Origin of the sequence: Ralstonia mannitolilytica, assembly GCF_905397375.1 — a bacterium.
In the GTDB taxonomy this organism is placed as follows: domain Bacteria; phylum Pseudomonadota; class Gammaproteobacteria; order Burkholderiales; family Burkholderiaceae; genus Ralstonia; species Ralstonia mannitolilytica.
In genome coordinates, this window is record NZ_CAJPVG010000003.1 from 1 (window position 1) to 56,479 (window position 56,479).

Sequence of the window (56,479 nt, forward strand, 5' to 3'; positions counted from 1 at the left end):
CGCCAAAAACACCTCGCGCCGCGTGCGCTTGCGGCTCCCCAGACCCTCGGCATCACCGAACGACAGCTGCATCGCACTCACCCCGATCACGGTGAGGCATTGTCGCGCAATCGGGCGGAGTTGTTCAGACCTTCCCTAGCGCGCGATCCGCAGGCGGCAGGTAGCCTGCCGTGTCTCGCCAGGGGCGAGCAGATGCAGGCCCTCGCCGTGATGGATCGCGTTGGGCAGGCCCATCCACGGTTCAACGCAGTAGAAGTCAGACGTGGCGTTTTCTGTCCACGTGGTGATGGCGTGCCAGGGCACCGGCGCGCCGTCGACCTCGAAGCGGATGCGGCGGCCAAGCGGCGCTTCGCCGTGCGGCGGAATGACCAGCGTTGCAGCGCCAGCGTCATCGAGCAGGTGATAGCGGTCTTGCAGCGCCGGGTCGTCGAGCTGGTAAGTCCTGCGCCCGGGCTCGGGGCGGTCGAGACTGCCATCGGGCAGTTGGCGTGACAGCCGTGCCGGCGGCATCAACAGCTCGGTCGCGCCGCGCAATGCATGCGGCAGCGCCAAGTAGAAATGATGGCCGGCGTAGAAAGGCATCGGAGCATGCGCGTCGCCCTCGTCCCGATGCTTGACCGAGAAGGTCGCCTCGAGCCCATCATCAATCAGCCGGTACGTCACGCGAAACTCAAAGGCGAACGGATAGCCTTGACGCGTCTCGGGGCTGTCGCGCAGCAGCAGGACGATGTGCGCGTCGCTTGCGTCTTCCACCTCGAACGGCGTGTCGCGTGCGAAGCCGTGTTGCGGCAGGGCGTGAAGTTGCCCGCGCGCGTCGCGCCAGCGGCCGATCTCGCCTGCTACGAAGTGCCGGCCGATGAAGGGAAACAGCAGCGGATTGCCGCCACGGACCTTGGCTGGGTTTGACCAATCGGCCGGCTCCGGCCAGAAGAGAATGTCTTCGCCGCGATGACGCCAGCGCACGAGCCGCCCGCCGGCATCGGGCGCGAGCAGCAGCATGGAGCCATTGGCGTGCGACTCACCGATGCGGATGAGCGTGCGGTCCTGAAAGCGGGCGGTGGGCAGGTCGTGCATAGGCGGGCGAGGTGGCTTGTTGGCATGGGAATCGCGTACTAGATTGTCAATGCGTTTTGCCCGGAGGGAAACCATGTCCGTCAATTGCGTGCTGCCCGCACATACCGTTCCCCCGCCCGACGAGCCCTCGCCACCGGGCATTCCGCCGGATTTGCCATCGCCCGATGAGCCGCCGCCGCCCGTCGAGCCGCCGGAGATGTTGCGGACGTAATCTGCTGTTACCAATCGTCACAGCTTTGTGGGAAGCGGTTCGTAAGATAAGCGCCAGTTCTCGCGCAACTGCGCGTTTCTACAACGACGATACGAGCCCAAACATGTCGATTCTTCCGCGTCTGACCCTGTGCGCAGTCCTGGCGGCCTCCATGGCCGGTTGTGTCGTGGCGCCGCCGCAGCCCACGCGTACGGTGGTGGTGCGCGAGCCGGTTCCGGTCGCGGCACCTGCACCGGTGGATCCGCGCGCGCGCTTCGACCAAGTGCAGGGTCGCCTCGCGGAAGAATTCCATCGTATCGACGTTCGCCAATCAGAGGGCTACATCGATCCGTATCGCGCGGATGGCCTGCGTGACCGCCTGCGCCGCATCCGCCAGGAAGCCAACGACATGGCCAGCCAGCATCGCGGCGGCTTGTCCGGCGACGAGCAGCGCGCCCTGAATGACGAACTCGGCGCCGTGGCGCACGATATCGGCCGCTAAGCCGCTTTTCCGATCCCTTCATTCGCCGATGTTGCGTTGCAATATCGGCGAAATGCATTGTTGCGCCGCGTTGCGTGCGCGGCCCGCGGAAGCTGATACGCTTGCGTTCCTCCTGAACGAGCAAGCCCGACGCCGGTGTTGCCTCCCGCATCCGGTTCTGGCCTTGTGCCGTGCGAAAGATCATCCACTGCGACTGCGATTGTTTTTACGCCGCCATCGAAATGCGCGACGATCCGCGCCTGGTCGGCAAGCCGCTGGCTGTCGGTGGGCGGCCGGAACGGCGCGGCGTGGTCGCGACTTGCAATTACGAAGCACGCAAGTTCGGCATCCATTCGGCGATGCCCATGGCGCAGGCCGTCAAGCGTTGTCCCGATTTGCTGATCGTGCCGCCGTCCATGGAGAAGTACCGCCAGGTCGCGCGCCAGATCTTCGCCATCTATCACAGCTACACGCCGCTGGTCGAGCCGCTGTCGCTCGACGAGGCTTATCTTGATGTGACTGACAGCCCGATGCTCGCCGGCAGCGGCACCCGCATCGCTGAAGACATCCGCCGCCGCGTGCGCGAAGAGATCGGCATTACCGTGTCGGCGGGCGTTGCGCCCAACAAGTTCATCGCCAAGATCGCCAGCGACTGGAACAAGCCCGATGGCCTGTTCGTCGTGCGGCCGGAGCAGGTGGACGCCTTTGTGGCGGCGCTGCCTGTGGACCGCCTGTTCGGCGTGGGCAAGGTGACGGCGGCCAAGCTGCGCCGCCTCGGTGCCGAGACGTGCGGCGACCTGCGCGCCTGGGGCACCGACCGGCTGCAGCAGCATTTCGGCGTCTTCGGATTTCGCTTGCATGACCTGTGTCGCGGCATCGACCACCGGCAGGTGCAACCTTCGCAGATCCGCAAGTCCGTCAGCGTGGAAGAAACCTACGCCACCGACCTGCGCACGCTCGACGATTGCCAGCGCGAACTGGCGATTCTGGTCGAACAGCTGGCCGCGCGCGTCGAGCGGGCCCGCGTCGGCAACATGATCCACAAGACCTACGTCAAGATGCGCTTCGCCGATTTCCGTGGCACGACGGTGGAGTGCATCGCACCGCAGGTGTCGCTGCCAGTGTTCACGAAGCTGCTGACACAGGGCTTCGAGCGTCGCCGGATGCCTGTGCGGCTGCTGGGGGTGGGCGTGCGGCTGTATGAGTCCGACGCGCATGCGCGCCAGCAGCCGCTGTTCGAAGATTCTGCTGCGGGGTAACGATTGCGCCTCCGGTTCCGGCAACCGGATGGGAATTGTCCTATTTTCTGTCTGCATTGCGGCGATAGAAGGGCGGAATGTCGCCTGCGGGTAAAATGCCCGCTTTTTTGCATAATCCGCCGCCGCGCGCCACACGTGCGCGACAGTGCATTCCGTCACATTCGGGTGCACGCAGACAGGAGACGCAGTAATGAGTTTGTTCCGTACCAAGAACGTGGATCACATGATCCGCACCGGCCACAGCGATACCGGCCTGAAGAAAGTCCTCGGTCCGCTGGATCTCACCTTCCTCGGCGTTGGCGCCATCATTGGCACCGGCATTTTCGTGCTGACGGGCACCGGGGCGCTCACGGCGGGCCCCGCACTGACGCTGTCGTTCATCGTCGCGGCGCTGGCGTGCGGGTTTGCCGCGCTGTGCTATGCAGAATTCGCCTCGACCATTCCCGTGTCCGGCTCCATTTATACGTACGCCTACGCGACCATGGGCGAACTGGTGGCCTGGATCATCGGCTGGGACCTGATGCTCGAATACGGCCTGGCCACATCCGCGGTTTCGGTGGGCTGGTCCGGCTATTTCCAGTCGCTGCTGTCAGGCTTCGGCCTGCATCTGCCGGTGGCGCTCACCGCTGCACCCGGCGCGATTCCGGGCGTGCAGACGCTGTTCAACCTGCCGGCGCTGGTGATCATGCTGCTGATCACGACGCTGCTGTCGTTCGGCATTCGCGAATCGGCGCGTGCAAACAACATCATGGTGGCGATCAAGGTGACGGTGGTGCTGCTGTTCATCGCGGTGGGCGCACGCCATGTGCAGCCGGCCAACTGGCAGCCGTTCATGCCGTTCGGCATGGAAGGCGTATTCGGGGCGGCGGCCATCGTGTTCTTTGCCTTCATCGGCTTCGATGCCGTGACGTCCGCGGCTGAAGAGGTGCGCAATCCCAAGCGCGACCTGCCCATCGGTATCATCGGCTCGCTGGCGGTCTGCACGATCCTCTACGTGCTCGTGGCGGCCATCATGACGGGCATCGTGCCGTTCGCGAAGTTTGCAGGCGTGGATCACCCCGTGTCTCTCGCATTGCAGGTGGCGGGCGAAACCTGGGTGGCGGGGTTTGTCGATCTTGGCGCCATCATCGGCATGACGACCGTGATCCTGGTGATGGCCTACGGCCAGACGCGCATCATCTTCGCCATGTCGCGCGATGGTCTGCTGCCCAAGCGTCTGTCGCACATTCATCCGCGCTATTCGACGCCGTTCCTGAATACGTGGGTGGTCGGCATCGTGTTCGCGGTGATTGCCGCCTTTGTGCCGCTGAACGTGCTGGCAGAGCTGATCAACATCGGCACGCTCGCCGCGTTCTCCCTGATCGCCGTGGCCGTGCTGGTGCTGCGCCGTACGCGTCCGGACCTGCATCGCGGCTTCCGCTGCCCTGGGGTGCCGGTGGTGCCGTTGCTGGCGATCGGCATGTGCCTGTTCCTGATGAGCCATCTGCAGGCCGTGACGTGGATTGCCTTCGGGGTGTGGGTCGTCATCGGCCTGCTCGTGTACTTCGGGTATGCCCGCCACCGTTCGCTGCTGCATGTGTCGGAGCAAGGTGGTGGTGCACCGGCCTCCGAGACGGTGCACTGACTTCTGCGCCAAAAGGGCGCCGCGGCGTGGAGCGCCTGCACAGGCTCCACGCCGCCTGCATCGCCGGATGCGCCGGCCATCCATTCCCTCACAGCATAGGGTGGCGGACGCGCCCGGCGCACGCATCGAAACACGTCGATGCGGCTCCCAGGGTATTTCGTTGCATCCCGTGAAATTTCGGTGGTGTCGCCGGCCTGACGACATGACGATGTCGTAAAACCTGCAACTGGGAGCGCCGAGCGTTCCACCAGCAGACTGCATGCAATGGATTTTGTGATTGCGACTTTGCTTTGCAGTGCCGTCTTGGCCCCGACAAAAAAGCATAACGGCGCAGGTGCCCCGCGAGCCCTGATGCCGCCTGGGGTCGCCCCCTGTGAGGCTCGCCAGGATGCCACGAACGCGCAAACGGTGCTCGCACGCGCGTCCCAAGCTGTGGTTAAAATGATCTGTGCAGCCAGACAAATGTCTGACGAAACCCTGCCGGCCCCCCCGCACGGTTTCCACGCAACAGCGTGTGCGTTGTTGTCCATTGCAATCGGAGGGCTTTGACGATGGAAATCAAGTTCGAAAAGAAAGAGGCGTACGACATCAACAATGAAGGCCTGCTGTTCGACGCGCTCGTCGACGGCGAAAAGGTGACTTGCGTGGCAACGCGCGAGGCGCTTTGGGAAGGCCTGGAAGGTGATCAGGTGTTGTCGCTTCAGGCGGCCTTCGAGGCCGGCCAAGAGCGGATTCAGGATGCTGCCCGTGTGCTCATCGCCGATGGCGTACAGCGCGCCAACGGGCTGACCGATTTGCCGCAGCCGGTCGTGGTCAAGCGCGTGCATGTTGCCGTGGCGTGAGTCCGATCGATTGCCTCGATAGACATCGGCATGACCGATGTCCCCACGGTGGACATCGCCTCCGCCGTCAAACCAAAGCCGGCCCGCGTGGCCGGCTTTTTCATGGCGCGCATTTTCCCGGGTTGACATCGCGCCAATCCGCTCACATGATTAACATGTTAATAATATGGGGCGCTGGAGGCGGATGTGCGGCGAGGCAAGGTGAGGTTGTCAGACGGCCGGCAGCAGGACTGGGTGCAGGCCGACGGCACGCAGCCGGCCAGGGGTCCGGGGCCAGTGCAATGGCTGCCGCCGGTCGACGGCGCGGTGGTCGGCACGCTGCTCAACTTTCGCGGTGAGTTGGAGGCGCTGGGCGACGCGCTCGCCGAGCCGCCATATCAGGCGCCTCCCAACGCGCCGGTGCTGTATCTCAAGCCCGCCAATACACGCGTTGGCCATAACCAGTATGTCGTGCTGCCGCCTGATGTCGACGGCATCTGGGTCGGCGCATGCCTTGGCGTGGTCATCGGCCGGACAGCCACACGCGTGCGCGTGCCGCACGCTGCCGAGTGCATTGCCGGCTATACCATCGTCAACGACCTGACGGTGCCGCACGCAAGTTATTACCGGCCGCCGGTCCGGCACAAATGCCGGGATGGCTTCTGCCCGATCGGGCCGTGGGTGGTGGACCGCGAAGACCTGCCGGATGCCGACGCGCTGGACATCACCGTGCGGATCAACGGCGAGATCGCACAGCGCGCGAACACGTCGACGCTCGTGCGGCCCATCGCGCAACTGCTCGCCGACGTGACGGCGTTCATGACGCTGGAAGCCGGCGATGTGCTGCTCGCGGGCATCCCCGAGAACCCGCCGCTGGCGCGCGCCGGTGATCGGATCGATGTCGGCATCGCACACATCGGCACGCTGACGACACATCTCCTGCGGCAGGCGGAGGCGGTCCAATGAAACACGCCCGCATTGCGTATGACGGAGCAGTCCACCACGCGGGAGCCGTCCCCGGGGACGACACCCGCCTGCGGCTGAGCGACGGGCGCGTGCTGCGCGAAACAGAAGTCGTTTGGCTGCCGCCCATTGAACCGCGCACCATCTTTGCGCTGGGTCTGAACTATGCCGATCACGCCAAGGAACTCGCCTTCAAGGCGCCCGCCGAGCCGCTCGCGTTCCTGAAAGGCTCCAATACGTTGATCGGCCACCGTGCGCATACCGTGCGTCCGGCCGGCGTCGCATTCATGCACTACGAGTGCGAACTCGTGGTCGTCATCGGCAAGGCCGCGCGCAACGTGCCGCGGGAGCACGCGTACGAATATGTCGCCGGCTATACCGTGGCCAACGACTACGCCATCCGCGATTACCTCGAAAACTATTACCGCCCGAACCTGCGCGTGAAGAGCCGCGACACCTGCACGCCCCTCGGCCCGTGGCTCGTCGACCGCGACGATGTGCCCGACCCGATGAACCTCGCGCTGCGCACGACCGTCAACGGCCGCGTCACGCAGCAAGGCAGCACGCGCGACATGATATTCGACATCCCGGCGCTGATCGCGTGGTTCTCGAGTTTCATGACATTGGGCGCGGGCGACATGATCCTGACCGGTACGCCGGAGGGCCTGGCCGATACGCAGCCGGGCGATGAAGTCGTCACCGAGATCGAAGGCATTGGGCGATTGGTCAGCACCATCGTCGCTGAACAGAGCAAGGAGACCGCATGACTGCCATCAGCATGGACCCCGTCAAACATTGGATCGACGGCAGGCAGGTCGACAGCGCCGAGCGGTTCGTCACGACCAACCCGGCCACGGGGGAGGCCGTCGCCGAGGTGGCTTCCGGCGGCGAGGCGGAAATCCACGCGGCCGTGGCAGCGGCGAAGGCGGCGTTTCCGGCCTGGGCGAACACGCCCGCCAAGCAGCGCGCCAGGCTGATGCGCCGGTTGGGCGAACTGATCGAGCAGAACGTGCCGCAGCTGTCGGCACTGGAAACGATGGATACCGGCCTGCCGATCGCGCAGACGCGCAAGCAGCTCATTCCACGCGCTTCCGAGAACTTCCATTTCTTTGCGGAGGTCTGCACGCAGGTCAACGGCAGGACGTATCCGGTGGACGACCAGATGCTGAACTACACGCTGTACCAGCCGGTGGGCGTGTGCGCGTTGATCTCGCCCTGGAACGTGCCATTCATGACGGCCACCTGGAAGGTCGCGCCGTGTCTGGCGCTGGGCAATACGGCGGTGCTGAAGATGTCGGAGCTCTCGCCGCTGACGGCGGACCAGCTTGGCCGCCTGGCGCTGGAGGCGGGCATTCCGCCGGGTGTGCTGAACGTGGTGCAGGGTTATGGTGCCACGGCGGGCGATGCCCTGGTGCGCCACCCCGGTGTGCGCGTGGTGTCCTTCACGGGCGGAACCGTCACCGGCAAACGCATCATGGAGCGCGCCGGGCTGAAGAAGTTCTCGATGGAACTGGGCGGCAAATCGCCGGTGCTGATCTTTGACGATGCGGATCTGGACCGGGCGCTGGACGCGTCGCTCTTCACGATCTTTTCGATCAACGGCGAGCGCTGCACGGCCGGCTCGCGCATCTTCGTGCAGGAAACGGTCTACGACGATTTCGTCGGCAAGTTTGCCGAGCGTGCCAAGCGGCTGATCGTGGGAGACCCGGCCGACGAGCAGACCAACGTCGGTTCGATGATCACGCGCGCGCATTGGGAGAAGGTGACCGGCTACATCCGCCTCGGCGAGCAGGAAGGCGCGAGGATCCTGGCCGGCGGCCCGGACAAGCCCGCCGGCCTGCCCGCGCATCTGCAGCATGGCAACTTCGTCGCCCCGACGGTGCTGGCCGATGTCGACAACCGCATGCGCGTGGCGCAGGAAGAGATTTTTGGCCCCGTGGCGTGCCTCATCCCGTTCAAGGACGAAGCCGACGGCCTCAGGCTCGCCAACGACGTGGAGTACGGCCTGGCGTCGTACATCTGGACGCAGGACGTGGGCAAGGTGCACCGGCTGGCGCGCGGCATTGAGGCAGGCATGGTCTTCGTCAACAGTCAAAACGTGCGCGACCTGCGACAGCCGTTTGGCGGCGTGAAGGCATCCGGCACCGGACGCGAGGGCGGCGAGTGCAGTCTCGAAGTGTTTGCCGAAATCAAGAACGTCTGCATCTCGATGGGCAGCCACCACATCCCGCGCTGGGGCGTCTGACGCATCAGCCGACCAACCAAGAGAAGGGCGCAAGGAGACACCATGGGCAAGCTGGCCTTGGCCGCGAAGATCACCCACGTGCCGTCGATGTACCTGTCGGAGCTGCCCGGCAAGCACCACGGCTGCCGCGCCGCGGCCATCGAGGGGCACCGGATCATCGGGCAGCGCTGCCGCGATCTGGACGTGGACACCATCGTCGTGTCGGACGTGCACTGGCTGGTCAACGCCGGGTATCACGTCAACTGCAATGCGCGCTTCGAGGGCGTCTACACCAGCAACGAGCTGCCGCATTTCATCCAGGACATGCGCTACGCGTATCCGGGCAACCCGGCGCTCGGGCGGCGGATTGCCGAGACAGCCACGGCGCGCGGCGTGTTCACACGCGCGCATGAGATCGACAGCCTCGAACTCGAGTACGGCACGCTGGTGCCGATGCGCTACATGAACGGCGACCAGCACTTCAAGGTCGTGTCGGTGGCCGGCTGGTGCGCCTGGCACGAGCTGGACGAGAGCCGCCGCTTTGGCGCCGCGCTGCTCGAAGCCATTGAAGCCAGCGACAGCACCGTCGCATTCCTCGCCAGCGGATCGCTGTCGCACCGCTTCAATGACAACGGAAGCCCCGAAGGCGCCATCCACCAGATCAGCCGCGAGTTCTACCGCCAGGTCGATCTGCGCGCGGTGGATCTGTGGAAACAGGGCGACTGGAAGACGTTCTGCGCGATGCTGCCCGATTACGCATCGCTGTGCGAAGGCGAGGGCGGCATGCACGACACGGCGATGCTGCTCGGCCTGCTCGGCTGGGATGCCTACGACCGGGGTGTGGAGATCGTCACCGAGTACTTTGCCAGTTCCGGCACGGGCCAGATCAACGCGATCTTCCCGGTGCCGGCGCGGTCATGAGGAGGCTGCCATGCCGCACGTGATTGTCGAATACACGGCCAACCTGGGCGACGATGCCCGCATTCCTGAACTTCTGCAGACCATCAACGAGACGCTGATCGCGCAGAACGGCGTGTTTCCGACGGGCGGCATCCGCTCGCGCGCGCTCCAGCTGACGGACTACCGCGTGGCCGACGGCAAGGAGGACGACGCCTTCGTCCATGTCGCGCTCAAGATCGGCGCGGGTCGCCCGCCCCAGATCAAGAAGGCGGCTTGCGATGCCTTGTTCGAGGCCATCAAGGCGCATTTCGCCGAGGCCTTTGCGCGTCGCTATCTGGCGCTGTCCATGGAGCTGACCGAATTCGACGAAGGCGGCAGCTACAAGCACAACAACATCCACGCACGTTTCCGCAAGGCCTGATCCATGCTCGACACCACGACCGTCCAGACCATCGCGCGGCGCCTGCACCAGGCCGAGACCGAGCGCAGGCAGATCCGCCAGGTGTCGCTCGACCATCCCGGGATCACGATCGAAGACGCCTACGCGATCCAGCGCGAATGGGTGGCGATGAAGCTGGCAGAGGGCCGGCGCCTGAAGGGGCACAAGATCGGCCTGACCTCGCGCGCGATGCAGCAGTCGTCGCAGATCGACGAGCCGGACTACGGCGCGCTGCTCGACGACATGTTCTTCGCGGAGGGCGGCGACATTCCCGCCAGCCGCTTCATCGTGCCGCGCGTCGAGGTGGAGCTGGCCTTCGTGCTCGGCAAGCGGCTGCAGGGGCCGGGGGTGACGCTGTTCGACGTGTACGACGCGGTGGATCACGTGATTCCCGCGCTGGAGATCATCGACGCGCGTTCGCAATCGATCGATCCGGACACGGGCCGCCCGCGCAAGGTGTTCGACACGATCGCCGACAACGCTGCCAATGCCGGCGTGGTGATGGGCGGGCGGCCGATCCGCATGCGCGACGTGGATTTGCGCTGGGTCAGCGCCATCTTTTCGCGCAACGCCGTCATCGAGGAGACGGGGGTGGCGGCGGGCGTGCTGAATCATCCGGCCAACGGCGTCGTATGGCTCGCCAACAAGCTCGCGGCGCACGGCGTGGCGCTGGAGCCGGGGCAGGTCATCCTCGGTGGTTCATTTACGCGGCCGGTACCCGCGCGCCCGGGTGATACATTCCACTGCGATTACGGCCCGCTCGGCAGCATCGCCTGCCATTTCGTCTGACCCTGACAGGATTCCTGCCATGCAACTTCCGGTGAACCACTTCAAGCGCGCGCTGGCCGAACGGCGCCCGCAGATCGGCCTGTGGCTCGCGATGACGCATCCGTATCCGGCCGAGATCGTGGCCGGGGCCGGCTTCGACTGGCTGCTCATCGACAACGAGCACGCGCCCAACCAGCTGCAGTCGACGCTTGCCCAGCTGCAGGCTCTTGCGCCGTATCCGACGCATCCGATCGTGCGGCCGGCCTGGAATGATCCGGTCGAGATCAAGCGGCTGCTCGACATCGGCGCGCAGACCTTGCTGGTGCCCATGGTGCAGAACGCCGACGAAGCGCGCGCCGCGGTGCAAGCGATGCGCTATCCGCCCAACGGCATGCGGGGTGTGGGCAGCGTGCTGGCCCGTGCGTCGCGCTGGAACCGCGTCGACGACTACCTCGCCCAGGCGGATGCGCAGATGTGCACGCTCATCCAGGTCGAAACCGCCGAGAGCCTGACGCATCTCGACGCGATTCTCGCTGTTGAAGGCGTGGACGGCGTATTCATCGGCCCGGGCGATCTGGCGGCGTCGATGGGGCACCTGGGTGAGCCGGGCCATCCGGAAGTCCGCAAGGCCATCGACGATACGATCGGCCGCATCGTGGCATCCGGCAAGGCGGCAGGCATCCTGTCGGCCGACCAGGCGCGGGCCCGGCATTACCTGTCGCTTGGCGCGACGTTTGTTGCGGTCGGCACCGATGTGACGTTGCTGGCCCGCAGCGCCGAACAGCTCGCGCAGGCGTTCAAGGGCGAGGGCGCGGCCAAGCCGCAGGCGGCCGGCACCGTGTATTGACGGCCGTTACTCTTCGCCGGTGAAGCGGGCCATCGGGGTGTGCGTTTCCATGAGATGGATCGCCTCGTCGATGGCCGTATAGAGGGCTTCCAGCCTCTCTCGCCCCAGCTGCGCCTCGATGCGCGCGTACTGGGCGTCCACCTGCGGTTCCACGTCGGCCAGGAACTGGCGGCTCTTCGCCGTGAGCGAGATCACCTGCCGGCGCTGATCCACCGACGACTTCGTCCGCACGATCATCTCCGACTGCTCCATGGCCGCCAGCATGCGCGTCAGGCTCGGGCTCAGGATGAGGCACGCATCGGCGAGCTGATTCGGCTCCATGTCGCCGGTGTCGTTGAGTGTGCGCAGCACGCGCCATTGCTGCTCGGTGATGCCGTACTCGCGCAAGATCGGCCGAAAGCGCGCCATGAAGGTTTCACGGGCACGCAGCAGCAGGTGCGGCAAATTGCGACGTTTGAAAGCGGAAGCCATGCCCCGCACCCTCACGCGCTGCGGAGTGCGGCGACCACCGGCGTGTGGTCGGACGGCTGCTCCCAGGTGCGCGGCACGCGGTCGATATGGCACGACTCGCACAGCTTGGCCAGCTCGGGGGACAGCATGATGTGGTCGATGCGCAGGCCGGCGTTGCGCTTGAAGGCAAAGAGCCGGTAGTCCCACCACGAGAAGAGCCTGTCTTCCTGATCGAACATGCGGAAGGCATCGACGAGCCCGGCGCCTTCCAGCGCACGAAACGCGGCCCGCTCTTCCGGCGACACCAGGTTCTGGCCCTCCCACTTTTTCGGGTCGTGCACGTCGCGGTCGTCCGGGGCGATGTTGAAATCGCCCAGCAGCATCAGCCGCGGATGGGCGGCCATTTCGGTTTTCAGCCAGTCCTGCAGCGCGGCCAGCCAGCGCATCTTGTAGGCCATCTTGTCGGAGCCGAGCGCCTGGCCGTTGGGGAAGTAGGCAGAGATCACGCGCACCGGGCCATCCGCCATGTCGTACGTGGCGGCCACGATGCGCTGCTGTTCGTCCTCGAAGCCAGGGATGTTCTTGACCACGTCGCGGCCCTCGGGCACGGCGGCCTTGCGCGAGAGGATGGCGACGCCGTTGTACGTTTTCTGGCCCGTGAACAGGGACGCATAGCCGGCGGCGTCAAGCTCGGCCAGCGGGTAGCGGTCATCGGGCAGTTTGAGCTCCTGGAGGCAGAGCAGATCGATGGGCGTGGCGTCGGCTTCGCGCTGGGCCAGCCATTGGAGCACGTGCGGCAGGCGAACCTTCAGGGAGTTAACGTTCCAAGTGGCGACACGCATGGGAGGTCAGGTCCTTGCAAATGGCGACGGCGCGCGCGGCGCCGCCCAGGGGTGCGTTATTGTGCCATCAAGCACCCTGCATCCAGATGGAAACGCCGCTTCGGCGCGAGGCGCGAAGCGGCGTCCTGATGACGACGGTGGGGCGTGTCAGGCCGCTTCAGCGACCATGCCGCCGTGGCGCAGCAACGCGTCGATGCTGGGCGCCCGGCCACGGAATGCGGTGAACGACTCGATCGCCGGGCGGCTACCGCCCACGGCCAGCACTTCGCGGCGATAGCGCGCGCCGGTTTCGGCATCCAGCACCGAGCCGCTCAGCTTGCTGGCTTCTTCGAACGCCGCGTAGGCGTCTGCCGAGAGCACCTCGGCCCACTTGTAGCTGTAATACCCGGCCGCGTAGCCCCCCGCAAAGATGTGGCTGAACGTGTTCGGCCAGCGCGAGAGTTCGACCTGCGGCACCACGTGGAAGCGGTTGTTGATCTGGCGGGACAGCTCCAGCACCGAGGTCGAACCCTTCGGATCGAAGTCGGTATGCAGGTGCATGTCGAACGCCGAGAAGACGATCTGGCGCAGTGTCGCCATGCCGTTCTGGAAGTTCTTCGCGGCCAGCATGCGGTCGTACAACGTGCGCGGCAAGGGCTCGCCGGTGTCCACGTGGCGCGTCATGCGCGAGAGCACCTCCCACTCCCAGCAGAAGTTCTCCATGAACTGCGAGGGCAGTTCCACTGCATCCCATTCCACGCCGTTGATGCCGGACACGCCGAGTTCATCCACCTGCGTGAGCATGTGGTGCAGGCCGTGGCCGAACTCGTGGAACAGCGTGATGACCTCGTCGTGCGTGAACAGCGCCGGCTTGTCGCCGACCGGGCCCGAGAAATTGCAGGTGAGGTAAGCCACCGGGGTTTGCACCCGTGCGTCGTCGAGCAGCTTGCGACCCCGTGCGTCGTCCATCCATGCACCGCCGCGCTTGCCGTCACGTGCGTACAGGTCGATGTAGAACTGCGCGAGCAACTCGCCCTGCGCCGATTCCACGCGGAAGAAGCGCACGTCCGGATGCCACACCTCGGCCTGCTCCGGACGGATCTGCACGGAGAAGAGCGTCTGCACGACATCGAACAGGCCGTCCAGCACGGCGGGTTCCGGGAAGTACTGCTTCACCTCCTGCTCGGAGAACGCGTAGCGCGCCTCGCGCAGCTTTTCCGACGCGTAGGCCATGTCCCACGGCTCGAGCTTGTCGATGCCGAGGTTGTCGCGGGCGAAGGCCTGGAGTTCGGCCCAGTCCTTTTCAGCGAAGGGGCGCGCGCGGTCGGCCAGCTCGCCGAGGAAGCGCAGCACGTCTTCGGGCGAGTCGGCCATCTTGGGCACGAGCGAGAGCTCGCCGAAGTTGCGGTAGCCGAGCATGCGCGCTTCTTCCGCACGCAGGGCAAGCTGCTCGGCCATGTTGGCGGTGTTGTCCCACTCGGGTTTGCCGCCGCCGTATTGCGCGCCGAGTTCCGACGCGCGCGTGACATTGGCTTCGTACAGCGTGCGGCGCAGTGCGCGGTCATCTGCGTACTGCAGCACCGGGAAGTACGACGGGAAGTGCAGGGTGAACTTCCAGCCCTTCGCATCCGGATTGTCGCGGCGGGCCGCTTCGCGTGCGGCCTGCTTGGCGTCTTCGGGCAGGCCGGCCAGGCGGGCTTCGTCGTCGATCAGCAGGGCGTAGGCGTTGGTCGCATCGAGGACGTGGTCGCTGAAGGCCTTCGTCAGTTGCGCCTGCTGCTCCTGGATGGCAGCGAAACGGGGCTTCTGGTGTTCGGGCAATTCGGCGCCGCCCAAGCGGAAGCCGCGCAGTTCGTTGTCGAGCAGCTTCTTGCGTGCCGGCGACAAGGTGGCGTATTCGGCGCTTTGGGCAATCGCCTTGTACTTTTCGAAGAGCTCCAGGTCTTGGCCCAGGCCCGACCAGAATTCCGTTACGCGGGGCAGGTTGGCGGCGTGCGCTTCGCGCAGCGCAGGCGTGTCCGCCACCGCGCTCAGGTGGCTGACGATGCCCCAGGCGCGGCCGAGCGGTTCGGTGGCCTCTTCCAACGTGGCGACGACCGTCTTCCAGCTGACCGGCGTGGCCGGGTTCTTGACCTGCGCGACCGCCGCGGCGGCCCGCTCGAGCAGCACGTCGATGGCCGGGGTGATGTGTTCCGGGCGGATGTCCGCAAAGCGCGGCAGACCGGAAAAATCGAGCAGCGGGTTGTTGGCTTGGAGCGAAGTGTCGGTCATGGCGGGCTCAAAAGAGAAATGCGCGGGACAAAAAAAGCGTCCAATCCGGAAGGTTGGGACGCTTTCCTCGATTCCAACAGGATCCGGTGAAGCTTACGCCGCCAGCGTGGCTCCATCGGCGGCACGCTCGGCGGCTTCCAGCGTGTTGATCAGCAGCATGGTGATCGTCATGGGCCCCACGCCGCCCGGCACCGGTGTGATGTAGCCAGCGACTTCCTTCACGCCGGCAAAGTCGACATCGCCGCACAGTTTGCCGGCCTCGTCGCGGTTCATGCCCACGTCGATGACGACGGCGCCGGGCTTGACCATGTCGGCGGTGATGATGTTGCGGCGGCCCACGGCGGCCACGATGATGTCGGCCTCGCGCGTGTGGGCGGCGAGATCACGTGTCTTGCTGTTGCAGATCGTGATGGTCGCGCCGGCCTGTAGCAGCAGCATCGCCATCGGCTTGCCGACGATGTTCGAGGCGCCCACCACCACCGCGCGCGCGCCGCGCACCGGGTAGTTGATCGATTCGAGCATCTTCATGCAGCCGTACGGCGTGCACGGGCGGAACAGCGGGGCGCCGGTCATCAGCGCGCCGGCGTTGGCCACGTGGAAGCCGTCGACGTCCTTCTCGGGCGCGATGGCTTCGAGCACCTTGTGGCTGTCGATGTGCTTGGGCAGCGGCAACTGCACGAGGATGCCGTGGATGCGCGGGTCGCGGTTCAGCGCGTCGATGCGGCCGAGGAGGTCGGCTTCGGTGAGGTCGGCCGGGTAGCGGTCGAATACGGAAAGGAAGCCGTTGTCCTCGCACGCCTTGATCTTGTTGCGCACGTAGACCTGGCTGGCGGGGTCTTCACCGACGAGGATGACGGCGAGACCAGGCTGGTGGCCGCGCGCAGTGAGGGCGGCGGCGCGTTGTGCGGCTTGCGCGCGGAGTTGCTTGGCAAGCGCGTTGCCGTCGATGAGTTGGGCAGTCATGGCTGGACGGAGGAGGGAGAGGGAAACCGCGATTATAAATCGGCGCCCACCCCGCCACCGCCCGATGTGCGCTCAGCTATTGCGCGACAGTGCCAGGCGCAGCAGATCCGCCACGGTGTTCACGTTGAGCTTTTCCATGATGTTGGCGCGGTGCGCCTCCACCGTCTTGATGGAAATGCCCAGGTCGTCGGCGATCTGCTTGTTCAGCCGGCCTGCGACGATGCGTTCGAGCACCTGCTGCTCGCGCGTGGTGAGCTTGCTCAGGAGGTCCTTCGCTGCCTTCTGCTCGCGCGCGGCGGAGTCTTCGGTGCGTGCCTTGCTGAGCATGCGCTCCACCAGCTCGCGCAGCTCCGATTCATCGAAGGGCTTTTCGATGAAGTCGACGGCGCCTTTCTTCATGGTCGACACGGCCATCGGCACGTCGCCGTGACCGGTCACGAAGACGATCGGCATGCGGCTGTTCTCGGCCAGCAGGCGGTCCTGCAGTTCGGGGCCGCTCATGCCCTGCATGCGCACGTCGAGAATCAGGCAGCCGACCCCCTCGCCGCGCTTGTCGTCGACCAGGAATTCTTCAGCGCTGCGGTACGTGCGCACGGTGTAGCCGTTGCCTTCGAGCAGCCACGTCAATGAGTCACGCATGGCTTCATCGTCATCGACGACGAACACGGTTTCGTTGCGCGGGGCAACTGCAGCGGGCGTTGTACTCATGGAGTCGTCCTCGGTCTACGTTCTGTGTTTTACGTTCTGGAAGCGATGGCGTGCGAATCACGGCCGATCTACAGCGGATTCAGCGGCAGGATGATTTTAAACGTACAGCCGATGCCGTCGGCGTTGTTTTCCACCCAGAGCCGGCCGAGATGGGATTCTATGATGGACCGGCAGATGTTGAGCCCCATCCCCATGCCGTCGGATTTGGTACTGAAGAACGGTTCGAACAGCCGTTCCTTGGTGCTGTCGTCCACGCCCGGGCCCTGGTCGATGACCTCGATCAGCACGGAGTTTTCCGGGTCGTCGATCAGGTTGGCGTGCAGGCGCAGCACGCTCGCGGCGCGCAGGCGCGGATGCGCCGCCATGGCTTCGGCGGCGTTCTTGAGCAGATTGACGAGCACCTGCTCGATCAGCACCGGGTCGACATACAGCGGCGGCAGGTCGGCCGGCAGGCGCGTGAGGATCGTGATGCCACGCCGTGTGGCTTCGAGTTCGGCCAGGCCGACGGCATCGGCCACGATCTCGCGCAGGTCGGCTTCGCGCCGCTGCGGCTGGCTGCGCTTCACGAACCCGCGGATGCGCTGGATGATGGTGCCCGCGCGCACGGCCTGCGCGGACGTCTTCTCCAGCACCGGAATCAGCTCTTCGGCGGTGCTGCGCCCGCTCTTGAGGCGGCCGACGGCGCCCATGCAGTAGTTGTTGATGGCGGCCAGCGGCTGGTTCAGTTCGTGGGCGAGCGACGAGGCCATCTCGCCCATGGTCGTCAGGCGGCTGGTGAACTGCAGGCGCTCCTCGTGCTGGCGCGTCATCTCTTCGGCGGCCTTGCGCACGGTGATGTCGGTGGCAATCTGCATCTGGGCGAGGTGGCCGTCTACCCACTGGATGTAGCGCCGGCGCACCTCAAACCACTTCTGCATCGACGGCACGTAGATTTCGCGCGCGTCGGCGGCGTGCGGCGTCAGCTCGGACGCGGGCAGGCCGGCGTAGGCGTCCACCAGGTCCAGTGCATCGCTGGAGACGTCTTCCGTGCTGACGTCGTGCCCGGACAGCTGCAGGTGACCGAAGGCCTCCCAGCCAAACAGCTGGCGGTAATAGCGGTTGGCGAACAGCAGCTCCGCCTTGTCGGTGGACAGCACCGACACGGCGGCATCCAGGCTTTCCAGCACCGTGGTAAAGCGGTCATGCGCGGCGGCGAGGTCTTCACGTGCGCGCTTGGGTTCGGTGATGTCGGTAATGGAACTCATCCACCCCGTGTGCCGGCCGCGTGCGTCGATCAGCGGCGAAACGTACATCCGCGCATAGAAGCTCGTGCCGTCGCGGCGCATCATGCGCAGCTCCATCCCGTTGGCGGGCGCCTTGCCGCGCAGCGTCAGCTCGATGTGCTTCTGCATTTCGCCGATCTCATTCGGCGGCCAGTACGGAAACGGCGGCATGCGGCCGACCAGCTCTGCCTCGGTCCAGCCGATCATGCGGCAGAACGCCGGGTTCACGTAGGTGATGCGGCCATTGAGATCGAGCGCGCGCATGCCGATCACCATGGAGTTTTCCATGGCGCGGCGGAACGACGTCTCCGCCAGCAGCGCCCGTTGCGCCTCGGAGCGCCGACTCGTGTGGCGCCACACGCTCCACAGGCTCCAGATGACGAAGCACGACAGCCCGGCCACCAACCACATCAGCATGTTATTGGGCAGGTTGGACGGCGCCGGATACGCTTCGGCCCGCAGCGACAGCGAATGCCCCGGCGGATCGAGCAGCACTTCGTACGAGGCCGCGGCCTTCGGCACGGGCCGCAGCGACGTGCTGGCGCGCACCACGTTGTTCTTGTCGACCAGCGAGAACCGGTAGCGGTCGGTCAGCTCGCCGGGCAGCAGTTGCGTGAGGATGCCGGTGACCGAATACATGGCGCCCACGGTGCCGAGGAACTCGTTGTCACGCACGATCGGCACTTCCATCAGCATGAAGCTCTCGCCGCGCTCGTTCTGGATTGGGCGCGAGTACACGGCCCGCTGGGTCTCGCGCGCGGCATCGTAGGCGGACTGGATTTCGGGCTCGAGCGGGTGGTCGCGCGTCTCGCGCACCCGCCCGGCGAACTCGGAGTTGGACGGAAACGCCCAGCGCGGGCGCCGCGTGGCGTCCAGCCAGTTGATGAAGACGAGCTCGGGATTCTCGCGCAGCAGTTGCCGCGCGGCGTCGCGGTAGGCGCTCGGGTCGAGCTGCGCGGCGCCGATGTCACGCGCCAGCGCGGCCACCTGGTCCTGGTTGCTCTGCAGGGACAGCCGCACCTTCTGCTCGGCCCAGGCCGCGTCCCGGTAGAGGGCATCGCGCTGTTGCTGCACTTCGGTGGCGTGCAGCTGATACAGGATGAAGATCATCGCGCCGGCAAACAGGACGATCGCCACCAGCGGGATGAACATGAACCAGTTCGTCGTCCATAGCCGGCCCAGCCGCGTCAGCCACAGGCGCCGCGGCACGTTCGGGCGCACGCCGTCTTCGGGGGGCAGTTCGGGCGCAGCGGCGGCCGGCGGCTCCGGTGCGGCCGAATCCTGCGAGGCGTGGGAGGGGGCAAGCATGATGGGCGGGCGAACGCCGGAACTCTGCGGAGGTAGGGAAGTGGGCATCTGTGCAACTGCGCAAAACCAAGTGTAACGGCAATTAGCGTGCTGGTCGCTTGGGGAAACCGCTTGGTGAGATGCGCGCAGCATGCGGCAAATGCTGCGATGCAATGTCAAAACTGCTTTGTTCTGCACTGCGGCAATATTCCGCATTATAAAAAACCATATCGCAATTTGAAAATTCCGCTTGTGCTGGCTTTGGGGGTACCCATAGAATCAGCGCAAAAGTCGGGGCGGCCCGTGTGCGCGTGCGAACGTGTGTGCCGGCGGGGCGCCTCTCAAGAGACGCATCAAACGTTACTGCTACCCAAGGAGACCGCCATGTCGGCCGTACCAGAGCAAGTCCTGGGCGCCACGCGCGCCAGCGACGTCGATCCCCAGGAAACCAAGGAATGGCTGGAGGCGCTGCAAGGCGTCATCGGCGCAGAAGGCCCGCAGCGCGCGGCGTTCCTCCTCGACAAGCAGATCGAGTACGCCCGCATCAACGGCGTGACCTCGCCGCTGCACGCAGAAACTCCCTACATCAATACGATTCCGGTCGAAAACCAGGAGCGCATTCCGGGCGACCAGGAAATCGAACACCGCATCCGCTCGTACACGCGCTGGAATGCCATGGCGATGGTGCTGCGCGCGAACAAGGACACCAACGTCGGCGGCCATATCTCGTCGTTCGCCTCCGCTGCCACGCTGTATGACGTCGGCTACAACCACTTCTGGCACGCCCCGTCGGACAAGCACGGCGGCGACATGGTCTTCGTGCAGGGGCACTCGGCGCCGGGCGTGTACTCGCGCGCGTTCCTGCTGGGCCGCCTGACCGAAGAGCAGCTCGACAACTTCCGCCAGGAAGTGGATGGCAAGGGCATCTCGTCGTATCCGCACCCGTGGCTGATGCCGGATTTCTGGCAATTCCCGACCGTGTCGATGGGCCTGGGCCCGATCATGGCGATCTACCAGGCGCGCTTTACCAAGTACCTGGCCAGCCGCGGCCTGATCCAGAACTGGGAAAACCGCAAGGTCTGGGCGTTCCTGGGCGACGGTGAAACCGACGAGCCGGAATCGCTCGGCGCGATCGGCATGGCCGGCCGTGAAAAGCTGGACAACCTCGTCTTCGTGATCAACTGCAACCTGCAGCGCCTGGACGGCCCGGTGCGCGGCAACGGCAAGATCATCCAGGAGCTCGAGAGCGAATTCCGCGGCGCCGGCTGGAACGTGATCAAGGTGATCTGGGGCAGCCGGTGGGATCAGCTGCTGGCGCGCGACACCAAGGGCCTGCTCATGCAGCGCATGATGGAATGCGTCGACGGCGAATACCAGACCTTCAAGTCGAAGAACGGCGCCTACGTGCGCGAGCATTTCTTCAACACGCCGGAGCTCAAGGCCATGGTGGCCGACTGGTCCGATGACGACATCTGGGCGCTGAATCGGGGCGGCCATGATCCGCACAAGATCTATGCGGCGTTCAAGGCGGCAACCGACCACAAGGGTCAGCCGACCGTCATCCTCGCCAAGACCATCAAGGGCTACGGCATGGGCGAAGCCGGTGAAGCGATGAACATCGCCCACCAGCAGAAGAAGATGCCGGTGGAGGCAATCCGCAAGCTGCGCGACCGCTTCAACATTCCGGTGCCCGACGACCAGCTCGAGCACGTCCCGTACGTCAAGTTCGAAGAGGGCTCGAAGGAGCTCGAATACATGCGCAAGGCGCGCATGGATCTGGGCGGCTATCTGCCCGCGCGTCGCCAGAAGGCTGACCCGCTGCAGATCCCGGCCCTGTCGGCGTTCGATGCGCTGCTCAAGGCCACGGGCGAAGGCCGCGAAGTCTCCACGACGATGGCCTTCGTGCGCATTCTGAACATCCTGCTCAAGGACAAGAACATCGGCAAGCACGTCGTGCCCATCGTGCCGGATGAGTCGCGCACGTTCGGCATGGAAGGCCTGTTCCGCCAGGTCGGCATCTGGAACCAGGAAGGCCAGAAGTACGTGCCGCAGGATCACGACCAGTTGATGTTCTACAAGGAATCGCAGACGGGTCAGGTGCTGCAGGAAGGCATCAACGAAGCCGGTGCCATGTGCGACTGGATCGCGGCCGCCACGTCGTATTCGACGCATGGCGTGGCGATGATCCCGTTCTACATCTACTACTCGATGTTCGGCATCCAGCGCATCGGCGACCTGTGCTGGGCCGCCGGCGACATGCGCTCGCGCGGCTTCCTGCTGGGCGGCACCTCGGGCCGCACGACGCTCAACGGCGAAGGCCTGCAGCACGAGGATGGTCACTCGCACGTGTACCACGCTGCCATCCCGAACTGCATCTCGTATGACCCGACGTTCCAGTACGAACTGGCGGTCATCGTGCAGGACGGCCTGCGCCGCATGTATGTCGAGCAGGAAGACGTCTACTACTACCTGACGGTGATGAACGAGAACTACGAGCACCCCGAAATGCCGGCGGGTGCCGAGGCCGACATCATCAAGGGCATGTATCTGTTCAAGAAGGGCGTCGAGAACAGCAACGCACCGCGCGTGCAGCTGCTGGGCTCGGGCACGATCTTCCGCGAGGTGATTGCCGCGGCTGAACTGCTCAAGAAGGATTGGGGCGTCGAGTCGGACCTGTGGGGCTGCCCGAGCTTTACCGAGCTGGCCCGCGAAGGCAACGCCACCGCCCGCTGGAACCTGCTGCACCCGACCGAAACGCCGCGCGAGTCGCACGTCGAGAAGATGCTCAAAGGCGTGCGCGGCCCGGTCATCGCTTCGACCGACTACGTCCGCACCTTCGCCGAGCAGATCCGCGCCTTCGTGCCGCGCCGCTACGTGGTGCTGGGCACCGACGGCTTCGGCCGCTCGGATACCCGCGAGAAGCTGCGCCACTTCTTCGAGGTGGACCGCTACTGGGTGACGGTCGCGTCGCTCAAGGCGCTCGCCGATGAGGGCGTGCTGCCGCGCGAAAAGGTGGCCGAGGCACTGAAGAAGTACAACCTCGACCCGAACAAGCCCAACCCGATGACCGTATAACGGAGCCGCCGGGCGCGCTGGTTGCGCCCCGGCCGGGCACTGCCCTGGCAGGCTCCCGCGACGTGCATTTGCCTGCACGATGCGGTAGCCTGCGGGGCAATGTGTGCTCGCCCGCCGGACGCGCCCGCCGCCAGACCTCTGGAGACAGAAGAATGAGTCAAGTCGTAGAAATCAAGGTGCCGGACATCGGCGACTACAAGGATGTCCCGGTGATCGAAGTGCTGGTCAAGGCGGGCGATACCGTCAATGCCGAGGACTCCCTCGTTACGCTGGAATCGGACAAGGCGACCATGGACGTGCCGTCGCCGAAGAGCGGCGTCGTCAAGGAAGTGAAGGTCAAGGTGGGCGACACCGTGTCGGAAGGCTCGCTCGTGCTGCTGCTCGAGGAGCAGGGCGCGGCTGCGGCTCCGGCACCCGCACCCCAAGCTGCACCGGCTGCTGCTACACCGGCGCCTGCCCCTGCTGCGCAAGCTCCGGCTCCGGCGCCGGCCGCAGCGGGCGGCGGCACGATCGAGGTGAAGGTCCCGGACATCGGCGACTACAAGGACGTGCCGGTCATCGAGATCAGCGTGAAGGTGGGCGACAAGGTGGAAGCCGAGCAGTCGCTGATCACGCTCGAATCGGACAAGGCGACGATGGATGTGCCGTCGCCGGCCGCCGGTACAGTGAAGGACATCCGCGTGAAGGTCGGTGACGCCGTGTCGGAAGGGACACTGATCGTCGTGCTGGAAGGCGCGGGCGGCGCTGCGGCCGCTGCCCCGGCCCCGGCACAAGCGCCTGCACCGGCTGCGGCTGCGCCGAGCCTGGCCCCTGCGGCCGCGCCCGCTGCTCCGGCTGCCGCGCCGGCCACGTACACCGCTGACACCGTCGGTACGGTGGGCAAGGCTGCCCACGCCAGCCCCTCGGTGCGCAAGTATGCGCGTGAGCTTGGCGTGGACGTCAACCTCGTCGGCGGCACCGGCCCGAAGGGCCGCATCACCCAGGAAGACGTGCAGCGCTACGTCAAGAGTGTGATGAGCGGCCAGGCAGCTGCCCCGGGCAAGGCTGCGGCGGCCGCACCGGCTGGCGGCGGCGAACTGAACCTGCTGCCGTGGCCGAAGGTGGATTTCACGAAGTTCGGCCCAGTCGATCCGAAGCCGCTGTCGCGCATCAAGAAGATCTCGGGCGCGAACCTGCATCGCAACTGGGTCATGATCCCGCACGTCACCAACAACGACGAAGCGGACATCACCGATCTGGAAGCGCTGCGCGTGCAGCTGAACAAGGAAAACGAAAAGGCCGGCGTGAAGTTCACGATGCTGGCGTTCGTGATCAAGGCAGTCGTTTCGGCGCTGAAGAAATTCCCGACCTTCAACGCCAGCCTGGACGGCGACAACCTCGTCTTCAAGCAGTACTACCACATCGGGTTTGCGGCGGACACGCCCAACGGTCTGGTCGTGCCGGTGATCCGCGATGCGGACAAGAAGGGCCTCATCGACATCGCCAAGGAGATGGCCGAGCTGTCGAAGGCCGCGCGTGAAGGCAAGCTCAAGCCGGACCAGATGCAGGGCGGCTGCTTCTCGATCTCGTCGCTGGGCGGCATTGGCGGTACGCATTTCACGCCGATCATCAACGCGCCGGAAGTGGCCATCCTCGGCCTGTCGCGCGGCTACCAGAAGCCGGTGTGGGACGGCAAGCAGTTCGTGCCGCGCCTGACGTTGCCGCTGTCGCTGTCGTACGATCACCGCGTGATCGACGGCGCGGAGGCCGCACGCTTCAACGCGTACCTGGCGAGCGTGCTGGCGGACTTCCGCCGCGTCAGCCTGTAAGCCCGGGCGGGTTCGGCACGCATCTGGCTTCGGGCCTGTGCGTGCCGACCCACATGGGCTTGCGGCGGTCGGCGAACTTCTCGCGAGGGCGACATGACGACGTGCGTGGTGGTCAAGAAAGACGGCGAAGTGGCGATTGCAGCCGATTCCCTGGTGACGTTTGGCGATACCCGCCTGGCGCGCGGCTACGAGCAGAACCAGAAGATCTTTCAGGTGGGCGATTCGTTGATCGCGCTGGCGGGCACGACGGCCCACTTTCCGGTCATGCGCAGCCTGCTCACGGGCCTGGCCGATGAGTGTCGCCTCGGCTCGCGCGACGACGTCTTCCGAACCTTCCTCAAGGTGCACGAAAAGCTGAAGGACGAGTACTTCGTCAACACCAAGGAAGACGACGACGACCCGTATGAGTCGTCGCAGATCACGTGCCTGATCGCCAACCCGACCGGCATCTACGGCGTCTATTCGTACCGCGAGGTGTTTTCGTTCGACCGCTTCTGGGGCATCGGCTCGGGGCGCAATTTCGCGCTGGGCGCCATGTCGGCGGTGTTCGATCTGCCCGGCAAGAGCGCCGCAGATATTGCGCAGGCCGGCGTGTCGGCGGGCGTGGAGTTCGACAAGAGTTCGGGTGGCCCGATCGAGGTGCACACGGTACGTCTGCAGGATTGAAAGCGTCGGCGGCCAGGGCAATGCCCGCAGCCGACGACAAGAACAAGGAGTCAGGAATGAGCGTGGTGGAAATCAAGGTGCCGGACATCGGCGATTTCGATGCGGTGGAAGTCATCGAAGTGCTGGTCAAGGCGGGCGATGCCGTCGAGAAAGAGCAATCGCTGATCGTGCTGGAATCCGACAAGGCCAGCATGGAGGTGCCGTCGGACGTGGCCGGCAAGATCGTCGACGTGAAGGTCAAGGTGGGCGACAAGGTCAGCAAGGGTACGGTGATTGCCACGGCGGAAGCAGGCGCTGCCGCAGCGCCCGCACCCGCGCAGGCACCGGCTCCGGCCGCTGCGCCCGCCGCGGCTGCGGCGGTATCGGCCCCAGCACCGCAAGCGGCCAAGCATGCCGGCGGCGCCGATATCGAATGCGAGATGCTCGTGCTGGGCTCGGGCCCGGGCGGCTACTCGGCAGCGTTCCGCAGCGCAGACCTGGGCATGAACACGGTGCTGGTCGAGCGCTTCTCCACGCTCGGCGGCGTCTGCCTGAACGTCGGTTGCATTCCGTCGAAGGCGCTGCTCCACACGGCCGCCGTCATGGAAGAAGTCAAGGCGATGGCTGCACACGGCATTGTCTATAGCGAGCCCAAGGTCGACATCGACCAGTTGCGCAAGCACAAGGAATCCGTGATCGGCAAGCTGACCGGCGGCCTGGCCGGCATGGCCAAGGCGCGCAAGGTGCAGGTCGTGCGCGGCGTCGGCACGTTCCTCGATCCGAACCATCTGGAAGTCCAGCTGACGGGCGGCGACGGCAAGGCCACGACGGGCGAGAAGAAGGTCATCCGGTTTGCCAAGGCCATCATCGCCGCGGGCAGCGAGGCCGTGAAGCTGCCGTTCATTCCGGAAGATCCGCGCATCGTCGATTCGACCGGCGCGCTGGAACTGCGCCAGGTGCCCGGCAAGATGCTGGTGATCGGCGGCGGCATCATCGGCCTGGAAATGGCGACGGTGTACAGCACACTGGGCGCACGCATCGACGTGGTGGAAATGCTCGACGGCCTGATGCAGGGCGCCGACCGCGACCTCGTCAAGGTGTGGGACAAGATGAACAAGGGCCGCTTCGACAAGGTCATGCTCCAGACCAAGACGGTCGGCGTGGAACCGAAGCCGGACGGCATCTACGTCAAGTTCGAAGGCGATGCCGCGCCGGCCGAGCCGCAGCGTTACGACATGGTCCTCGTGGCCGTGGGCCGCAGTCCGAACGGCAAGCGTATCGGCGCCGAGAAGGCTGGCGTGGCCGTGACGGACCGCGGCTTCATCAATGTGGACAAGCAGCAGCGCACCAATGTGCCGCACATTTTCGCGATCGGCGACATCGTCGGGCAGCCGATGCTGGCACACAAGGCCGTGCATGAAGGCCATGTGGCAGCCGAAGCCGCACACGGCGAGAAGGCGTATTTCGATGTCAAGCAGATTCCGTCGGTGGCCTATACCGATCCAGAAGTGGCTTGGGCGGGGCTGACGGAAGAGCAGTGCAAGGCGCAGGGCATCAAGTACGGCAAGGGCGTGTTCCCCTGGGCCGCCTCCGGCCGCGCCATCGCCAATGGCCGCGACGAGGGTTTCACGAAGGTGATCTTCGACGAAGAGACACATCGCATCATCGGTGGCGGCATTGTGGGCACGCACGCGGGCGACCTCATCAGCGAGATCTGCCTGGCCATCGAAATGGGCGCAGACGCCGTGGACATCGGCAAGACCATCCACCCGCACCCGACGCTCGGTGAATCGGTGGGCATGGCGGCGGAAATCTATGAAGGCGTGTGTACGGACGTGCCACCAGCGCGTAAGCGTTAATGCAATTAACCGCCTTGTTTTTCAGAGCACCATAAAACAGGCTGGCAAAGCGAGAAGGGCTGCTCCGTGGTGGGCAGCCGTTTTTTTGGCGCGTCTGGTGTCGCGCTCAATGACGCGGTTCAATGGGCCGGCGGTGGCGGCGCAGCAGGCGCAGTGCGGCTGTCAGGCGGCGCCAAGCCTGATGCACGAGACCGTCCCGGTGCATGCGCAAGTCAGCAAGCCGTGCTTGCAGCGTTTTCCATGTCGGTGTGGCTTTCAGGGCGGTCACCATTCGGCGTTTCCAGGCGAGGAACGCGGTCTCCCAACGCGCATACCAGGCCAGCGTATGCAGTTGCGGCCGCACGGCGCAGTAGATCCGTACGCCGAGCCCTGTGCTGACGACTTTGGCCAGCACCAGCACCAACGTCCCCGCAATCAGATGGCCGCGGGCCAGCACGTAGATCGCTGCCAGCTTGAAGGGAAGCAGCGCCAGCATGGGCAACGCAAAGGCGCAGAGCGCCTCTATGGGTTGCAGCGCAGCGAGCCGCCGTTCCGCGGCCTGCACCAACGGATGCGCGGAGAGCCGGGCGGTGAGACGCAGCATGACCTTCCAGATCCATTCCTCGAACAGCAGGATGAGCGCTGCGATCAGGATCAGGCCGCGTTTGGCCAAGGATTCGCGAGACATCGTGATGGGGACAGGGGCGGCGAGCCGCAATACCGAATGGAGCGCCGCGCTGCCACAAAAGTTCGCAATTTGAAGGTTGCGCTACGTTTGCAGCACACAAAAAACCCGGCCGAAGCCGGGTCAAAGGTACTCACTGATCACCACTGAGGACAGGTTTTCAGCAGCGGTACCGAGGAGACAATCTGACGAACACCTGCAATGGACTGGCCAGCCGGCGCCGGAGTTCCGCGCAAATGCGCGCAAAACAGGGCGTCTGGAAGACGGGCTCGATGCACCAAAGCAAAACGGGCCTCCCGAAGGAGGCCCGCTTGTCAGACGCAGTTGACCGGATCAGGCAGCGGTCGTGGTCTTCTTGCCGGCCGCGGCACGTGCCTGGGCCGAAGCTTGGGCAGTGGCCTTGCTGGCGGCGTTGGCGGCAGCGTGGAAGTTGCTCTCAGCCAGTTCCACGGCTTGCTTGGTGGCCTTCTGCACCGAGTCGTAAGCATTGTTGGCAGCCGACAGAGCCGACTTCACGAGGGCCACCGCCGATTCCGAACCGGCCGGAGCGTTCTTGGACACGTTGTCGACCAGCGCTTGCAGCTTGCGGCTGTTTTCTGCGATTTGCAGCTCAGCGGCCTTGCTGAACTCGCTTTGCGTGTCCGAAGCGATTTCGTACAGGTGGCGGCTGTAGGCCAGCACCTTCTCAGCCAGCGGCTGGACGGCGGCGGTCTGCACCGACAGCAGTTCCTGGGCGTCCTTGGCGGACAGGGCCTTCTTGGCGTGTTCGACGTTCTCAGCCAGGGTAGCCTTGACGACTTGCAGGTTCAGTTCGACCAGCTTTTCGACGCCTTCAAATGCCTTGTTGGTCAGGCCGAAGAAGGTTTCCAGGTTGGCCTTGTGCGCCGCAGCGATCTGTTCCTGAGTCAGCATGTTGTCTCTCCAAATACAAAGGTGGGTCGGGAAATCAAAATCAAAATTTAGATCGCCCAGATGTACAAAGCGTGACGTTCAGCGTCGGGCCGTCCAGGCGACATCGCGATGGGTCAGGGATGGTGCATCGCAACAATTTCATTGTTGTTGAATGCCAAACGAGTGTCAAGCATTCTTTGTGCATCGCACAAAAATCGGATTTTGCCGATTTTTCGTGCGCGGGAATTGCGCAGAGAACCGTTTGGCGTGATTTTTTGTGGCAGAAAAATGCGCGTTTATGGTGCGCAATCGAACGGGAAAGGGCGTCGGAGCGACAATCTCGTCTCAAAAAACAGGCGAGGGCGCACCGGGTTAGCATGCGCCGGACTGCCGATTACGTTGTAGTGCGATCCCAACTTCACATGCGCGCGTTCTATACCGATCATTTTGTGTTGCCGCTGCCGCCGGGGCACCGCTTCCCGATGCGTAAGTACAGCGAGTTGCGGCAGCGGGTGCTCACCCAGGTGTCGGGGGTGCAGATGCAGGAGGCTCCCCGCGCTGATGACGATGCGCTGCTGCTGGCGCATGCGGCCAGCTATATTGAGGCTGTCAGCGGCGGCACGCTCGACCCGGCGCGCCAGCGCGAGATCGGTTTCCCGTGGTCGCTCGAGATGGTCGAGCGCAGCCGCCGTTCGGCTGGCGCGACGATGGCCGCATGCGAGGCCGCCATGGTCGACGGCATCGCCGTAAATCTGGCAGGCGGAACACACCACGCCTATGCCGACAAGGGCGGTGGCTTTTGCGTGTTCAACGACGCGGCGATCGCTTCACGCTGGATGCAGCGCAGGCCGGGCAGAACCCCCGAGGACTTTCCGGTCGCGATCATCGACCTGGATGTGCATCAGGGCAACGGTACGGCATCGATCCTGCGCGACGATCCTTCGGTCTTCACCCTGTCCGTGCATGGCGAGAAGAATTATCCGTTTCGCAAGGAAGCGTCCGATCTGGACGTGGGTCTGCACGACGGCTGCTGCGACGACGATTATCTGCAGGCCCTGACCGGCGCCCTCGATATCCTGGCGGGCCGGTTCAAGCCGCGCCTCATTATTTACCTGGCGGGGGCGGATCCGCACGAAGGCGACCGCCTGGGGCGGTTGAAGTTGACCCTGGACGGCCTGGCACGGCGCGACCAGGAGGTGTTCGATTTTGCGTATCAGCGGTGCATTCCGATTGCCGTTACCATGGCGGGCGGCTACGGCAACAATATTGACGACACCGTGGCTGTCCACGCGCAGACGATTGCGCTGGCCGCCCGGCACGCACAGCGTTGGGCCGCCCGCGAAAGCGCTGCGGCTGCATCGACCTCTCTTCCGCTTTCCGCATGACACAAGCGTATTCCGTTGCGCCCGCGCAGGCGCGCGATTCCCTGTTCGTCGCCGCCATGCCATGGCTCTTCGTGCTGATCTGGAGCACGGGCTTCATCGTGGCCAAGTACGGGATGCCGTACGCCGAGCCGATCACCTTCCTGTTCCTCCGCTTTGTCGGCGTGCTGGTGTGCCTGCTGCCGCTGGTGTGGCTGGCGCGCGTGCCATTACCACGCAAGGCGGGCACGGGCGAGACCGATTGGGCCACCGTCGGCCACATCGCCGTGGCGGGTGTGCTGATGCAATGGGGATATCTGGCGGGCGTATGGGCGGCGGTCAAGCTGGGTATGCCTGCCGGGATGACCGCGCTCATCGTCGGCATGCAACCGATTCTCACGGCGCTGTACGTGTCGATGCGCGGCGAGCGTGTCTCGGGCCGCCAATGGCTGGGCCTGTTGTGCGGCATTGCCGGTGTGGGCCTGGTGGTGGCCAACAAGCTGCATCTGGCCGGTGTGGGCGTGACGACGCTTGCCCTGTGCGTGGGCGCGCTGCTGTCGATTACCGTGGGCACGCTGTATCAGAAGCGCCATTGCCCTGTGTTCGATCTGCGCATGGGCACGTGCATCCAGTTTGGCGCCTCCGCGCTGCTCTGCCTGCCGTTCATGTTCTTGTTCGAGACCCGCGACGTGCATTGGACCGTGCAGATGATCGGCTCGCTCGTGTGGTCGGTTCTGGCGCTGTCGATTGGCGCGATCTCGCTACTGTTCGTGCTGATCCGCAAGGGCGCGGCCACCCGGGTGACGTCGTTGCTGTATCTGACGCCGCCCACGACCGCCGTGATGGCGTGGGCGCTGTTCGGCGAGCGGTTTCCGCCGCTCGCGGCACTCGGCATGGTCGTTGCCGCATGCGGCGTGGCCCTCGTCATCCGCAAGTGACCTCGCCCGGGCCGCTGGTATCCTCATCACATTCGATTGCCCCGCTGACACCCATGAGCACGCCACGCCAGACGCGCGACGACTACCGCCATTTCCACACCATCACCACGCGGTGGATGGATAACGACGTCTACGGCCACGTCAACAACGTCGTCTACTACAGCTACTTCGACACCGTGGTGAACGCGTATCTCATCGGCGAGGGCGTGCTGGACCCGGAGCGCAGCGAGACCATCGGCCTCGTCATCGAGACGCAATGCAATTACTTCGCGCCGCTGTCGTTTCCGGATCCGGTGGTGGCAGGGCTGCGCGTGGCGCGCCTGGGGAACACGAGCGTGCGCTACGAGGTGGGCCTGTTCCGCGCAGACGCGCATGAAGCCGCTGCACAAGGCCACTTCGTGCACGTGTATGTCGATCGCGAAACGCGCCGGCCGGTGCCGTTGCCCGGTGCGTTGCGTGCGGTGCTTGAGCCGCTCGTCTCCAGCGCCGTCGCCTGAGCGTTTGCGTCGCCATGAACGACCGCCGACCCACCGCTGCTGAAGTCGAGCTCGTCGATCGCGCCATCACCTCGCGCCGTTCAGTTCGCGCGTTCCTGCCGACGCCTGTGGCACGCGAAGACATTGAAGCGATTCTGGACGTGGCGCGCCGCGCGCCCTCCGGCAGCAACACGCAGCCTTGGAAGGTGTACGTGCTGACGGGCGAATCGAAGGCGCGCCTGTCGGAATCCGTGCTCGCGGCATACGACCATCCGGAAGTCGACACACTGCATCGCGAGGAATACCCGTACTACCCGCGCACGTGGGTCGATCCGTATCAGAGCCGCCGCCGCAAGGTCGGCTGGGATCTGTACGGCCTGCTCGGCATCGGCCGCGCCGACAAGGAGCGCATGCACGCCCAGCACGCGCGCAATTTCCGGTTCTTCGACGCGCCGGTCGGCATCATCTTCACCATCGACCGCGTGATGGAGCAGGGCAGCTGGCTAGATTACGGCATGTTCCTCGAAGCCGTCATGGTAGCGGCCCGTGCGCGCGGCATCGATACATGCCCGCAGGCCGCATTCACCCAATTTCACCGCGTCATCCGCGAGCAACTCGGCCTGCCCGACGAAGAGATGGTCGTCTGCGGCATGTCGATGGGCTATGCGAACCCGACGGCCATCGAGAACACCCTCGTCACCGAACGCGCGCCTGTCTCGCACTTCACCCGTTTCCTCGGCTGACGTCGCAATCGGTGCCGCCTGCGTGCTACAGCGCACATCGTCGCGCAAAGCGAGAATTGGCGCGGAAAAGTCCTCGAAATATGTCAACAGATTCGACCGATGTGTCGTTAGACTTTCCATCATGCGATACCGCGTACGAAGCGCGCGTGTCGTGAGGCACGGTCCGGGCAAATTGTCAGCCGCAATTGTTGTTGACAGACGCGAGGGAATCTCGTGGCGATTTCCGACTCCGTTCTCATTGCACGCAGAGCGTCATGTGCTGTTTGCGCAACTTTTTTCGCCCTTTTCGTCCTGCCTTGGCAGGAGATTGCGTCGAAATGATGACCGAATGATAAGGCTCCCGAGGTCAAACTTTAACGGCGTGAGCTAAGTCCTTCATCTTGCTAAGAATTTTGTTTTTGCCTACACTTGCGCCATCTCACGCGCGGGTGATCGAACCATGTCACGGTCTGTTTCCTCATTTTTTCGACGTCTCGGCTTCGTTTCGCTGATGACCGTCGCGCTCGCCGCCGCGTCCATCACGACCGCTCACGCGGCCACGTCGTCCAAGAAGCCTGCTGCCAGCAAGACCGCCAAGACGAAAGGCAAGGCCGTTGGCAAGCACAAGGCCGGCGCCAACGTTGCAGCTGCAAGCAGCGACGAAGCCGCTACCACCAAGGTCCGCAAGGTCGTCACCGTCAAGGGCAAGCGCCGCGTGATCGTGGTCGAGCGCGGCGCGCGTCCGGTGCGCGCCGCTTTCGTGCCGGCAGCCCCCACGCTCGGTGAGGCCATGGGGCTGCGCTCCACGCCCGATGCACTGGCGCTGCGTTCGTCCGTTGCGCTCGTGATGGACCAGAACACCGGTGAGGTGCTGTTCCAGAAGAATTCGTCGGCGGTGTTGCCGATTGCGTCCATTACCAAGCTGATGACCGCGCTCGTCGTGATGGATGCGCACCAGCCGATGGACGAACTGCTCGAGATCACCGAGGAGGATCGCGACTACGAGCGCAACACCGGCTCGCGCCTGCGCTTTGGCACGATGCTCACGCGTGAAGACCTGCTGCTGCTGGCGCTGATGTCGTCGGAGAACCGTGCAGCGTCGGCCCTCGGCCGCAACTATCCGGGCGGCCGTCCGGCCTTTGTTGCCGCCATGAACCGCAAGGCCCGCGAACTCGGCATGAACGACACGCACTACGTCGATTCGAACGGCCTGTCGAGCAGCAACGTGTCGAGCGCGCAGGATCTGGCCAAGATCGTGATGGCTGCCTACAAGGTACCGCTCATCCGCCAGTTCACGACCACGACCGAGCACACCGTCAACGTGAACGGCCGCTCGCTGCATTACGTCAACACCAACCGCCTCGTGCGCGGCGGCGACTGGGACATCGGCCTGCAGAAGACCGGTTTCATCAACGAGGCGGGCCGCTGCCTGGTCATGCAGGCCAATGTGCACGGGCGCAACGTGGTGATGGTGTTCCTGGATTCCGCCGGCAACCTGACGCGCTTTGCCGATGCCACGCGCGTGCGCCACTGGCTGGAGCGTAATCCGCATGTCGAGCCGGCCACGCAGGCAGCTGCGCCGCTGCGCAATGTTCCGGTGTCGACGCAGCCGCCGGCCGTCCTGGCTTCGGAGCAGCACGGCGCCTGATCTGCCGCATGCCCCAACAAAAAAGCGCGTTCGAGGACGCGCTTTTTTGTTGGGCCGACACCTGCACGGCGCGCTATTCGACGCGCGCTGCCGGTTCTTCGTGCGTGTAGCCCATCCCCTTGGAAATCTGCAGGGCGGTGTCCTTGAGGTTTTCCAGCCAGCTGTCCTGCAGCCGGTCGGCCGGCGCGGACAGCGACAGACCTGCCACCAGCCGGCGCGAATCGTCATAGATGCCGGCAGCGATGCAACGCACACCCAGCTCCAGTTCTTCATTGTCGCGCGCGTAGCCGTTCGTGCGGACCCAGTTCAGCTCACGTTCGAGCTTGGGCAGGTCAGTGATCGACGTGCGCGTGTGGCCCGACAGGCCCGTGCGTGTGGCATAGGCTCGCACTCGGCCGATCTCGTCGGCGGCCAGGAACAGCTTGCCGACCGATGTCAGATGCAGCGGAGCGCGGCCGCCGATGGCGCGCACCACCTGCATGCCCGACCGCTCCGAATAGGCGCGTTCGATGTAGACGATCTCGTCGCCCTGGCGTACGGAGAGGTTGACCGTCTGGCCGGTCAGGCGGTGCAGCGCGCGCATTGGCGCCAGCGCGGCTTCGCGCACCGACAGGCGTGCCTTGACGAGGTTACCCAGCTCAAGCAGTCGCATGCCGAGGCGGTAGCTGCCAGGGTCGGACCGATCGACAAAGCGGCAGGCCACCATGTCGTTCAGGATGCGGTGGGCGGTGGACGGGTGCAGGCCAGTGCTGGCCGACAATGCCTTGAGGCTCACAGGGTCGGCATGTTCGGCCAACGCGTCGAGCAGCATCATCATGCGTTCGATGACCTGGATGGACGTCTTGCCAGGGTCCTTGTCTGCTTCTGCCATGGGTGCAGTGGGTTGCGGATGCGATGCAAAATTTTATCCCACCATGTGAAAACGCGCACCCTCCCATCGCATGATCCCGTCTATTTTCGAGGGCATGCTCAACTGTGCCGAAGGTGTGCCTGCGTAGGGCAGGTGAAGTGCACTCACGACCAGCATGAACAAGTTCTGTGCCGTGCGAGCCGCCCGGGACGGACATCCGGGCGCATAATGGCGGCTTCCAGAAGAGACATGAGAGTTCCCATGCGCGTAGGTCTGTTCCTCACTTGCCTGGTCGATCTGATGCGGCCCGACATCGGGTTTTCGGTGTTGAAGCTGCTGGAGAAGGCGGGTTACGAAGTGATCGTGCCGCCCGCGCAGACGTGCTGCGGCCAGCCGGCCTACAACTCTGGCGACCGACCCCTGGCGCGCGACCTGGCCGAGAAAACCCTCAAGGAATTCGAGCAGTTCGACTACGTCGTCATTCCGTCGGGTTCGTGTGGCGGGATGATCCGCAAGCACTACGCCGATCTCTTTCGCGACGATCCGGAACTGGCCGGCCGTTACGAGCGCCTGGCGCCTCGCGTGCACGAGTTGACCGATTTCCTGGTCAACGTGGCGCGCGTTGAATCGCTCGATTCGGAATTCAAGGGCCATGTGACTTACCACGATTCGTGTTCCGGTCTGCGGGAGCTCGGGGTGAAGGCGCAGCCGCGCGAGTTGCTTGCCAAGCTGCCGGGGGTGCAGCTGACCGAGATGCCGGCGTGCGAAGCGTGCTGCGGCTTCGGCGGCACGTTTTCGATCAAGTACGGCGACATCTCCACCGCCATTGCCGATGAGAAGTGCGCCAACATCAAGGCGAGCGGCGCCGATGCCGTGGTGCTCGGGGACGTGGGCTGCATGCTCAACATCGAGGGCCGCCTGCGCCGCACCGGCGACACACGCACGCGCGTGCTGCATATCGCGCAGGTCCTGGCCGGCGACGCCTGACCCCACGAACCCGACGGAGACGCAATCGCATGCAAGTCCGCAGCATGGAATTCAAGGCGCGCGCCGGCCAGAAGCTTGCCGACCAGCGCCTGCAGCAGAACCTGACCAAGCTCTCGACCAAATTCGTCACCGCGCGCGCCGCGGCCATCCAGGAGATCGACTTTACGGCGACACGCGAGGCGTTGAAGGAGCGTCGCAACCGCGCGCTCGAGAACCTCGACGTCTGGCTCGCCACGTTCGAAGCCGAAGCCACGCGCCGTGGCGCCAAGGTCCTGTTTGCCGAAACGACGGCCGATGCGGCGCGGCTGGTCGCGGAAATCGCGCGCAGGCACGACGTGAAGAAAGTCATCAAGAGCAAGTCGATGGTGACCGAGGAGATGCGCCTGAACCAGGTGCTCGGCGAGATGGGCGTGCAGAGCATCGAGACCGACCTGGGCGAATACATCCTGCAGATCAACGACAGCGAGCCGCCGTCGCACATCATCGCGCCGGTGGTGCACAAGGATAAGGAAGAGATCGCAGATCTCTTTGCCAAGACCCACAAGAAGCCGCGCCTGACCGACATTCCGCAGATGACCCGCGAGGCGCGCGAGGTGCTGCGGCCCGAGTTCCTCTCTGCCGACATGGGCGTGACGGGGGGCAATTTCATCATTGCCGAAACGGGCTCGGTCGCCATCGTCACCAACGAAGGCAACGAAGGCATGTGCACGATCATGCCGCGCGTGCACGTTGCCGTGACCGGCATCGAGAAGGTGTTGCCCACGCTCGAAGACTTGGCCACGGTCATGCGCCTGCTGCCGCGCTCGGCCACGGGGCAGGCCATTTCCAATTACTTCTCGCTGTTGACCGGCCCACGCGCCCCGGGCGAGCAGGATGGCCCGGAGCATATGTACTTCGTCCTCGTCGATGGTGGCCGCAGTGGCCTCATCGGCGGCGCGTTCCAGGAGATGCTGCGCTGCATCCGCTGCGGCGCGTGCATGAACCACTGCCCGGTCTATCAGAAGATCGGCGGCCACGCGTATGGCTGGGTGTATCCCGGCCCGATGGGCAGCGTGCTGACGCCGAGCTACGTTGGGCTGTCGAACGCCCTGGATCTGCCGCAGGCTGCCACGCTGTGCGGCGAGTGCAATCGCGTGTGCCCGGCGTCCATCCCGCTGTCGGACCTGCTGCGCACGCTGCGCGAAAAACAGATGGAGCGCGAACTGCGTCCGCCATCGGAGCGCTTCGGCCTGCGGGTGTGGGGCTTCATGGCGCGGCGTCCCGCGCTGTATTCAGCCGGCACATGGGTCGCCGCACGCGTGCTGCGCTGGATGGGCGGCGACAAAAGGCTGATCCGCTCGCTGCCGGTAGGCAAAGGTTGGACGGACACGCGCGACATGCCCGCACCGGCCGGCAAGACGTTCCGCGAGCTGTATCGTGAAAAGAGGGCCCGGGCATGACGGCGGCTGAATCGTTGCAGAACCTGCGTGAGGCGCTCGAACGTCACACGAAATCCCCCGACTTGCCGCGACTCCTGAATCAATGGCGCGACGATGCCACGCTCGCGCCGCTGGCCGTCCTGCCGCCGGCCTATGACCAGGTCCGACGCTCGCTGCTGCAGCGGCTCGATATGGCGGTGTCGTTCGGCGAAGAGAGCTGCTCGTTCTCGCCGGCGTCGCTGCTCGCGGAAATGCGGTTGTGGACAGACAAGGCTGAAGCCAAGCTCGCCGCCATGTAGCCGGTGGTCGACATGGAACGTGCCATGCGGGTGAGTGTCTGACACGTTATCCCGTGGCAGCCAGCGCCATGAACCGGACCGCCCGCGAAACCATGCTGTACGACGCCCTGAAGAAGAGCGCGGGACTCGCCTGCCTGTGGTGGTTTCCTCCTGGGTCTTCCGGTCGGGCCGCTTTGATCTGAAGCGGCCGGGAAGCGCCATCGCGCAGGCCGTCACCAGTATCGGGGGCACGTGGTGGCGTCCGCGATATGGGCAATACCGCCGACTCGGTGCTGGCAGTGATTGGCGGGCGTTGGGTACTTGGGGACTTGTTCCTGATTCCGGGGATGGTCCGTGCGTACAACACGGTGTTGGCCGAGCAACTCGGCCACGCCCGGACAGGGGGTGACATCATGAGCAAGAGAATCGCGTGGAAACGTGCAGCGTTGTGGGCGGCGGGCCTCGTGTGCGTCGGCGCAGCGCTGACGGCGTGCACGACGTCGCGTGATCAATATCGCGACAGCTCGAACATCAGCACGTATGGCGTGGTGGACGTCGGCATCGAGCGCACGTCGCGCTGACAGTCAACCCTTGGCTGGCGCCACGTCGTCAAATGGCCGCCATTCTCCGTTGACCAACAGCTCCAGCGGCTGAAACAGCGCCTTGTACGCCATCTTCCGGCTCTGTTCGATCCAGTAGCCGAGATACACATAGGGCAGGTCCAGCGCCTGCGCCTGGGCGATCTGCCACAGCACGTTGTACGTCCCGTAGCTGGCCTTGTGCTCGAGCGGATCATAAAAGGTGTAGACGGACGATAAACCGTCTTCCAGCACGTCGATCATGCTCACCATGCGCAACTTGCCCGCGGATGGCGACTCGGGCGGCTCGCGAAACTCCACCAGGCGCGAATTCACGCGGCTTTGCAGCAGGAACTGCTCGTACTGGTCGCGGCTGTCGTGGTCCATGCCGCCGCCGGCGTGGCGAATCGACTGGTACAGCAGATACAGCTGGTAATGCTCTTCCACATAGGTAAGCGGCGCCACCAGGGCTTCGAGTGACTGGTGTCGTTCCGCCGCCCGGCGCTGCGCACGCGACGGCACGAACTGATCGACCACGACGCGGCATGGCGTGCAGGCATGGCAGTCGTCGCAATGAGGGCGGTACGTGAAGATGCCGCTGCGCCGGAAGCCCGCGCGTACGAGCTTGGAATAGACGTCGGCGTTGATGAGGTGTGCCGGCGTAGCAACTTGCGACCGCGCCAGGCGGCCATCCAGGTAGCTGCATGCGTAAGGCGCAGTGGCATAGAACTGCAATGCCGAGAGGGGGAGTTCCTTAAGCTTGCTCATTGCGCGTAGTCCACCGGCGGAGTACCGACTTGTCGAAGTACCACGGCACGATGGCCGGCGCGTTGGCCGCTTCCCGCACATGTGCGAGAAACGCCGCGCGCGGCACCGGCGCTGCGCCCAGCGACGCCAGGTGCTCGGTCTCCTGCTGGCAGTCTATCATCGCGACGCCCTGGCCGCCCAGGAAGGCGCAGAGGGCCGCGAGCGCAATCTTCGACGCGTCGGTGCGACGCGCAAACATCGATTCGCCGTAGAACATCCGGCCCAGAGACACCCCGTACAGTCCGCCCACACGCTCGCCCGCATACCAGCTTTCGACGCTGTGCGCATAGCCGCGGCGGTGCAGGGCGGTGTAGGCGTGGATGACGTCCTCGGTGATCCACGTGCCGTGCTGGCCGGGGCGGGTCGTCGTGGCGCAATCCACCATCGTCTCGCGGAATGCGTGGTCGATGCGGATTTCCCATGCCGGATTGTCGAGCACCCGGCGAAGCGTCTTGCGGAAGGTCGTCGACACGCGAAAATCTTCCGGGCGCAGAACCATGCGCGGATCGGTGCTCCACCACAACACCGGCTGGCCCTGGGCATACCACGGAAAAATGCCTTGCCGATATGCGATGAGCAGCCGTTGCGGAGACAGATCCGCGCTGGCCGCCAGCAACCCGGGCGCCTCGGAGTCTGGCCCGAGCGCACGATCGACCGGCGGGAAGGGATCGTGCGGATCCAACCAGGCGATCATGATGCGGACAACTTGGGATGGGGTTACGGCGTGGTGGCGGGCGTATCGATGGCCGCCGAGCGCATCGGCTTGTAGATGTCCAGCGTGTGCAGCCGGAAGCTGCTGTCCGACAGTTTGCCCGCCGCGCGGTCCGCAAAGAAGCAGCGCAGGGTGTGGATGACCGTGGGGAAGGCGAGGTCATCCCACGGGATATCGGCCTCGTTGAACAGCGCGACCTCGAGACTTTCTTCGCCGGGTGCGAAATCGAGGTCGTTCAGGCTGGCCAGATAGAAGAGATGCACCTGATGCACGTGCGGCACATTGAGCACCGAGTACAGCTCGCCGATTTCAACGCGGGCGCCGGCTTCCTCAAGCGTTTCGCGCGACGCGGCCTGCGCCGTGGTTTCGCCGATTTCCATGAAGCCCGCGGGCAGGGTCCAGAAGCCGTAGCGCGGCTCGATCGCGCGCTTGCACAGCAGGACCTGATCTTTCCAAACGGGCACGGTGCCGACCACGTTGCGCGGATTCACGTAGTGAATCGTATTGCAATGGTCGCAAACGTCGCGCAGCCGGTTGTCGCCGGCAGGAATGCGCGATACGACTGGCTGGCCGCAGTTGGAACAGAATTTCATGGGGAATCGTTGCGGGTGGAATGCCTCAGTGTATCACCGAGGCAGTAGCCGTCCCGTGGGGCGGGAGCCGGAGTATCCAGTGCGGTGCGCGACGAGCGGCGCGCAGAAAGCAAAAAGCCCGCTTGGTTGCGGGCTTTGCTGCATCGGCTCAGGTCTTGGAGCGAGCCGTTCGACTTTGGCTGGTTGCGGGGGCAGGATTTGAACCTGCGACCTTCGGGTTATGAGCCCGACGAGCTGCCAGACTGCTCCACCCCGCGTCCGTCGAAAACAAGACTATATCGGAATCCGTGCGGCGATGCAACACCTTTTTGGAGAACATGCTTCTTGATGGTGCGTGGGGGTCCTTGCGATTCACCAGCCAAGCGTTGTGTCGACTGGCTTTTGGACACTTTCAGCCTGGCAATGTTCGAATGCGGCGCTCACGATGCATGGCAATGGGCGCGCCGTTTACAATGCCGCCTTCCGCGTTCTCCTGGATTCCGATCGTGCTCAACGCCTTGTTGTATCCGCTTGCCCGCCCGCTGCTGTTTTCGATGGACCCCGAAGACGCGCACCACTTCACACTGAATCAACTCAAGCGCGCGCAGGCCATGGGGCTGTCGAGTTGCATTGCGGCGCGTGTGGCGCCGCAGCCGCGCACGGTGATGGGCGTAACGTTTCCGAATCCGGTCGGGCTGGCCGCTGGCCTGGACAAGGACGGCGCGTACATCGATGCGCTGGGGGCACTCGGTTTCGGCTTCATTGAAGTGGGCACGGTCACTCCGCGCGCGCAGCCGGGCAACCCGCGCCCGCGCATGTTCCGTCTGCCCGCTGCAAACGCGCTGATCAACCGCATGGGTTTCAACAACGGCGGCGTCGACGCGTTCATCAACAACGTGAAAGCCTCGAAGTGGCGCGAAGCAGGCGGCGTGCTGGGTCTGAACATCGGCAAGAACGCCGATACGCCGATCGAGCGTGCCGTCGACGATTATCTTTACTGCCTCGAGCGGGTCTATCCGCATGCGAGCTACGTCACGGTGAATATCTCGTCGCCGAACACCAAGAACCTGCGCCAGCTCCAGGGTGCAAGCGAGCTCGACAGCCTGCTGGGAACCTTGCGCGATGCGCAGCAGCGCCTGGCCGATCAACATAAGCGCTACGTGCCGGTGGCCTTGAAGATCGCGCCGGACCTGGATGACGATCAGATTGCCAACATTGCCGATGCGCTGCTGCGTCACAAGATGGACGGCGTGATCGCCACCAACACGACGATTCGCCGCGAGGCTGTCGCGGGCCTGGCCCATGCGGAAGAGGCGGGTGGCCTGTCGGGGCAGCCGGTGCGCGAAGCGTCGACGCGGGTCATTCGGGCGTTGCGCGGTCTGCTGGGCGAGTCCGTGCCCATCATCGGCGTCGGTGGCATCCTGGCGGGCGAACATGCGCGCGAGAAGATCGACGCCGGTGCGCAGCTCGTGCAGGTCTATACGGGATTGATCTATCGCGGCCCCGCGCTGGTGGCCGAATGTGCCAGGGCGCTGGCGCGTTGAGGCCGGCTAGCGCCGGACCGCAAGGATGACCAACGCGCTGGCGGCGACGATCGCCGCGGCGAGGTCATACGGGCCGGCATAATCGGCCCACACGGCCGGGTCGAGATGCTCCGCAAAGGCGGGTTGCACCCACGGCAGGATCACGCGGGGAATGGCGAACAACAGCGCGGCGACAGCCAGCAGGACAACCCAGGCCATGCGGGATGTACGTGTGAGCCGGACGAGCCGGACGCAAGGGGTGGGCAAGGTGGTCTCCTTGCGGGAGCCGGCGGGTGGTCCCGTCGACAGAAGTTTGCAATCGAGGTGCGTCCGTCATTCTCCTACAGATTGATGTCGGGTGCCGTCCTACATTCGGCTAGGTGCAGCACAGCAGGGGCCCATCGCGGAACCGGCACCCGGCGGCTTCCAGCCGGCAGCGGCATCAGACGACGCGCAGGCCGCTTGATTTGCGCAAACGCGGTGGAACGGGGGTGAAGCCGTGTCGGCAGCTCATCACCGTGATGCGGCGTGGCAACGGATGCCATTCAAGGGGTTGGCGCGGAAAAGGTGGGGAGTACAATCCGCCCTCATTGTGCATTGCACGATTTTGAGCGGCCGGCGGATCGGCCGATTTTTCAGTTCATGAGTCAAGCTCTCACAGCAACAGGGTCTGCGCAGGCCAACCTGAACCTGCGTGCCATGGTGGTCGGCGCCGTCGGCGTGGTATTCGGCGATATCGGCACCAGCCCGCTGTATTCGCTCAAGGAAGCCTTCAACCCGGAGCACGGTATCCCATTCTCCAGCCCGGCGGTGCTCGGCATCATCTCGATGCTGTTCTGGGCGATGGTGATCGTTGTGTCACTCAAATACGTGCTGTTCGTCATGCGCGCCGACAACAACGGCGAAGGGGGCATTCTCGCGCTGATGGCGCTGTCGCTGCGCACGGCCAGCGCAGACTCCAGGCGCATGTCGCTGCTGATGATGCTTGGCGTGTTCGGGGCCTGTATGTTCTACGGCGATGCCGTCATCACGCCGGCCATCTCGGTGCTGTCCGCCATGGAAGGCCTGGAGATTGCCGCCCCGGCGCTGTCGCCGTTTGTGCTGCCGATTACGCTGGTGATCCTGACGGTGCTGTTCCTGATCCAGCGCAGCGGCACGTCGGTGGTGGGCAAGCTGTTCGGTCCGGTGATGCTGCTGTGGTTTGCCGCGCTGGCGGCGCTGGGCCTGATGAACCTGGTGAAGGCGCCGCAGATCCTCGTGGCCGTCAATCCGATGTACGCGATCTCGTTCCTGCATGACCACGCGCTGCAGGCGTTCATCGTGCTGGGTTCCGTGTTCCTCGTGCTGACCGGTGCGGAAGCGCTGTATGCCGACATGGGGCACTTCGGTGCGCGCCCGATCCGCTGGGCGTGGTTCTTCATCGTGGCGCCGAGCCTGCTGCTGAATTACTTCGGCCAGGGCGCCATGATGCTGACCGACCCGAGCACCATCGAAAACCCGTTCTACCGCTCCATGCCGGAAGCGCTGCAGCTTCCCATGGTGGTGCTGGCCGCGGCCGCGACCGTGATCGCCTCGCAGGCGGTCATTTCGGGCGCCTTTTCGCTGACGAGCCAGGCCATTGCGCTGGGCTTCGTGCCGCGCATGCGCATCCGCTACACGTCTGAGGCCGAGATCGGGCAGATCTACGTGCCGGTGGTCAACTGGATGCTGTTGATCCTGGTGGTGGCCGTGGTGCTCGCGTTCAAGAAGTCCGACAACCTTGCTGCCGCCTACGGCATTGCGGTGACGACGACGATGGTCATCACCACGTTGCTGGCCGCGGTGGTGATGCGTTCGGTATGGCGCTGGAACACCGTGCTGGTGACGCTGGTCTGCCTGGGCTTCCTGGTGGTGGACCTCGCGTTCTTCGCGGCCAATCTGCTGAAGATCCGCGATGGCGGCTGGTTCCCGCTGATGCTCGGCGGCTTCGTGTTCTTCCTGCTGATGACCTGGTACAAGGGCAAGAAGCTGCTGCGCGCGCGCAGTCTTGAAGACGGCATTCCGCTGGAGCCCTTCCTCGCGGGCCTGCTCGCGCATCCGCCGCATCGCGTGGAAGGCACGGCCGTGTTCCTGACCGGCAATACCGACTTCGTGCCAGTGTCGCTGCTGCACAACCTGAAGCACAACCGCGTGCTGCACGAGCGCGTGATCTTCATCAGCTTCGTCACGCGCGACATTCCGTACGTGGACGACAAGCAGCGCGTGGTGGTGCGCGACCTCGGCAGCGGCCTCTATGTCGTGAAGGCGGAATATGGCTTCAAGGAAACCCCCGACGTCTATCGCGTACTGGAACTGGGCCAGCCGCAGATCGGCACGCGGTGCGAACTGATGGACACGTCGTTCTTCATCGCACGCGAATCGGTGGTGCCGTCCAAGCTGCCGGGTATGTCGATGTGGCGCGAGCGCCTGTTTGCCTGGATGCACCAGAACGGCGCCAAGCCTTCTGACTTCTTCCACATTCCGGCGAACCGCGTGGTGGAGCTCGGGACGAAGGTGGAAATCTGACGCGGCCTGCGCTCGTAAAAAAAACGGCCCGTGCGTGACAGACGCACGGGCCGTTTGCTTGTGAGGCGGGCCTTAATTACATCTTTGCGGCTGCGTGGTTGCGCTCGCGCACTTCATCGTTGCGGGCGCGCACGTCGTGGTTGCGGTCCTTCACGTCGTGGCGCAGGTCTTTGCGATCGTGACGCAGGTCGCGGCGCTCGGCATTGATCTGGTGCTGGTCTTGCGCGCGCTGCTTGTTCCAGTATTCGGCCCCCTTGACGTTGCCATTTGCCAGGTCGCGGTCCTCGCGCCGCTGCGCAGCATTGCGCTCGGCGCGCTCGTCTGCCAGGGCCGCCTTGTCCTTGGCGATGTCGGCGCGGTCGCGGCGGATATCGCGGTTGTCATGCCGGATGTCACGGTTGTCCTGGCGAATCTGCTGGTTGTCTTGCTGCACTTGCTGGACCGGCGTGGTTTGCGCGAAGGCAGCGGTGCCAGCGACGGCAAGCAGGGCGGCGATCAGGGTGTGGCTTGTCTTCATGGTGTTCTCCTCGTGGTTGCCAGGCGGTGGTTGCCTGTGCTTTCTTAACGGCCCGAAAAGACCTGTCGACGACGCCCGAGTGTGAGGAAAGTCCCACGGGCGTAAGGAGCTGTAACACCTTGCCGAAGCACAAAAAAAACCCGCCGGCTCGAGGCTCCGGCGGGTTCTGGGCAGCGCAGCGGTATGCGTGTCAGCGCTTGAGCTTCGCGAAGGCTGCGGCCATGGCGCCGGCCACTTCGGGCTCGCGGCGCTGCTGGCTGCCATGGCGGTTGCCGCCGCCGCTTGGCCGGTCGCCACCGCCAGTGCGCGCGGGCGCCTGGCCGGGCTCGTCCGACAGCCGCATCGTCAGGCCGATGCGGTTGCGCTTCACATCCACCTCCATCACCTTGACCTTGACGATCTGGCCCGGCTTGACGACCTCGTGCGGGTCGCGCACGAACTTGGTGGACAGCGCCGACACGTGCACCAGCCCATCCTGATGCACGCCGATGTCGACAAACGCGCCAAAGGCGGCCACGTTGGTCACCACGCCTTCGAGCACCATGCCCGGCTGCAGGTCCTTGATGTCTTCCACGCCGTCCTGGAACGTGGCGGTCTTGAACTCGGGGCGCGGGTCGCGGCCGGGCTTTTCGAGTTCGGACAAGATGTCGACCACTGTCGGGAGGCCGAACTTCTCGTCGGTGAACTCGTGGGCCGACAGGCCGCGCAGCGCCTCGCGGTTGCCGAGCACATCCCCGATGCCCTTCTTGATGCGGTCGAGAATGCGCTGCACGACCGGATACGCTTCCGGGTGCACGGAGGAGCGGTCGAGCGGGTTGTCGCCGTCATTGATGCGCAGGAAGCCGGCCGCCTGCTCGAACGTCTTGTCGCCCAGGCGCGGCACCTTCTTGAGCGCCTCGCGGTTGGCAAAGGCGCCGTTGGCGTCGCGGTACTCGACGATGTTCTTGGCGAGAATCGAATTCAGCCCCGAGACCCGCGCCAGCAGTGGCACCGACGCCGTGTTCACATCGACGCCCACGGCGTTCACGCAATCCTCGACCACGGCATCCAGCGCACGGGCCAGCTCGCGCTGGTTCACGTCGTGCTGGTATTGGCCCACGCCGATCGACTTGGGGTCGATCTTCACGAGCTCGGCCAGCGGATCCTGCAGGCGGCGCGCGATCGACACCGCACCGCGCAGCGACACGTCCAGGTCCGGGAACTCCTTGGCGGCGAGTTCCGATGCCGAATATACCGATGCGCCGGCCTCGCTGACCACGACCTTGGTCAGCTTCAGCTCGGGCGCGCTGCGCATCAGGTCCTGCACGAGCTTGTCGGTCTCGCGGCTGGCGGTGCCGTTGCCGATGGACACCAGCGACACACCGTGCTGCTTGGCCAGGCGCGCGAGGGTAGCGAGCGAGCCGTTCCAGTCGCGGCGCGGTTCGTGCGGGTAGATCGTGGCGGTTTCCAGCAGCTTGCCGGTGTGGTCGACGACGGCCACCTTGCAGCCCGTGCGGATGCCCGGGTCGATGCCCATCACCGACTTCGGGCCCGCCGGCGCGGCCAGCAGCAGGTCATGCAGATTGCGGCCGAAGATCTTGATGGCTTCGGCCTCAGCCGATTCGCGCAACTGCGTGAGCAGTTCGGTCTCGATATGCGGCTGCACCTTGACGCGCCAGCACCAGCGGCAGACATCGGAGAGCCACTTGTCGGCCGGGCGGCCCTTGTTCTCGATGCCGACATGGCGCGCAATCATGGTTTCGCACGGATGCGGACTCAGGGCATCCTGCTCTTCGCCCAGGCCCAGCTTGACGAACAGCACCCCCGCATTGCGCCCGCGGAACAGCGCCAGCGCGCGGTGCGACGGCACGTTGCGGATCGGCTCGCTGTAGGCGTAGTAGTCGCGGAATTTCTCTTCTTCGGCGCTTTCCTTGCCTTCCACCACCGTCGACGAGACCAGGCCGTGGTTCCACAGGTGCTCGCGCAGCTTGCCGAGCAGCTCGGCCGTTTCGCCAAACTGTTCGGACAGGATGTCGCGCGCGCCGTCCAGCGCCGCCTTGACGTCGGGTACGCCGCCCTCGGCGGTCGGCTTGCCGTTGACGAACTTGGCGGCCTCGGCCTGCGGGTCGAGCATCGGGTCGGCCAGCAGCGCCTGCGCCAGCGGCTCCAGACCGCATTCGCGCGCGATCTGGGCGCGCGTGCGGCGCTTCGGCTTGTACGGCAGGTAGAGGTCTTCCAGCACCTGCTTCGTTTCGGCCGCTTCAATGGCCGCGCGCAGGGTGTCGGTCAGCTTGCCTTGCTCTTCAATGGAAGCCAGGATCGCCGCGCGGCGGTCTTCCAGCTCGCGCAGATACAGCAGGCGCTCTTCCAGGTTGCGCAGCTGCGTGTCGTCCAGGTTGCCCGTCACTTCCTTGCGGTAGCGTGCGATGAACGGCACGGTGGCGCCTTCGTCCAGCAGTTGCACGGCGGCCGCGACCTGCTGCGGCCTCACCGCCAGTTCAACGGCAATGCGGGAAACGATCTTCTGCAACACGGAATCAGTCATTGCTTCCAGAGAGTGCGATGGAAAGCCGCGCATTTTGCCACAACGTCAAGCGTGTCCCTGAGCGCAAATCCCCGTCTGCGCGGCGTTTGCGGCACAGGGGCGGTGATAAAATGCGCGCTATGCCTACGCCCCTGTTTTCCGCCCGCTGCCGCGCCGGTGCGCGCCACGTATCCCGTCTGGTCCTGCCGGCCGCCGCGCTGTTTGGCGCCCTTTGCGCCGCGCCTGCGTGGAGCCAGTCCCCGTTGCCCGCTACGCCGGCAACGGCAGTCTCCAGCACGCCGCCCGACTTTGGCGCCGAGCACGACCGTATCAGCAGCGCCAAATCGTGGGCCGAATACCGGTACGCCGAGGCGGAACGCGCATGCTACGACAAGTTCTTTGTCACGCACTGCATCAACAAGGCCAAGGATGTGCGCCGCACGGAACTGCACGCCATCCGTGAGCGCGAACTGGCCCTGGACGAAGCCGAACGTGCCGACCGCGCCGCGCGGCGTGATCAGGACCGCGCCATCCGCCAGGCGCAGTACAACGCCGAGCGCCCCCAGCGCGAAGCCGCTGAGCAGAAGAACCGCACCGATTTCGAGAACAAGCAGGAACAGCAGCGCCTGAACGAAGCGCAGCGCCAGGCCGAGGTGCCGCAGCGCGCCGCCAACGCGCAGGCCTTCGCCAAGAAGCAATCCGACTACGACGCCAAGTTGAAGGCCGCGCAGGAGCAGGGCGCCGCCAACGCCGCCAAGCGCGCAGAGAACGTGAAGCAGTTCCAGGAAAAGCAGCGCGAAGCCGCCCAGCGTCAGAAAGAACTGGACGAGCGTCGCGAGCAGACCAAGCGCCGCAACGAGCAAAACCAGAACAACACGAGTCCGCTGGGGTTCTAAACTCGAGGCAGGATCGGTTTCCGGAGGAGTGCGATGGACAGCGATCTGAACACGATTTCGCGTCGGATCATCGAGTTGCAGATCGAGCACCGCGATCTCGATTTCCTGATCGACCGCCTTGCGGGCGAAGCGAACCACGATGAGCTGCAGTTGCGCCGTCTCAAGAAGCGCCGCCTGAAACTCAAGGACACCATCACCCTGCTACAGTTGCAGCTTGAGCCGGACGTACCGGCCTGAGGCTGACCCACCCCGACGCTGAGAGGCCGCCGTCACGTGCGGCCTCGGTCATTTCATCCCCAAGGTTTTCCGTTGACTTCGCTTTCTCCGCTCGCCGAGCCGTCGGCCGAATCCGACGCTGGTGAGGCCGCAACGCCCAAGCCTACGCCCGACGCGCACCACGCCGAACTGGCAACGCTGTTTGCCGACGACGGCACGCTGGCCAAGGGCATCGAGTCGTATCGGCCGCGCACGTCGCAGCTCAAAATGGCGCAGGCCGTGGCCAATGCCATCGAAGCCGCGGATTCGGTCATCGTCGAGGCCGGCACCGGCACCGGCAAGACCTACGCGTACCTCGTTCCGGCGATGCTGTGGGGCGGCAAGGTGATTCTTTCCACCGGGACGAAGAACCTGCAGGACCAGCTCTTCCTGCGTGATATCCCGACGGTGCGCAAGGCGTTGAATGCGCCGGTGTCGGTAGCGTTGCTCAAGGGGCGTGCCAACTATGTCTGCCATTACCACCTGGAGCGCACGTCGCAGAACGGGCGTCTGTCGTCACGGCAGGACGCCGCGTGGCTGCGGCAGATCAACCTTTTCCTGAAGACCACCAAGACCGGCGACAAGGCCGAGCTTGCCAGCGTGCCCGAAAACGCGCCGGTGTGGAACCTCGTCACGTCCACGCGCGACAACTGCCTCGGCTCGGATTGCGCATATTACAAGGACTGCTTCGTCATGCGCGCCCGCAAGGAGGCGCAGCAGGCCGACGTGGTGGTCGTCAATCACCACCTGTTCTTTGCCGACGTGATGCTGAAGGACACCGGCATGGCGGAGCTGCTGCCGGCGGCCAACACGATCATCTTCGACGAAGCGCACCAGCTGCCCGAGACGGCCACGCTGTTCTTCGGCGACACGATTTCCACCAACCAGATCCTGGAGTTGGCGCGTGACAGCGTGGCCGAGGGCCTGTCGCATGCGCGCGATGCGGTCGACTGGGTCGCGATCGCCGCGCCGCTGGAGCGCGCCGCGCGCGATCTGCGCCTGGTGTTCCGCCAGGACGGCGCGCGCCTGTCGATGAAGCAGATCGACAGCGATGCGGCCATCGCCAAGCCGTTCTACGAGGTGCTGCCCAAACTCGAGCAGGCGCTGTCCGATTTCACCGGGGCACTGGAGGCCCAGGCCGAGCGCGCCGAGACCATCGAGCAATGCCATCGCCGCGCCGTGGCGCTGTGCGAAAAGCTGGAAGCGTGGGTGGACCCCAAGCCGCCGCAGGCGCCGAAGGGTGAGGGCGAGGAAGCCGAAGCCGCACCGCCCGCCGACGAGCGCGTGCGCTGGGTGGAGGTGTTCGCCAACTCCGTGCAGTTGCACCTGACGCCGCTGTCGATCGCGCCGATCTTTTCGCGCCAGCGCGCCGGCCAGCCGCGCGCGTGGATATTCACCTCGGCCACGCTCTCGGTGCGGGGCAACTTCACGCATTACGCCGCGCAGTTGGGCCTCGACCGCAATCGCTCGTTGACGCTCGACAGCCCCTTCGACTATGCATCGCAGGGCTTGCTGTACGTCCCGCGCGACCTGCCGCAGCCGAGCGATCCGCGCTTTACCGATGCGGTGCTGGACGCCGCCTTGCCGATGATCGAGGCGGCGGGCGGCAAGACCTTCCTGCTGTGCACGACGCTGCGCGCTGTCAATCGCGCCGCTGAACGGTTGGCCGACGAGTTCGCGCAGCGTGGCTGGGATTTTCCGTTGCTGGTGCAGGGCCAGGCCAGTCGGACCGAACTGCTCGACCGTTTCCGCGCGCTGGGCAACGCCGTGCTCATCGGCAGCCAGAGTTTCTGGGAAGGGGTGGACGTGCGCGGCGAGGCGTTGTCGCTCGTCGTGATCGACAAGCTGCCGTTTGCGCCGCCCGACGATCCCGTCCTCAGCGCGCGCATGGAAGCGCTTGAAAAGAAAGGCCTGAGCCCGTTTGCCGTGCACCAGTTGCCGCACGCTGTCATCACGCTCAAGCAGGGGGCGGGGCGGTTGATCCGCTCGGAAACTGATCGCGGTGTGTTGATGATCTGCGATCCGCGCCTGGTGGAAAAGTCCTACGGCCGCCAGATCTGGCAGAGCCTTCCGCCGTTCAAGCGCACGCGCGAAGCCGAGACGGCAGCAGGGTTCCTTCGGTCGCTGCGCCCGGATGTGTCATCTGAAGCGGCCGCAGGCGAGGCGTGATCCACAAACAAGAAGCCCGGCCAACCGACCGGGCTTTTTGCTGTGCTGTTTACGCCTTGCTTACCACCATTGATACCAGGGCTTGTCCTTCTTGCGCTGGCCGTACAGCAGGAACTCGCTCTTCGGGTAGTTCTGCTTGATGATGCGCTCGGTGTCGTCGCGCATGTCTTTCATGCCGAGGGCCTCGTACGACTTCATCATGATGTACAGCGCTTCTTCCACGGCAGGCGCACGATCGTAATCCTTGATGGCTTCCTGCGCGCGGTTCACCGCTGCCAGATAGGCGCCGCGGCGATAGTAGTAGCGTGCCGCGCCCACTTCATGCTCGGCCATCGCATTGACGATGTACTGCATGCGCAGCGTTGCATCGGGCGTGTACTTGCTGTTCGGGAAGCGCGTGACCAGCGTCTTGAACGCGTCGTAGGCGGCGCGCGCGGCCTTGGGGTCGCGCTCGCTCAGATCCTGGTTCGAGAAGCGGCCGAGCCAGCCGAGGTTGTCGTTGAAGTTGATCAGGCCCTTGAGGTAATAGGCGTAATCGACGCTGGGGTGGTTCGGGTGAAGCTGGATGAAGCGATCGACTGCGGCCAGCGCGGCGGCCGTTTCGCCGTCCTTGTAGTTGGCGTAGGCGGTTTCGATCTGCGCTTGCTGGGCGTACGGGCCGAATGGATAGCGGCTTTCGAGCTTCTCGTAGTACTTGACGGCCTTGGCATAGTCGCCGCCGTCGAGCGAGTCCTTCGCTTCCGAATATAATTTGTTGGCTGACCAGCCGGCCGTTTCGTCTTGCTGTTCCGGCAGGATGCCGCAGGCCGAGAGGGCCAGGCATGCGCCTGCCACCAACGCTGCTCCGATTTGAGCGCGGATTTGTACGCCAACACGTACACCAAAACGCGCCTGCTTTACGCTCGTGACCGACATGGGCACCTTTTCTGAATGAAAAATCGCATCAAGCATTATAGCCCAAGCCCTGTGTCGGACGACGCAGCGGCTGACGTTTCCCTCACCGTCCAGGAAACCGACGACACCCTCGACGACGAGGCCCTCGACCTGTCTGCCGAAGGTGCAGCGCCGGCGGCCGAGCCGATCATCGTAGAGATCCCGGAAGCCATGCACGGCGAGCGTCTGGACAAGGCGCTGGCCAAGCTGCTGCCCGACTATTCGCGCAGCCGCCTACAGCAGTGGATCGACGCCGGAGCGGTTCGCGTGCGCGGTGAGGCCGTGCGCCCGCGTGCCGCCGTATCGGGTGGCGACCGCATCGAGGTGGTGCCGCAACGCGCGGCCGATGAGAACGCGTTTGTTGCCGAGCCGGTCGAGCTCGATGTCGTTTACGAAGACGACACGCTGCTTGTCATCAACAAGCCGGCCGGCCTGGTCGTGCACCCCGCCGCGGGCAATTGGAGCGGCACCGTCCTCAATGGCTTGCTGCACCGGTATCCGGAGGCGGCAGCGCTGCCGCGCGCCGGCATCGTGCATCGGCTCGACAAGGAAACTTCGGGGCTGATGGTGGTCGCAAAGACGCTGCCGGCGCAAACCGACCTCGTGCGCCAACTGCAGGCGCGCACCGTCAAGCGGACCTATCTGGCGCTGGTCTGGGGCGAAACGCCCGAGGAAGCCACGATCGATGCCCCGATTGGCCGCGACCCGCGCGATCGCACACGCATGGCCATCATCGAAACGGCCAGCGGCAAGCCGGCACGCACGCATTTCAAGACGCTCGACGTGGTGGATCTGGGACGCGCGCAGGTGTCGCTCGTGCGTTGCCAACTGGAAACCGGCCGCACCCACCAGATTCGCGTGCACTTTGAATCCGAAGGCCATCCGCTGCTGGGCGACCCGGTCTACACGCGCAACTTCCGCCGCGGCCGGCCGCAGACCATCAAGGCCCCGTTGCCCGTGCCGTTCGCGCGGCAGGCGCTTCATGCTGTTCGCCTGGGGCTCGTGCACCCGGCGTCCGGCAAGTCCATGCATTGGGAAGCCGGCGTGCCGGATGACTTTGCTGAACTGATGGAAGCCCTGGACCTGGATCCCGATGTCGATTTCACCTGATTGGATCGTTCCTGCATGGCCGGCGCATCCGCGCGTCAAGGCGCTGGCCACCACGCGCGTGGGCGGCGTCAGCACGGGCGCCTACGGGCTGGCAGGCGGCTTGCCGGGCGGGCTGAACCTTGGCCAGCACGTTGGCGACATGCCGGAGGCGGTCGAGCAGAACCGCCGCATCCTGCGCGCTGCGCTGCCCGCCGAGCCGGTCTGGATGGAACAGGTGCACGGCACAGGTGTTGCCGACCTCGACCAGCTTGTCGGCGCACCGGCGCCGGTCGTGGCGGATGCCGCGGTGGCCTCGTCGCGCGATCGCGTCTGCGTGGTGATGACGGCAGACTGCCTGCCGGTGTTGTTGAGCGATGCGCGCGGCGTGACTGTGGGGGCGGCGCATGCCGGTTGGCGAGGGCTGTGTGGCGGCGTGATCGAGCGCACGGTCGACGCGATGATGCAGCGCCTGCGCGCAAGCGGCCAGGAGGCCGATCCGACCTGGCTGGCGTGGCTGGGCCCGGCCATCGGCCCGGCATGCTTCGAGGTCGGAGCGGAGGTGCGTCAGGCTTTCATGGACGCCGCACAGCCGGCCGAGCGGGGTGCCACGGAGGCGGCTTTCGTGCCGGGCGCGTCTGATGGGAAATTCCTGGGCGACCTGTATGCCCTGGCCCGGCTGCGGCTGGCGCGCGTGGGCTGCACGGAGGTGTACGGCGGTGGGCTGTGCACGATGACGGACGTGCAGCGTTTCTATTCCTATCGGCGGGAGCGCACGACCGGCCGCATGGCCACGCTGATCTGGCGCGCCGAGTGACGCTTCACGCAGCGCCGTCGCCGGAGGCTGCGGCGGCGTCCGCCTTCTCCTGGGTCGCCTCCTGCGTGCGGCGCCGGCGCTTGCGTGCGGGCGAGCCCACAATCCACAGAAACAGCGCCAGCGGGGCGACGCCGTACAGGAAAAACGTACCGGCACCGGCAATCCAAGATTGCTCAGTCAACGACATCATGAGCACGACGTAAAGCCACCCGATGGCAACGATATACATGCGGAATGGGATGTCTGGCGTTGGCGTAATGGGGCAGTCTCGCACGAAAATGTTGCCGACTGGTACATAGCCCGGAGTCCAGCTTGACCATTCGGTCGAACCGTTTTTGGGCGGATCCGGTAAAACCCGCGCCAGGCGTGCATTTCCGGGTCATGGTGAGTTAAGTCCGATTGACAGGCTTGAAACGGCAAGGCAACAATGCCCCGCAATACTACGAATTGCGCCATTTCGCTCAAACGAGGCGGCGCATATCGTACGGATCGAGGGCACTATGGCATCGCGTCAATCGGCATCTTCCAAAGCATCTAGCGCCCCCACGCAAGCCCCTTGGCAGGGCTTGTCGGACCCAGCGCAGTGGGCTGAGCAGTTCAAGCAATGGCAAACGCTTATGGGCGGCTACGCCCAACCCGGTGCCGCAGCGCCGGGCCTTGGGCAGTTCAATGGCGCGGCGACCGGCGAGGGCGCAGTCCCGTTTGCGCTGATCCCGCCCGAGCGGCTCGCTGAAATCCAGCAGAAGTATCTGGAAGAATGGCTGCAGATCTGGCGCCATATGAGCACGGGCGAAAGCGCCGAAGCCGTGGCCCCCGCCGATCGCCGCTTTGCCGACGAGGCATGGCGCAAGAGCCCGCTTTACGGTTATGCCGCAGCCTTCTACGTCCTCAACGCGCGCACGCTGATGGAAATGGCCGACGCCGTCCAGGCCGATGCCAAGACCCGCGAGCGTGTGCGCTTTGCCGTCTCGCAATGGACGGCCGCCATGTCGCCGTCGAACTTCCTGGCGACCAACCCGGAAGCGCAGAAGCAGTTGATCGAGTCGCGCGGCGAATCCCTGCGCACCGGTATTCTCAACATGCTGCAGGACATGGAGCGCGGCAAGATCTCGCAGACCGACGAAAGCGCCTTCGAGATCGGCCGCAACGTTGCCAATAGCGAGGGCGCGGTCGTCTTCGAGAACGAGTACTTTCAGCTCATCCAGTACAAGCCGCTGACCGCCAAGGTTTACACGCGCCCGCTGCTGCTGGTGCCGCCTTGCATCAACAAGTACTACATCCTCGATCTGCAGCCGGCCAACTCGCTCGTGCGCTATGCGGTGGAGCAGGGCAACACCGTGTTCCTGGTGTCGTGGCGCAATCCGGATGCCAGCATGGCGTCTCGCACGTGGGACGACTACATCGAGGGCGGCGCGATCGAGGCCATTCGCGTCGTGCGCGAGATTGCTGGGCAGGACCAGATCAACGTGCTTGGCTTCTGCGTCGGCGGCACGATTCTGTCGACTGCGCTGGCGGTGCTCGCTGCGCGCGGCGAACATCCGGCCGCGAGCCTGACACTGCTGACGACGCTGCTCGACTTTACCGATACGGGCATCCTCGACGTCTTCGTCGACCAAGCCCAGGTCGAGATGCGTGAGCAGACCATCGGCGCCAACGCGCCCACCGGCCCGGGCTTGCTGCGCGGCGTGGAGTTGGCCAACACGTTTTCGTTCCTGCGGCCGAACGACCTGGTCTGGAACTACGTCGTTGAAAACTATCTGAAGGGCAAGACGCCCGCGCCGTTCGACCTGCTGTACTGGAACGGCGATTCGACCAACCTGCCGGGGCCGTGGTACTGCTGGTATCTGCGGCACACGTACCTGCAGAACGACTTGAAGGAGCCGGGCAAGCTGACGGTTGCCGGCACACCCGTGGATCTGGGCAAGATCGATGCGCCGGTCTATATCTACGGCTCGCGCGAAGACCATATCGTCCCGTGGAAATCCGCCTACGCCTCGGTGCCGCTGCTCAAGGGCAAGCGCCGGTTCGTCCTCGGGGCCTCGGGGCATATCGCCGGCGTGATCAACCCGCCGGCGGCCAACAAGCGCTCGCACTGGATCAACGCCAAGCTGCCTGACTCCGCCGACGCATGGTTTGACGGTGCCACGGAGCACCCTGGCAGCTGGTGGCCGGACTGGTCTGCGTGGCTGGCTTCTCACGCCGGTGCGCAGAAGGCCGCTCCGAAGCGCTACGGCACTGCGGACTATCCGGAGATCGAGCCCGCCCCCGGCCGCTACGTGAAGCAGAAGGCGTAAGCGCACCCCCAACTCCGGCGCACGATGCCGGCCTGCGAGGCCGTGCGCGGCGCCCTCTCAACCCCCTTTGACTGTGGAAGGAAGACAAATGACCGATGTTGTGATCGTATCGGCGGTCCGTACCGCCGTGGGCAAGTTTGGTGGCTCGCTGGCAAAGATTCCTGCGCCCGAACTGGGTGCGGCGGTCATCCGCGAGGCTCTTTCGCGCGCCAAGGTAGCGCCGGAACAGGTGAGCGAAGTCATCATGGGGCAGGTGCTGACCGCCGGTTCGGGACAGAACCCGGCACGCCAGGCCGTCATCAAGGCCGGGTTGCCGAACATGGTCCCAGGCATGACCATCAACAAGGTGTGCGGCTCGGGCCTGAAGGCCGTGATGCTCGCCGCCAACGCCATCATGGCGGGCGACGCGGACATCGTCGTGGCAGGCGGCCAGGAGAACATGTCGGCCGCGCCCCACGTGCTGCCGGGCTCGCGCGATGGCTTCCGCATGGGCGACGCAAAGCTGATCGACTCGATGATCGTCGACGGCCTGTGGGATGTGTACAACCAGTACCACATGGGCATCACCGCCGAGAACGTCGCCAAGGAATACGGCATCACGCGCGAGGCGCAGGACGAGTTTGCCGTCGGGTCGCAGAACAAGGCCGAAGCCGCCCAGAAGGCCGGGCGCTTCAATGACGAGATCGTCCCGATCATGATTCCGCAGCGCAAGGGTGACCCGATCGCGTTCGCACAGGACGAGTTCATCCGCCACGGCGCAACGCTCGAGTCGATGGCCGGTCTCAAGCCCGCGTTCGACAAGGCGGGCACCGTCACGGCGGCCAACGCCTCGGGCCTGAACGACGGTGCGGCCGCGGTGGTGGTGATGTCGGCCGCCAAGGCCCAGGAACTGGGCCTCACGCCGCTGGCCACGATCCGCGCTTATGCCAGCGCGGGCCTCGATCCAAAGGTGATGGGCATGGGGCCTGTGCCTGCCTCGAAACGCTGCCTGTCGCGTGCGGGCTGGTCGGTGGACGACCTCGACCTGATGGAGATCAACGAGGCGTTTGCTGCGCAGGCGCTCGCTGTGCACCAGCAAATGGGTTGGGACACGTCTAAGGTGAACGTCAACGGCGGTGCGATCGCCATCGGCCACCCGATCGGTGCTTCCGGTTGCCGCATTCTGGTCACGCTGCTGCACGAAATGCAGAAGCGCGATGCGAAGAAGGGTCTGGCGTCGTTGTGCATCGGCGGCGGCATGGGCGTGGCGCTGGCCGTCGAGCGTCCGTAATTTTTTGCAGACCGGACCGGTGTGGCGTTGA

At 65.0% G+C, this 56,479-nt stretch carries 50 protein-coding genes, 1 tRNA gene and 1 pseudogene; 33 read left to right on the plus strand and 19 right to left on the minus strand.

Going from position 1 to position 56,479, the window contains the following annotated elements:
* Window positions 1-135: 135 nt before the first annotated feature.
* The gene (locus KHN96_RS08120; protein ID WP_062738478.1) at window positions 136-1,074 is read right to left on the minus strand and encodes an aldose epimerase family protein; all 939 of its coding nucleotides are present in this window, start codon (window positions 1,072-1,074) and stop codon (window positions 136-138) included.
* A 314-nt stretch (window positions 1,075-1,388) separates the two neighbouring features.
* On the opposite strand from KHN96_RS08120, the gene KHN96_RS08125 reads away from it, so the two are divergent.
* The 11 genes from KHN96_RS08125 to hpaI all read left to right on the plus strand — a co-directional run bounded on the left by KHN96_RS08125 (window position 1,389) and on the right by hpaI (window position 11,590).
* A complete protein-coding gene (locus KHN96_RS08125; RefSeq protein WP_045786985.1) occupies window positions 1,389-1,766 on the plus strand; it encodes a hypothetical protein in 378 nt (125 codons plus the stop codon).
* 170 nt (window positions 1,767-1,936) lie between these two features.
* On the plus strand, window positions 1,937-3,004 hold the full coding sequence (gene dinB, locus KHN96_RS08130) for a DNA polymerase IV (protein ID WP_062738479.1): 1,068 nt from the start codon (window positions 1,937-1,939) through the stop codon (window positions 3,002-3,004).
* A gap of 190 nt (window positions 3,005-3,194) precedes the next feature.
* On the plus strand, window positions 3,195-4,628 hold the full coding sequence (bcaP, locus tag KHN96_RS08135) for a branched-chain amino acid transporter BcaP (protein ID WP_062738480.1): 1,434 nt from the start codon (window positions 3,195-3,197) through the stop codon (window positions 4,626-4,628).
* A gap of 551 nt (window positions 4,629-5,179) precedes the next feature.
* Window positions 5,180-5,470, plus strand: coding sequence for a DUF1488 family protein (locus tag KHN96_RS08140; protein WP_045786982.1), 291 nt, complete (start codon window positions 5,180-5,182; stop codon window positions 5,468-5,470).
* A gap of 186 nt (window positions 5,471-5,656) precedes the next feature.
* Window positions 5,657-6,415 carry a fumarylacetoacetate hydrolase family protein gene (locus KHN96_RS08145; RefSeq protein ID WP_062738481.1) on the plus strand — a complete coding sequence of 253 codons (759 nt, stop codon included), beginning with the start codon at window positions 5,657-5,659 and terminating at the stop codon, window positions 6,413-6,415.
* The gene (locus KHN96_RS08150; RefSeq protein ID WP_062738482.1) at window positions 6,412-7,179 is read left to right on the plus strand and encodes a fumarylacetoacetate hydrolase family protein; all 768 of its coding nucleotides are present in this window, start codon (window positions 6,412-6,414) and stop codon (window positions 7,177-7,179) included. The genes KHN96_RS08145 and KHN96_RS08150 overlap by 4 nt, the downstream gene beginning before the upstream one ends.
* Window positions 7,176-8,657: a 5-carboxymethyl-2-hydroxymuconate semialdehyde dehydrogenase gene (hpaE, locus tag KHN96_RS08155; RefSeq protein ID WP_062738483.1), complete on the plus strand. Its 1,482-nt coding sequence runs from the start codon at window positions 7,176-7,178 to the stop codon at window positions 8,655-8,657. Before KHN96_RS08150 ends, hpaE begins: the two co-directional genes overlap by 4 nt.
* 42 nt (window positions 8,658-8,699) lie before the next feature.
* A complete protein-coding gene (gene hpaD, locus KHN96_RS08160; RefSeq protein WP_062738484.1) occupies window positions 8,700-9,557 on the plus strand; it encodes a 3,4-dihydroxyphenylacetate 2,3-dioxygenase in 858 nt (285 codons plus the stop codon).
* Window positions 9,558-9,567: 10 nt separating this feature from the next.
* Window positions 9,568-9,957, plus strand: a complete 390-nt coding sequence (locus KHN96_RS08165) for a 5-carboxymethyl-2-hydroxymuconate Delta-isomerase (protein WP_045786977.1) — start codon at window positions 9,568-9,570, stop codon at window positions 9,955-9,957.
* A gap of 3 nt (window positions 9,958-9,960) precedes the next feature.
* Window positions 9,961-10,764, plus strand: coding sequence for a 2-oxo-hept-4-ene-1,7-dioate hydratase (hpaH, locus tag KHN96_RS08170; protein WP_045786976.1), 804 nt, complete (start codon window positions 9,961-9,963; stop codon window positions 10,762-10,764).
* A 19-nt stretch (window positions 10,765-10,783) separates the two neighbouring features.
* Complete coding sequence (gene hpaI / locus KHN96_RS08175; protein ID WP_062738485.1) at window positions 10,784-11,590, plus strand: 4-hydroxy-2-oxoheptanedioate aldolase; 807 nt, start codon at window positions 10,784-10,786, stop codon at window positions 11,588-11,590.
* A 6-nt stretch (window positions 11,591-11,596) separates the two neighbouring features.
* Here the strand turns inward: hpaI and hpaR are convergent, their stop codons facing one another.
* The 6 genes from hpaR to KHN96_RS08205 form a co-directional block, all read right to left on the minus strand.
* Window positions 11,597-12,061, minus strand: coding sequence for a homoprotocatechuate degradation operon regulator HpaR (gene hpaR / locus KHN96_RS08180; RefSeq protein ID WP_045786974.1), 465 nt, complete (start codon window positions 12,059-12,061; stop codon window positions 11,597-11,599).
* A gap of 11 nt (window positions 12,062-12,072) precedes the next feature.
* The gene (gene xth, locus KHN96_RS08185; RefSeq protein WP_045786973.1) at window positions 12,073-12,882 is read right to left on the minus strand and encodes an exodeoxyribonuclease III; all 810 of its coding nucleotides are present in this window, start codon (window positions 12,880-12,882) and stop codon (window positions 12,073-12,075) included.
* A 147-nt stretch (window positions 12,883-13,029) separates the two neighbouring features.
* Complete coding sequence (locus KHN96_RS08190) at window positions 13,030-15,132, minus strand: M3 family metallopeptidase (protein WP_062738486.1); 2,103 nt, start codon at window positions 15,130-15,132, stop codon at window positions 13,030-13,032.
* A 93-nt stretch (window positions 15,133-15,225) separates the two neighbouring features.
* On the minus strand, window positions 15,226-16,095 hold the full coding sequence (gene folD, locus KHN96_RS08195; protein WP_045786971.1) for a bifunctional methylenetetrahydrofolate dehydrogenase/methenyltetrahydrofolate cyclohydrolase FolD: 870 nt from the start codon (window positions 16,093-16,095) through the stop codon (window positions 15,226-15,228).
* 72 nt (window positions 16,096-16,167) lie between these two features.
* Window positions 16,168-16,803, minus strand: a complete 636-nt coding sequence (locus KHN96_RS08200) for a response regulator transcription factor (protein WP_045786970.1) — start codon at window positions 16,801-16,803, stop codon at window positions 16,168-16,170.
* A gap of 68 nt (window positions 16,804-16,871) precedes the next feature.
* On the minus strand, window positions 16,872-19,373 hold the full coding sequence (locus tag KHN96_RS08205; RefSeq protein ID WP_099050663.1) for a PAS domain S-box protein: 2,502 nt from the start codon (window positions 19,371-19,373) through the stop codon (window positions 16,872-16,874).
* A gap of 363 nt (window positions 19,374-19,736) precedes the next feature.
* Here KHN96_RS08205 and aceE point away from each other — a divergent pair, with 363 nt between their 5' ends.
* From aceE to lpdA, 4 genes are all read left to right on the plus strand, one after another.
* The gene (gene aceE, locus KHN96_RS08210; protein WP_045786968.1) at window positions 19,737-22,427 is read left to right on the plus strand and encodes a pyruvate dehydrogenase (acetyl-transferring), homodimeric type; all 2,691 of its coding nucleotides are present in this window, start codon (window positions 19,737-19,739) and stop codon (window positions 22,425-22,427) included.
* Window positions 22,428-22,579: 152 nt separating this feature from the next.
* The gene (gene aceF / locus KHN96_RS08215; RefSeq protein ID WP_062738487.1) at window positions 22,580-24,235 is read left to right on the plus strand and encodes a dihydrolipoyllysine-residue acetyltransferase; all 1,656 of its coding nucleotides are present in this window, start codon (window positions 22,580-22,582) and stop codon (window positions 24,233-24,235) included.
* A 93-nt stretch (window positions 24,236-24,328) separates the two neighbouring features.
* On the plus strand, window positions 24,329-24,901 hold the full coding sequence (locus KHN96_RS08220; protein WP_045786966.1) for an Ntn hydrolase family protein: 573 nt from the start codon (window positions 24,329-24,331) through the stop codon (window positions 24,899-24,901).
* 56 nt (window positions 24,902-24,957) lie between these two features.
* Entirely contained in the window at window positions 24,958-26,739 is a 1,782-nt protein-coding gene (gene lpdA / locus KHN96_RS08225; RefSeq protein ID WP_062738488.1) for a dihydrolipoyl dehydrogenase, read from the plus strand.
* Window positions 26,740-26,845: 106 nt separating this feature from the next.
* Here lpdA and KHN96_RS08230 read toward each other — a convergent pair whose 3' ends face one another.
* Window positions 26,846-27,406 carry a hypothetical protein gene (locus KHN96_RS08230; RefSeq protein ID WP_062738489.1) on the minus strand — a complete coding sequence of 187 codons (561 nt, stop codon included), beginning with the start codon at window positions 27,404-27,406 and terminating at the stop codon, window positions 26,846-26,848.
* Between the two features lie 330 nt (window positions 27,407-27,736).
* A complete protein-coding gene (locus KHN96_RS08235; protein ID WP_045786963.1) occupies window positions 27,737-28,315 on the minus strand; it encodes a phasin family protein in 579 nt (192 codons plus the stop codon).
* 401 nt (window positions 28,316-28,716) lie between these two features.
* Here KHN96_RS08235 and KHN96_RS08240 point away from each other — a divergent pair, with 401 nt between their 5' ends.
* The 5 genes from KHN96_RS08240 (at window position 28,717) to pbpG (ending at window position 33,439) form a co-directional block, all read left to right on the plus strand.
* The gene (locus KHN96_RS08240; protein ID WP_257984042.1) at window positions 28,717-29,679 is read left to right on the plus strand and encodes a histone deacetylase family protein; all 963 of its coding nucleotides are present in this window, start codon (window positions 28,717-28,719) and stop codon (window positions 29,677-29,679) included.
* Window positions 29,676-30,593, plus strand: coding sequence for a DMT family transporter (locus KHN96_RS08245; RefSeq protein WP_045786961.1), 918 nt, complete (start codon window positions 29,676-29,678; stop codon window positions 30,591-30,593). The genes KHN96_RS08240 and KHN96_RS08245 overlap by 4 nt, the downstream gene beginning before the upstream one ends.
* 53 nt (window positions 30,594-30,646) lie before the next feature.
* Window positions 30,647-31,090: an acyl-CoA thioesterase gene (locus KHN96_RS08250; protein WP_045786960.1), complete on the plus strand. Its 444-nt coding sequence runs from the start codon at window positions 30,647-30,649 to the stop codon at window positions 31,088-31,090.
* A gap of 14 nt (window positions 31,091-31,104) precedes the next feature.
* Window positions 31,105-31,812 (plus strand): nitroreductase, encoded by a 708-nt coding sequence (locus KHN96_RS08255; protein WP_062738491.1) that lies wholly within the window; start codon window positions 31,105-31,107, stop codon window positions 31,810-31,812.
* A 439-nt stretch (window positions 31,813-32,251) separates the two neighbouring features.
* Window positions 32,252-33,439 (plus strand): D-alanyl-D-alanine endopeptidase, encoded by a 1,188-nt coding sequence (gene pbpG, locus KHN96_RS08260; RefSeq protein ID WP_045786958.1) that lies wholly within the window; start codon window positions 32,252-32,254, stop codon window positions 33,437-33,439.
* Window positions 33,440-33,512: 73 nt separating this feature from the next.
* Here the strand turns inward: pbpG and KHN96_RS08265 are convergent, their stop codons facing one another.
* Window positions 33,513-34,310 (minus strand): IclR family transcriptional regulator, encoded by a 798-nt coding sequence (locus KHN96_RS08265; RefSeq protein WP_045786957.1) that lies wholly within the window; start codon window positions 34,308-34,310, stop codon window positions 33,513-33,515.
* Between the two features lie 240 nt (window positions 34,311-34,550).
* On the opposite strand from KHN96_RS08265, the gene KHN96_RS08270 reads away from it, so the two are divergent.
* From KHN96_RS08270 to KHN96_RS22955, 4 genes and pseudogenes are all read left to right on the plus strand, one after another.
* Window positions 34,551-35,276, plus strand: a complete 726-nt coding sequence (locus tag KHN96_RS08270; RefSeq protein ID WP_062738493.1) for a (Fe-S)-binding protein — start codon at window positions 34,551-34,553, stop codon at window positions 35,274-35,276.
* A gap of 29 nt (window positions 35,277-35,305) precedes the next feature.
* Window positions 35,306-36,715 carry a LutB/LldF family L-lactate oxidation iron-sulfur protein gene (locus tag KHN96_RS08275; RefSeq protein ID WP_062738494.1) on the plus strand — a complete coding sequence of 470 codons (1,410 nt, stop codon included), beginning with the start codon at window positions 35,306-35,308 and terminating at the stop codon, window positions 36,713-36,715.
* Window positions 36,712-36,993, plus strand: a complete 282-nt coding sequence (locus KHN96_RS08280; protein ID WP_045786954.1) for a hypothetical protein — start codon at window positions 36,712-36,714, stop codon at window positions 36,991-36,993. The genes KHN96_RS08275 and KHN96_RS08280 overlap by 4 nt, the downstream gene beginning before the upstream one ends.
* A gap of 68 nt (window positions 36,994-37,061) precedes the next feature.
* Window positions 37,062-37,367 (plus strand): annotated as a pseudogene (locus tag KHN96_RS22955) (TM2 domain-containing protein); the annotation flags it as partial.
* Between the two features lie 189 nt (window positions 37,368-37,556).
* Here the strand turns inward: KHN96_RS22955 and KHN96_RS08290 are convergent.
* The 4 genes from KHN96_RS08290 to KHN96_RS08305 form a co-directional block, all read right to left on the minus strand.
* Entirely contained in the window at window positions 37,557-38,318 is a 762-nt protein-coding gene (locus tag KHN96_RS08290; protein WP_062738495.1) for an arginyltransferase, read from the minus strand.
* Window positions 38,305-39,051: a leucyl/phenylalanyl-tRNA--protein transferase gene (gene aat, locus KHN96_RS08295; RefSeq protein ID WP_062738496.1), complete on the minus strand. Its 747-nt coding sequence runs from the start codon at window positions 39,049-39,051 to the stop codon at window positions 38,305-38,307. Before aat ends, KHN96_RS08290 begins: the two co-directional genes overlap by 14 nt.
* A 23-nt stretch (window positions 39,052-39,074) precedes the next feature.
* A complete protein-coding gene (locus tag KHN96_RS08300; RefSeq protein WP_045786951.1) occupies window positions 39,075-39,662 on the minus strand; it encodes an NUDIX hydrolase in 588 nt (195 codons plus the stop codon).
* 180 nt (window positions 39,663-39,842) lie between these two features.
* A tRNA-Met gene (locus tag KHN96_RS08305) sits at window positions 39,843-39,919 on the minus strand.
* A 228-nt stretch (window positions 39,920-40,147) separates the two neighbouring features.
* Here KHN96_RS08305 and KHN96_RS08310 point away from each other — a divergent pair.
* Window positions 40,148-41,185: a quinone-dependent dihydroorotate dehydrogenase gene (locus KHN96_RS08310; protein WP_062738533.1), complete on the plus strand. Its 1,038-nt coding sequence runs from the start codon at window positions 40,148-40,150 to the stop codon at window positions 41,183-41,185.
* Between the two features lie 6 nt (window positions 41,186-41,191).
* Here KHN96_RS08310 and KHN96_RS08315 read toward each other — a convergent pair whose 3' ends face one another.
* Window positions 41,192-41,383 (minus strand): hypothetical protein, encoded by a 192-nt coding sequence (locus tag KHN96_RS08315; protein ID WP_045786950.1) that lies wholly within the window; start codon window positions 41,381-41,383, stop codon window positions 41,192-41,194.
* 423 nt (window positions 41,384-41,806) lie between these two features.
* Here KHN96_RS08315 and KHN96_RS08320 point away from each other — a divergent pair, with 423 nt between their 5' ends.
* Window positions 41,807-43,708, plus strand: a complete 1,902-nt coding sequence (locus KHN96_RS08320) for a potassium transporter Kup (RefSeq protein WP_045787869.1) — start codon at window positions 41,807-41,809, stop codon at window positions 43,706-43,708.
* Between the two features lie 76 nt (window positions 43,709-43,784).
* Here KHN96_RS08320 and KHN96_RS08325 read toward each other — a convergent pair whose 3' ends face one another.
* A complete protein-coding gene (locus KHN96_RS08325; protein ID WP_062738497.1) occupies window positions 43,785-44,225 on the minus strand; it encodes a hypothetical protein in 441 nt (146 codons plus the stop codon).
* Between the two features lie 190 nt (window positions 44,226-44,415).
* Window positions 44,416-46,749: a Tex family protein gene (locus tag KHN96_RS08330; protein WP_045786948.1), complete on the minus strand. Its 2,334-nt coding sequence runs from the start codon at window positions 46,747-46,749 to the stop codon at window positions 44,416-44,418.
* Between the two features lie 110 nt (window positions 46,750-46,859).
* On the opposite strand from KHN96_RS08330, the gene KHN96_RS08335 reads away from it, so the two are divergent.
* The 3 genes from KHN96_RS08335 to yoaA all read left to right on the plus strand — a co-directional run bounded on the left by KHN96_RS08335 (window position 46,860) and on the right by yoaA (window position 50,048).
* Window positions 46,860-47,624 (plus strand): hypothetical protein, encoded by a 765-nt coding sequence (locus KHN96_RS08335; RefSeq protein WP_045786947.1) that lies wholly within the window; start codon window positions 46,860-46,862, stop codon window positions 47,622-47,624.
* Between the two features lie 33 nt (window positions 47,625-47,657).
* Window positions 47,658-47,861: a DUF465 domain-containing protein gene (locus KHN96_RS08340; RefSeq protein ID WP_045786946.1), complete on the plus strand. Its 204-nt coding sequence runs from the start codon at window positions 47,658-47,660 to the stop codon at window positions 47,859-47,861.
* A 72-nt stretch (window positions 47,862-47,933) separates the two neighbouring features.
* Window positions 47,934-50,048: a DNA repair helicase YoaA gene (gene yoaA, locus KHN96_RS08345; protein WP_180964234.1), complete on the plus strand. Its 2,115-nt coding sequence runs from the start codon at window positions 47,934-47,936 to the stop codon at window positions 50,046-50,048.
* 60 nt (window positions 50,049-50,108) lie between these two features.
* Here the strand turns inward: yoaA and KHN96_RS08350 are convergent, their stop codons facing one another.
* Window positions 50,109-50,963 (minus strand): outer membrane protein assembly factor BamD, encoded by an 855-nt coding sequence (locus KHN96_RS08350; RefSeq protein ID WP_045786944.1) that lies wholly within the window; start codon window positions 50,961-50,963, stop codon window positions 50,109-50,111.
* Between the two features lie 15 nt (window positions 50,964-50,978).
* Here KHN96_RS08350 and KHN96_RS08355 point away from each other — a divergent pair, with 15 nt between their 5' ends.
* Window positions 50,979-52,091: an RluA family pseudouridine synthase gene (locus KHN96_RS08355; RefSeq protein WP_062738499.1), complete on the plus strand. Its 1,113-nt coding sequence runs from the start codon at window positions 50,979-50,981 to the stop codon at window positions 52,089-52,091.
* Entirely contained in the window at window positions 52,075-52,884 is an 810-nt protein-coding gene (gene pgeF / locus KHN96_RS08360; protein ID WP_062738500.1) for a peptidoglycan editing factor PgeF, read from the plus strand. Before KHN96_RS08355 ends, pgeF begins: the two co-directional genes overlap by 17 nt.
* Window positions 52,885-52,888: 4 nt before the next feature.
* On the opposite strand, the gene KHN96_RS08365 is transcribed toward pgeF, so the two are convergent.
* Window positions 52,889-53,113: a hypothetical protein gene (locus KHN96_RS08365; protein WP_062738501.1), complete on the minus strand. Its 225-nt coding sequence runs from the start codon at window positions 53,111-53,113 to the stop codon at window positions 52,889-52,891.
* A gap of 271 nt (window positions 53,114-53,384) precedes the next feature.
* Between KHN96_RS08365 and phaC the strand changes: the two genes are divergently transcribed.
* Together phaC and KHN96_RS08375 are read left to right on the plus strand one after the other, a co-directional pair.
* Window positions 53,385-55,178, plus strand: a complete 1,794-nt coding sequence (phaC, locus tag KHN96_RS08370) for a class I poly(R)-hydroxyalkanoic acid synthase (protein WP_062738502.1) — start codon at window positions 53,385-53,387, stop codon at window positions 55,176-55,178.
* 88 nt (window positions 55,179-55,266) lie between these two features.
* On the plus strand, window positions 55,267-56,448 hold the full coding sequence (locus KHN96_RS08375; protein ID WP_062738503.1) for an acetyl-CoA C-acetyltransferase: 1,182 nt from the start codon (window positions 55,267-55,269) through the stop codon (window positions 56,446-56,448).
* Window positions 56,449-56,479 lie beyond the last annotated feature (31 nt).

Excerpts from the sequence above, each read along its gene's own strand:
- KHN96_RS08120 (WP_062738478.1), bottom strand. The coding sequence starts at position 1,074 with ATGCACGACCTGCCCACCGCCCGCTTTCAGGACCGCACGCTCATCCGC.
- KHN96_RS08125 (WP_045786985.1), top strand. The coding sequence starts at position 1,389 with ATGTCGATTCTTCCGCGTCTGACCCTGTGCGCAGTCCTGGCGGCCTCC.
- bcaP (WP_062738480.1), top strand. The coding sequence starts at position 3,195 with ATGAGTTTGTTCCGTACCAAGAACGTGGATCACATGATCCGCACCGGC.
- KHN96_RS08140 (WP_045786982.1), top strand. The coding sequence starts at position 5,180 with ATGGAAATCAAGTTCGAAAAGAAAGAGGCGTACGACATCAACAATGAA.
- KHN96_RS08150 (WP_062738482.1), top strand. The coding sequence starts at position 6,412 with ATGAAACACGCCCGCATTGCGTATGACGGAGCAGTCCACCACGCGGGA.
- hpaE (WP_062738483.1), top strand. The coding sequence starts at position 7,176 with ATGACTGCCATCAGCATGGACCCCGTCAAACATTGGATCGACGGCAGG.
- hpaD (WP_062738484.1), top strand. The coding sequence starts at position 8,700 with ATGGGCAAGCTGGCCTTGGCCGCGAAGATCACCCACGTGCCGTCGATG.
- KHN96_RS08165 (WP_045786977.1), top strand. The coding sequence starts at position 9,568 with ATGCCGCACGTGATTGTCGAATACACGGCCAACCTGGGCGACGATGCC.
- hpaH (WP_045786976.1), top strand. The coding sequence starts at position 9,961 with ATGCTCGACACCACGACCGTCCAGACCATCGCGCGGCGCCTGCACCAG.
- hpaI (WP_062738485.1), top strand. The coding sequence starts at position 10,784 with ATGCAACTTCCGGTGAACCACTTCAAGCGCGCGCTGGCCGAACGGCGC.
- hpaR (WP_045786974.1), bottom strand. The coding sequence starts at position 12,061 with ATGGCTTCCGCTTTCAAACGTCGCAATTTGCCGCACCTGCTGCTGCGT.
- xth (WP_045786973.1), bottom strand. The coding sequence starts at position 12,882 with ATGCGTGTCGCCACTTGGAACGTTAACTCCCTGAAGGTTCGCCTGCCG.
- KHN96_RS08190 (WP_062738486.1), bottom strand. The coding sequence starts at position 15,132 with ATGACCGACACTTCGCTCCAAGCCAACAACCCGCTGCTCGATTTTTCC.
- folD (WP_045786971.1), bottom strand. The coding sequence starts at position 16,095 with ATGACTGCCCAACTCATCGACGGCAACGCGCTTGCCAAGCAACTCCGC.
- KHN96_RS08200 (WP_045786970.1), bottom strand. The coding sequence starts at position 16,803 with ATGAGTACAACGCCCGCTGCAGTTGCCCCGCGCAACGAAACCGTGTTC.
- KHN96_RS08205 (WP_099050663.1), bottom strand. The coding sequence starts at position 19,373 with ATGCTTGCCCCCTCCCACGCCTCGCAGGATTCGGCCGCACCGGAGCCG.
- aceE (WP_045786968.1), top strand. The coding sequence starts at position 19,737 with ATGTCGGCCGTACCAGAGCAAGTCCTGGGCGCCACGCGCGCCAGCGAC.
- aceF (WP_062738487.1), top strand. The coding sequence starts at position 22,580 with ATGAGTCAAGTCGTAGAAATCAAGGTGCCGGACATCGGCGACTACAAG.
- KHN96_RS08220 (WP_045786966.1), top strand. The coding sequence starts at position 24,329 with ATGACGACGTGCGTGGTGGTCAAGAAAGACGGCGAAGTGGCGATTGCA.
- lpdA (WP_062738488.1), top strand. The coding sequence starts at position 24,958 with ATGAGCGTGGTGGAAATCAAGGTGCCGGACATCGGCGATTTCGATGCG.
- KHN96_RS08230 (WP_062738489.1), bottom strand. The coding sequence starts at position 27,406 with ATGTCTCGCGAATCCTTGGCCAAACGCGGCCTGATCCTGATCGCAGCG.
- KHN96_RS08235 (WP_045786963.1), bottom strand. The coding sequence starts at position 28,315 with ATGCTGACTCAGGAACAGATCGCTGCGGCGCACAAGGCCAACCTGGAA.
- KHN96_RS08240 (WP_257984042.1), top strand. The coding sequence starts at position 28,717 with ATGCGCGCGTTCTATACCGATCATTTTGTGTTGCCGCTGCCGCCGGGG.
- KHN96_RS08245 (WP_045786961.1), top strand. The coding sequence starts at position 29,676 with ATGACACAAGCGTATTCCGTTGCGCCCGCGCAGGCGCGCGATTCCCTG.
- KHN96_RS08250 (WP_045786960.1), top strand. The coding sequence starts at position 30,647 with ATGAGCACGCCACGCCAGACGCGCGACGACTACCGCCATTTCCACACC.
- KHN96_RS08255 (WP_062738491.1), top strand. The coding sequence starts at position 31,105 with ATGAACGACCGCCGACCCACCGCTGCTGAAGTCGAGCTCGTCGATCGC.
- pbpG (WP_045786958.1), top strand. The coding sequence starts at position 32,252 with ATGTCACGGTCTGTTTCCTCATTTTTTCGACGTCTCGGCTTCGTTTCG.
- KHN96_RS08265 (WP_045786957.1), bottom strand. The coding sequence starts at position 34,310 with ATGGCAGAAGCAGACAAGGACCCTGGCAAGACGTCCATCCAGGTCATC.
- KHN96_RS08270 (WP_062738493.1), top strand. The coding sequence starts at position 34,551 with ATGCGCGTAGGTCTGTTCCTCACTTGCCTGGTCGATCTGATGCGGCCC.
- KHN96_RS08275 (WP_062738494.1), top strand. The coding sequence starts at position 35,306 with ATGCAAGTCCGCAGCATGGAATTCAAGGCGCGCGCCGGCCAGAAGCTT.
- KHN96_RS08280 (WP_045786954.1), top strand. The coding sequence starts at position 36,712 with ATGACGGCGGCTGAATCGTTGCAGAACCTGCGTGAGGCGCTCGAACGT.
- KHN96_RS08290 (WP_062738495.1), bottom strand. The coding sequence starts at position 38,318 with ATGAGCAAGCTTAAGGAACTCCCCCTCTCGGCATTGCAGTTCTATGCC.
- aat (WP_062738496.1), bottom strand. The coding sequence starts at position 39,051 with ATGATCGCCTGGTTGGATCCGCACGATCCCTTCCCGCCGGTCGATCGT.
- KHN96_RS08300 (WP_045786951.1), bottom strand. The coding sequence starts at position 39,662 with ATGAAATTCTGTTCCAACTGCGGCCAGCCAGTCGTATCGCGCATTCCT.
- KHN96_RS08315 (WP_045786950.1), bottom strand. The coding sequence starts at position 41,383 with ATGGCCTGGGTTGTCCTGCTGGCTGTCGCCGCGCTGTTGTTCGCCATT.
- KHN96_RS08320 (WP_045787869.1), top strand. The coding sequence starts at position 41,807 with ATGAGTCAAGCTCTCACAGCAACAGGGTCTGCGCAGGCCAACCTGAAC.
- KHN96_RS08325 (WP_062738497.1), bottom strand. The coding sequence starts at position 44,225 with ATGAAGACAAGCCACACCCTGATCGCCGCCCTGCTTGCCGTCGCTGGC.
- KHN96_RS08330 (WP_045786948.1), bottom strand. The coding sequence starts at position 46,749 with ATGACTGATTCCGTGTTGCAGAAGATCGTTTCCCGCATTGCCGTTGAA.
- KHN96_RS08335 (WP_045786947.1), top strand. The coding sequence starts at position 46,860 with ATGCGCGCTATGCCTACGCCCCTGTTTTCCGCCCGCTGCCGCGCCGGT.
- KHN96_RS08340 (WP_045786946.1), top strand. The coding sequence starts at position 47,658 with ATGGACAGCGATCTGAACACGATTTCGCGTCGGATCATCGAGTTGCAG.
- KHN96_RS08350 (WP_045786944.1), bottom strand. The coding sequence starts at position 50,963 with ATGTCGGTCACGAGCGTAAAGCAGGCGCGTTTTGGTGTACGTGTTGGC.
- KHN96_RS08355 (WP_062738499.1), top strand. The coding sequence starts at position 50,979 with ATGAAAAATCGCATCAAGCATTATAGCCCAAGCCCTGTGTCGGACGAC.
- pgeF (WP_062738500.1), top strand. The coding sequence starts at position 52,075 with ATGTCGATTTCACCTGATTGGATCGTTCCTGCATGGCCGGCGCATCCG.
- KHN96_RS08365 (WP_062738501.1), bottom strand. The coding sequence starts at position 53,113 with ATGTATATCGTTGCCATCGGGTGGCTTTACGTCGTGCTCATGATGTCG.
- phaC (WP_062738502.1), top strand. The coding sequence starts at position 53,385 with ATGGCATCGCGTCAATCGGCATCTTCCAAAGCATCTAGCGCCCCCACG.
- KHN96_RS08375 (WP_062738503.1), top strand. The coding sequence starts at position 55,267 with ATGACCGATGTTGTGATCGTATCGGCGGTCCGTACCGCCGTGGGCAAG.